Origin of the sequence: Kribbella sp. VKM Ac-2566 (assembly GCF_004366005.1) — a bacterium.
Lineage (GTDB): Bacteria > Actinomycetota > Actinomycetes > Propionibacteriales > Kribbellaceae > Kribbella > Kribbella pratensis.
On the sequence record NZ_SODT01000015.1, the window covers coordinates 393,926 to 449,538 of the forward strand.

The following is a 55,613-nucleotide window of genomic DNA, read 5'->3' on the forward strand; positions in this document are numbered from 1 at the left end:
GACGCACAGTGCGGGTTCAAGGCGATCCGCGCCGACGTGGCGCGCGAGCTGCTGCCGCTGGTGGAGGACACCAGCTGGTTCTTCGACACCGAGCTGCTGGTGCTCGCGGAGCAGGCCGGGCTGCGGATCCACGAAGTACCGGTGGACTGGGTCGACGACCTGGACTCCCGGGTCGCGATCGCGAAGACGGTGGACGAGGACCTGCGGGGGATCGCCCGGCTGATGCGCAACCGCGTCGACCTGGAGGCCATCCGGCAGAAGCACGGCCGGCCGCGCATTCTCGATCCGCGTACGGCGTTGGCCGCGCGGGTGCTGCGGTTCTGCGCGGTCGGGGTGCTGAGTACGGCGGCGTACGCGCTGCTGTATCTCGTGCTGCGCCAGGGCCTGCCGGCCCAGGTCGCGAACCTGCTGGCACTGCTGATCACCGCGGTCGGCAACACCGCGCTCAACCGCCGGATCACGTTCGGGGTGCGCGGGATCGAAGGCCGCTGGCGGCATCACCTGCGCGGTCTGGTCACCTTCGGGATCGGCTGGAGCCTGACCGCGGCGTCGCTCTGGCTGTTGCACGGCATGTACGACGGGGTTTCTGCGCCGCACCAAGCGGTCGAGATCACCGTCCTGACCATCGCGAACCTGGCCGCCACCGTCGTCCGGTTCAGCCTCTTCCAGGCCTGGGTCTTCGACGACGACGCACCGACCTTGCCCGCCTTCGAACCCCCAGCGGTTCTCGAAAACACCCGGAGCAATTGATATGGCAACCCTCACCGATCCCGTCGAGGCGACAAGACCTCGGGCGATCACAACGCAGTACACGCTCGGGAAGGACAAGGTCCTGTACGGCGGGCTGCTGGTGCTGACCGCGATCGCGTACCTGTGGGGCCTGTCCAAGAACGGCTACGCGAACGAGTACTACGCCGCCGCGGTGCAGGCCGGGTCGACGAGCTGGAAGGCCTGGTTCTTCGGGTCGCTCGACTCCTCCAGCTTCATCACCGTCGACAAGACCCCCGCCTCGCTGTGGGTGATGGGGCTGTCGGGGCGGATCTTCGGCTTCAACACCTGGAGCATGCTGGTACCCGAGGCGCTGATGGGCGTCGCGAGCGTCGGCTTCGTGTACGTCGCCGTACGGCGCTGGTTCTCCGCGAACGCCGGCCTGCTCGCCGCAGCGATCCTCGCGGTGACGCCGGTCGCAGTCCTGATGTTCCGGTTCAACAACCCGGACGCGCTGTTGATCCTGCTGCTCTGCGCCGGTGCGTGGGCCGTGACACGGGCGATCGACTCTGTGAAGCACTCGGCGCGATGGATGATCCTGGCCGGTGCGCTGGTCGGGTTCGGGTTCCTGACGAAGATGCTGCAGGCGTTCCTGATCCTGCCGGCATTCGGGATCGCGCACCTGGTCGCGGGGAAGCCGGCGCTGGGGAAGCGTCTCATGCACCTGGTGCTGGCGACTGTTTCGCTGATCGTGAGCGCCGGCTGGTGGGTCGCGATCGTCGAGCTGATTCCGGCCTCGGCGCGACCGTACATCGGCGGGTCGTCGACGAACAGCATTCTCGAGTTGACCCTCGGCTACAACGGACTCGGCCGGTTGAGCGGCAACGAGACCGGCTCGGTCGGTGGCGGGGCAGGCAACCCCGGTTGGGGTGGGGCGGCTGGTGTCCAGCGCCTGTTCGGCGGTGAGTTCGCGTCGCAGATCGCATGGCTGCTGCCGGCTGCCCTGCTCGCGACGATCGTGCTGGTCGTTGCCTCGGGCAAAGCACCGCGGACCGATCGGACACGGGCGTTCGCGCTGCTCTGGGGTGGCTGGCTGGTCGTCACCGGGTTGGTGTTCAGCTACATGCAGGGCATCATCCACAGCTACTACATGATCGCGCTGGCACCGGCGATCGGCGCGCTGATCGGTGCGGCGATGGCGATGCTCTGGAAGCGACGTACGGAATGGTTGCCGCGGACCACGTTGGCCGGCGGGATCCTGCTGACGGCTGGGTGGAGCTTCGCGCTGCTGAACCAGACTCCGACGTGGCAGCCGTGGCTGCGCTGGGTGGTTCTGGCCACCGGTGTGGTGGCAGCCGGGGTGCTGATGGTCCTGCCTGAGTTGAAGTTGCACCGTACGGCGGCTCGGCGGGCCGGGCTGTTCGCGGCGACACTGCTCGCGGTGAGTGCGCTGGCCGGACCGACGGCGTACTCCGTCGAGACGATCAGTGCGGCGCACGCCGGTGCACTACCTTCCGCCGGCCCCTCGGGTGCCGGTGGCATGGGCGGCCTGCGCGGTGGCTTCGGCGGCGGCCGGATGGGTATGCCGCCCGGCCAGACCGGCACCGGTACGACGCAGCAGCCGGGCACCGGTACTACGCGACAGGCGGGTCCTGGTGGTGGCGGTATGGGCGGGTTCCTTGGTGGTGGCGGGATCAGTGGAGTCTCCAGCGAACTGGTGACGCTGCTGCAGCAGGGCGCGAAGGGATACGCCTGGGCCGCGGCGGCAGTCACCGCGAACGGTGCGGCACCGCTTCAGATCGCGTCCGGCGAACCGATCATGGCGATCGGCGGGTTCAACGGGACCGACCCGGCGCCGTCGCTCGACGAGTTCAAGGAACTGGTTGCTCAGGGCAAGATTCACTACTTCGTCGGAAGTGGTGGCGGCGGGATGATGGGCGGCCGCAACGGCACCTCGAGTGAGATCGCTACCTGGGTCAGCGAGAACTTCCAGTCCCAGACCGTCGGCAGCACCACCGTCTACGACCTTTCCACCGGAACAGGAGCATGAAGATGACACAGTCCGCGGAAGCCCAGTTCCAGGCGGCACATGCTGCCCAGAACAACCCGCCGGCCCAGCAGCCGGAGGTCGCGCAGCCTGGTGGGCGCCCAAGCAATCTGATGCTCGCCGGCGCCGGTTCGATCCTCGCCGTACTGGCCTTCCTCGGCGGCATGGCAGTCGGCCACTCGTGGGACGGCACGAGCAATCAGCAGGGTCAGTTCGGTGGGCTGCGCGGCGGATTCCCCCAAGGAGGCACAGCCCCGAACCGCTGACCCCCTCAAGGCAACTTTGGGCCCCCACCGACCATTCTGCACGCTGAAATCTGGTTGGTGGGGGCACAAAGTTGGTGGTGAGGTGGGTGGGACGACACGCTGAATGGTTCACTTGCCCATCGGGAGGGGTAAGGATCGGTGCGTGGAATGGTCGAACGTCACCTGGTTCCTGACCGCGCTCGGAGCGGTCGTCGTACTGATCACGCGCGTCCGGCTCGGCGGGACTGTTGTCGACGGCACCGGTCACGGTGCCGGCCGGCACGGGTACTCCGCAACGCTGTTGCGGCTGCACACCGTGGTCGGAGTGATCACGCTGATCGGCTGGGTCGTTGCCCTGGTCACCGGTCGGCGGGGGGTCGCCCTGGTCATACTGGCCGGCTGGTGGTTGCTGACGGTCATCGGATTGTTGCTTCTGGCCCGTTGGCTGCCGAGCGGAGGCAAGCACTCCGAGGATGCGCAGAGTGACGCCTGGGGTTCCGGTGCGGGCCTGTCCGTCCTCGGCCACGTGGGCATGCTGGTCGGTGTCTGCTATTTCACGTTCATCGCGGTCACGGACCGTCTCTGAGTCCGGCGATCAGCGCCGTGACAGAGCGTCGTACGGCGGCCTCGAACGCTTCTGGTGAGAGCGTTGTGCCGGTCCCGGCGACCCGGTCGTACATGAGTCCGTCCAGCATCGCGGCGACCGGCCACGCGGCCGCCTCCGGATCGGGTACGCCGAGTCCGGCCAGCAACTGCGTGAGCATCGCCCGCAACTGCCGGCCGCCTGCGTCGATCGCAGCCCGCAGTTCGGGCTGACGGCTCGCCTCCAGCGACAACTCGTACCGCGCGACCAGATCGTCCGGCCGATCCTGCGCGAGTCCCACCGTCATCGCCACCATCAGCTCGACCGGATCCGCACCGGGCGGCGGCATCCCGGCCACGTCCCGGGTGAGCATCCGGCTCACGCACGCGGTGAGCAGGGCGTTCCGCGTCCGCAGGTAGTACGACGTGGAGCCCGGCGGCAGGCCCGCCTCGGCGTCGACGGCGCGATGCGTCAGCCCGCGCAGTCCGCGGGTCGCAACGAGACGGATCGCCGCGTCCGCGATGGCGTCCTGCCGATCCGCCCCCCGCGGAGCCGTCTTCGTCACGTCGCACAGTCTCGCACTTCCCAGCTGAACTCTACAGATGTAGAGTCAATCGCATGAGTACGGCGATCGTGGTCGGGGCGGGTATCGGGGGGGTCATGGCTGCTGTCGCGCTGCAACGGCGTGGCTGGCAGGTCACAGTTCTGGAGCGTGCTCCGGAGCTGGGTGAGGTCGGGGCCGGTATCTCGGTCTGGCCGTCGGCGGTCGCCGTGCTCGAGGAGCTCGGGGTCAAGGGGGTCGAGAAGGCGTCGGTGCAGTCCAAGCCGGCCGGGATGCGCAAGCCCGACGGTCGCTGGGTGGTCGGTGCGGCCGATCTCGGCATGGAGCTCCCGGTGATGATCCACCGCGCGCAGCTGCACGACCTGATCACGGCCGAGTTCGGCCCCGCGGTGACGGTTCGGACCGGGTACGACGTACGGACGGTGACGCAGGATGCGGACGGTGTCACGGTCAACGGTGAGCTGCGGGCGGAGCTGTTGGTGGCTGCCGACGGGATTCGGAGCGTGGTGCGTGGAGCGCTGTATCCGCAGTACGCGGGACCGCGGTACTCCGGGTTCACGGCGTACCGGGGAATCGCCGATGTGGACCTCGACGACGGCGGTGGCGAGACTTGGGGGCGCGGGCAACTGTTCGGGTTCGCGCGGCTGATCGACGGGCGGTTCTACTGGTACGCGACGGCAAACCAGCCGGCCGGTACCAAGAGCGAGCCGACGGTGTTCGAGAGCTGGCACGATCCGCTGCCGCAGTTGATCGCGGGCAGCGAGAAGATCCTGCAGAACGACATCTACGACCTGACCTTGCCTCTGGTGCCGTTCGTGCAGGGGAGGGTGGTGCTGCTCGGCGACGCGGCGCATGCGATGACACCGAACCTGGGCCGCGGCGCCTGCTCCGCGATCGAGGACGCCGGTGCGCTGGCCCGGCACCTCGGACGGACCAGCGATCTGCCGGCGGCGCTGACGGCGTACGACGCCGAACGACGGCCCGCGACGACGAAGCTCGTGAAGCGCTCCCGCAGCGTCGGCCGCCTCGGCCAGACCGAGAACCCACTGCTCTGCGCGATCCGTGACGCCTTGTTCACCGTCGGCGGGAAACTGGTGGCCCTGCGGGCCCGCAAGTAGGCGGATGGAACAATCAGGCCCGTGACCACACTTCCGCAGGCGCCTGAGATTCCCGGTGCGAAGCACCTCCACTCCGGCAAGGTCCGGGACCTGTACGAGCTCGAGTCCGGCGACCTGCTGATGGTCGCGACCGACCGGATGAGCGCCTTCGACTGGGTCCTGGAATCGGTGATCCCCGACAAGGGGAAGGTGCTCACCGCGATGAGCCTGTGGTGGTTCGAGCAGCTGGACGTGCCGAACCACATCATCTCCACGGACGTGCCGGCCGAGGTCGCCGGACGGGCCGTGGTGTGCGAGAAGCTCGCGATCTACCCGGTGGAGTGCGTGGCCCGCGGGTACCTGAGCGGCACCGGACTGGTCGACTACAACGCCACCGGCGCGGTCTGCGGGATCCCGCTGCCGGGCGGCCTCGTCGAGGGCTCCCGCTTCGACACCCCGATCTTCACGCCGGCCACGAAGGCCGAGCTCGGCGAGCACGACGAGAACGTGTCGTACGACGTGGTGGTCGCGACCGTCGGCGCGGACACGGCGGCTGTCCTGCGGGACACCACGCTCGAGATCTACACGACGGCGCGGGCGATGGCCGAGGAGCGCGGGATCATCCTGGCGGACACGAAGTTCGAGTTCGGCGCCCGCGCGGACGGGACGCTCGTGCTGGCCGACGAGGTGCTGACCCCCGACTCGAGCCGGTTCTGGCCGGCCGACCAGTGGGCGCCGGGCAAGCAGCAGCCGTCGTACGACAAGCAGATCGTCCGCGACTGGCTGCAGTTCGAGTCCGGCTGGGACCGCACGTCGGGTGAAGCGCCGCCGCCGTTGACCGACGAGGTCGTCGAGCGGACCAGATCGTCGTACATCGCGGCGTACGAACAGCTGACCGGGCGGAAGTTCGAGGGTTAGAACAGCCCCACGCCGAGCGCGAGCAGGATGAAGCGGCCACTGCGGCCGGCCAGGACCGACAGCGTGAAAACGACGGTTCGCATCCGCGAGGCGCCGCCGATGAGCGCCACGCCGTACAGCGGTGGGATGCCGACGAAAGCGCTCAGGAGCGTGACCGGGGCGCCCCAGCGGCTGTCGCTCATGGCGTCCATGAGGCGTTTGCTGAGGTCGCGGTTCCACTGGACGAAGCGGCCCCAGCGGGTGTCCAGATTGACCGGCCTGGGTTCCTTCTTGGTCTTGCGGGCTGCATATCCGGGGCGGTAGCGGACGGCGAGGAACATCGCGACCTTGCCGATGGTCTGCCCGATCGAGACGCCGATCGCGGCGACCACCGGGTTCAGGGCATGCGTGGCGCCGAGCGCGAGGACGTACGCCTCCGCGTTCATGAACGGTACGACCGCGGAGCCGATGCCGAAGCCCACCGCCAGTGCCAGTTGCCACACCCACATGACACCGAGGCTAAGCGTGATCCCGGCCATTGCCACGGAACTCAGGCCCCCTTCCAGGGGTAGTCCAGGGTCCACCCCGTCATCGTGCCTCGCCCGGCGCGGCGGCGCGACGGCCGCAGAGGATCTCGATCAGGCGGTACGACGAGACCACTTTGACCGCGAGGGCCGCGATCGCGACGGCGTACGGCAGCCAGTGTGCGCCGGTCCGACCGGCGACGATCAGCGAGACCACCACGGCGCCGGTGTTCATCGCCTTGGCGGGCTTGGACCAGTTCCAGACGTAGATCGGCCGGTCCACCTTGTAGAAGTAGTTCGGGCTGAGCATCCACGGCCAGAGCAGGAACGAGAACGTCAGCATGGTGTCCAGTACGCCGAACTGCACCAGGTAGAGCGCCAACGGGCCGATCGTGTCCGGGTACGTCGCCATGAACGCGGCCGCCAGCAGGAACGAGCAGGCCCGGTCGCAGACGATGTCGAACACCGCACCGGACAGCGACTCCTCGTTCCGGCGGCGCGCCACCCAGCCGTCGAGACTGTCGCCGAACCAGTAGGCGACATACCCGATCACCAACCAGAGCAGCTCGCCGGTCTGGAAAGCGTACGTGGCGAGCGCCATCGCGATCACGGTCCGAACCAACGTGATCCGGTTCGGTATCGCGAGCAACAATGCAGGCCGGACTTCCAACGGTAGTGAGGTCATGGGCCCTCCCGGCCTGGACTGAGGAGCGTAGGGAGCGAAGCGACCGAAGCGACGAGGGAAGGCCGGGAGCCGAAGGCCCATGACCACGCCGGCGCCGGAGGCCCGGCCAAATGCACAGTCATCAGGCCGCCCTTAGGTTCTCGGGATCGAGTGCGTCCCGGAGTTGGTTGCGAAGCAGGAAACCGGCGGCGGCGCCGCCGAGGTGACCGAGGAGCCAGCCTGCGATCGTCAGGATCGCCGCGAGCAGCAACGTCCCCGGCTCGAACGGCTCGACCGCACCGCCGGCTACTCGGTTGATGCCGGTCACGGTGCCGAACAGCAGACCGACGGCCAGTGCGGGAGCCGCGACCGCGGTCAACTGGCGGCGAATGACCCGGCGAAGGAACGGCAGGTCCACACCCAGTGCGGTCAGGCTGGCGAACTGGCGGCGCTGGTCGACCAGTTGGTCCGCGACACCGACGATCAGCGCGGCCATCGCGGTCAGCACCACCAGAACGAGTCCGGCGATCGTCAGCCCGAACCCGGTGTCGTAGAACGTGTGAGTACCGTCCAGCTCGGCATCGGCCTGGACGCCGGCGATCCCGTTCACCATGGTGCCGACGAGGAAGCCGCAGCACCCCAGCAGCATGCAGATCCGGGAGGCGGGCCGGGAGTCGGTCACCAGGCGGAGGCCGGTGAGCAGGTTGGCCGGGTCTCCGGACCGCTGCAGCCGCCGCCCCAACCCGCGGATCCAGACTCCGGAGGTGCTCAGGAAGAAGAGCGCCAGGCCGGCGAGCAGGATCGTGGACCCCACGTAGCCCGCGTAGGGCGAGGCGAGCAGGCCGAGCGCGATCAGTACCGGTCCAGCGATGATGCCGGTACGACGCTGCGCCACGGACTGTGGTTGCCTCGAGACGGGCCCGTCTCGGTGCAGGAGACTTCCGATCACCGCCCCGGCTGCCGTCATCATCACAACCACGGGAATCCACAGGACCGCGTCCATCAGTTCCGCGCCGGGCAGGACCCGAGCCATCAATGGCAGTGCGCCGAAGAGCAGGCTGAGGATCAGGTAGGCAGGTCCAGCGAGCAGTCCACCGGCCAGACCGGCAATGGCAGCGTCGGTGACGGTCAGCTGCCGTAGCTGCTTCCGGGACGCGCCTGCCAGTCGTAGCGCAGTCAGCCGCCGCTCGCGGGCCGCCGTACCGAGTCGTAAGGCCTGGACCGCGAGGCCCCCGGTGAGTGCGGCCAGGATGATCAGGATCGCGATCAGCCCGGACCGGAGGCCGCTCTCGGCGACGTAGTTGCTGTAGACATCGTTGCTCAGCTCACCTTTGCCCAGGCGGGCGATGCGCAGTGCGCCGAGCAGCAGGGCTCCACTGAATGCGAGCGCTGCAGTGGCCAGCTGGACCCGGCTGCGGTCCGCCGGCGTCCGTGAGCGCGCAAGCTGCACCAGCGTCTCGAGTGTCATCAGAGTGACACCTCGTGCTGGATCAGGCCGTCGCGCAGCCGGATCTCGCGGTTTGCCGACGCCGCCACCAGGTTGTCGTGGGTCACCATCAGCAGAGCGGCACCGCGGTAGCGGGCAGCCTCGAGCAGTACGTCGAGCAGCTCCTGGCCGGCCCGACTGTCCAGGCTGCCGGTGGGCTCGTCGGCGAGTACCACGGACGGACCGGTGACCAGTGCGCGCGCTACCGCAGCACGCTGCGTCTGGCCGCCGGACAGCTCGCCCGGAACCGCGTCGGCGTCGTCGGCGATGCCTACCTGGTCCAGCCAGTTCATTGCGGCCTTGTGTGCCTCACCGCGCTCATGGCCACCCAGCAGGAGCGGCAGCGCCACGTTGTCGACCAGTGGCAGGTCCGGCACCAGCTGACCGAACTGCAGCACGATGCCGACCTTCGTACGCCGGAGCGCCGCACGCTGCTCCTCCGGCAGAGCAGCCAGGTCCTGGCCGTCCACGTGCACAGCACCGGCGTCCGGAGTGAGGATGCCGGCCGCGCAGTGCAGCAGCGTCGACTTGCCGCATCCGCTCGCACCGGTCACCGCGACGACCTCGCCCGGCTTGAGTTGCAGGCTGACGCCGCGCAGGGCCGTGTTCCGCCGGTAGGCGTACTCGACTCGTTCCAGTTCCAGAGCAGCATTCATCAGCGAGTCCCCCTCTGCTCGGAGATGCGGTCCAGTGCGCCGTCCAGCCAGCGCAGGTCGGCGTCCAGATGGGCCACGATGTACTCGCGAACCAGCGGCGAGGTCGGGTCGTCGTCGGCCGGGGTCTCGCGCAGCTCACGGATGCGGCGCAGGTGGCTGGCGCGCTGGCGGGCGAGGAACCCCGCCGCGTCGCCTCCGGTCCGGATCGCTGCCACGAGCTTCCGCAGTACCTCGTCGGCGCTTCCCCAGGCCGGCGGCACCGGGTCGTTGAGCCAGTCGCTCAGGTGGTCGCGGCCCTTGCTCGTCAGCGCGTAGACCGTCCGGTCCGGTCCGCCGCCGGAGGTCTTGTCGACGATCTCGACCAGTCCGTCGCGCTCCAGTCGCCCGAGGGTCGTGTACACCTGTCCGAAGGCGAGCGGCCGGCTGTCCGGGAACCAGGCGTCATGGCCCCGCTTCACGTCGTACCCGTGCGCCGGGCCGGCGGACAGCAGCCCGAGGACGAGCTCAGCAGTGGCCACGGCCAGAACTATACACCGCGTGTATGTACTCAGTGAATAGTCCAGGATGCGGCAATCCACGCCGCGGTCGGTAGGATTCAGCCGTCACCCCGCAACGAACCTGGAGTAGTCAGTGGCTCGCGTTGTCGTCGACGTCATGCTCAAGCCCGAGATCCTCGACCCGCAGGGCAAGGCGGTGCACGGCGCGTTCGGCCGGCTCGGCTTCGACGGCGTGGCCGACGTCCGGCAGGGAAAGCGCTTCGAGATCACCCTGGACGGTGAGGCGACCGATGAACGGGTCGCCGAGATCCGGAAGGCCGCCGACACGCTGCTGGCCAACCCGGTGATCGAGGACTACACGCTGCACGTGGAGAACGGCCAAGAGGACGCGCAGTGAAGATCGGGGTCGTCACCTTCCCGGGCTCGCTGGACGACGCGGACGCCCGCCGCGCGGCTGCGGTGGCCGGCGCCGAGGCGGTCGCGCTCTGGCACGGCGACGCGGACCTGCACGGTGTGGACGCGGTCGTCCTGCCCGGCGGATTCTCGTACGGCGACTACCTGCGGGCCGGTGCCATCTCGCGGTTCGCGCCGGTGATGGAGACCATCATCAAGCGGGCCGGCCAGGGGATGCCGGTGCTCGGCATCTGCAACGGCTTCCAGGTGCTGTGCGAGTCGCACCTGCTGCCCGGCGCCCTGATCAAGAACCACCACCGTAAGTTCGTCTGCAAGGACCAGGCGCTGCGGATCGAGAACAACAGCACCGCGTGGACCAGCGACTACGACGCGAACCACGAGATCACCATCGTGCTGAAGAACCAGGACGGTTCGTTCGTCGCCGACGAGGCGACGCTGGACCGGCTGGAGGGTGAGGGCAGGGTGGTGGCCCGCTACCTGGGCAACCCGAACGGCTCGTACCGCGACATCGCCGGTATCAGCAACGAGCGCGGCAACGTGGTCGGCCTGATGCCGCACCCGGAGCACGCCGTCGAGACACTCACCGGCCCGACCACGGACGGCCTGGGCTTCTTCACCTCGGTGCTGAAGGCCGTCGTCGCCTCCTGATGAGGTTCACCGGGCTGGTCCGCGCCATCCTGCTCACGGCGACGGTCCTGCTCCTGAGCAGCGGTACGGCGGCCGCGCAGCCCACCAGTCTGTTCGCGAAGGTCGTGGTCATCGGCGTACCCGGACTGACCTGGAACGACGTGAAGGCGTCGCCGGAGCTGACCGCGCTGGTGAACCAGTCGCACGTGGGCTCGATCTCGGTGAAGACGGCCGGGCCGCACACCTGTCCGATCGACGGGTGGCTGACGATCAGCGCCGGCACCCGGTCGTGGGGGAGCGTGGCCGACCAGTCGTGCGGTGACTTACCCGCGGTGACCAACGGCAGGGTGAGTGGCTGGCAGACGTACGTCGACCGCCAGGCCGAGCATCACACGGGCGCACCGATCGGCCGCCTCGGCCAGACCGGGTACCCCATTTGCGGCTTCGGTCCGGGAGCTGCGATCGCGCTGGCCCGGACCGACGGCACTGTCAGCAACTGGCAGCCTGAGTTCGACGCTTCCCAGTTGGCGAAGCCGGACTGCCGTGACGCGATCGTCGACGCTGGTGCGCTGCCGCCACGGGAAGGGCGGGCGGAGGCGCGCCAGAAGGTCGCTCAGCTGGTTACGCAGGCCCGTGCGGCCGGTGGCTGGGTCCTGCTGGTCGGAGTCAGCCAGGAGCTCGCGAACGCGCGCCAGGAGCCGCTGGTCGCCATGCAGCTACCACCGGACAACGGACCGCGCTGGCTGACCAGCGACAGCACCCGGCGTCCGGGGCTCATCCAGCTCACCGATGTGACAGCGACTGTCCTCAGGGGCCGGACTCCGGCGAACGTCGACCCGGCGGGGTCAGCTGACGCAGGTCCGCTGGACGGTAACGAGATCCACTTCACGGGAGACCGTCACACCGACGCGGCAGCCGTCATCGAGGACCGGCTGGACGCCAACCAGCGGTTCGAGCAGCCACGGCCGATGCTGTTCGCGGTTTCGCTGACGATCGTTGCGGCCGAGGTGCTCGCGCTGCTCTGGTTCTTGTTCCGGCGATCGCCCGCGTCCCGTCGTACCGCGGTGTTCACGTTGCTGATGCAGGGCGGGTTCTACCTGGCGGTCTTCCTGTCCACACTGACCGTCTGGTGGCGCTGGCCGTCACCTGGTTTCTCCTTGTACTGCGTGACGATCGGGATCAGTGCGCTAGCTGCTCTGGTGGCACAGGTCATGCTGAAGAAGTACGCGTACCTCGGACTCGCAATGGCGGCGTACCTGATCCTGCTGGTCGACGGCGTGCTCGGTACGCCGCTGCAGGTCGGCAGCATGTTCGCTGACGGGCCTGTGATCGGTGGGCGCTTCTACGGCTTCGGGAACTCCACCTTTGCGACGCTGGCGGTCGGAGCACTCGTCGCTGCAGGCTTCGCGGCACAGAAGCTCATCAGCAAGAGCAGGGTGCAGGCTGCGATCGCCGTACTGGTCGTCGGCGGTGCTGCGATCGTTGTGGACGGCAAGCCGGGCTGGGGGACGGACTTCGGGGGCATCATCGCGCTGACTCCGGCCGTGCTGCTCATGGCCTGGTTGACGTGGCGCGGGAGCATTTCACTGCGCGCACTGATCGGTGTGGGCGTGGCCGGCGTACTGGTGGTTTCTGCGGTCGCCTTCCTCGACTACCTGCGTCCGCCGGACCAGCGCAGTCACTTCGGCGCGTTCGTCGCCCGCCTCCTCGACGGCGACGTCAGCGACGTACTGATCCGCAAGCTGGAGATGGCAGTGCAGTTCTTCAGCGGGCCGGCCGGCTGGGCCATGCTCATCGCTGTCGTCCTTTGCATGCTGGCCACGCTCATGCCACAGCACGTGCCGTCCGAGTCGTACCGCGCCTTCTACGACAGCTTCCCGATGGTCCGTCCGACTCTGGTGGCGCTGTCCACCTGCGGCCTCGTCGGCATGCTCCTCAACGACGCCGGCGTCGCACTGCCCGCGATCATGGCCGGTTTCGCCGTACCACTGCTGGTGGCCCATCTGATGGCTTCTCACCAGCCCGCTACCGTTTCACCTGAGTCCCACCTAGTGCAGGAGTCGTAACGTGTCCACCGACACCGTCAGCAACGCTACGAGTACCCCGGAAGTCGAGCAGCCGTGGGCTGAGCTCGGGCTGAAGCCGGACGAGTACCAGCGGATCCGGGACATCCTCGGGCGGCGCCCGACCAGCTGCGAGCTGGCGATGTACTCGGTGATGTGGAGCGAGCACTGCTCGTACAAGTCGTCCAAGGTGCACCTGAAGCGCTTCGGCGAGATCCCGCAGGAGACGCCGGCCGGGAAGATGCTGGCCGGTATCGGTGAGAACGCCGGCGTCATCGACATCGGCGAGGGGTACGCCGTCACGTTCAAGGTCGAGTCGCACAACCACCCGTCGTACGTCGAGCCGTACCAGGGCGCGGCGACCGGGGTCGGCGGCATCGTCCGCGACATCATCGCGATGGGCGCCCGCCCGGTCGCGGTGATGGACCCGCTGCGCTTCGGCCCGCTGGACGCACCGGACACCAAGCGCGTGCTGCCGGGAATCGTGTCCGGCGTCGGCGGCTACGGGAACAGCCTCGGGCTGCCGAACATCGGCGGCGAGGTCGTCTTCGACCCGACGTACCTGGGCAACCCGCTGGTGAACGCGCTCTGCGTCGGCGTGATGCGGCACGAGGACCTGCACCTCGCGAACGCGACCGGCGTCGGCAACCAGATGATCCTGTACGGCGCCAAGACGGGCGGCGACGGTATCGGCGGCGTGTCGGTGCTGGCGTCGGAGACCTTCGCGGAGGGCGGCCCGACCAAGCGTCCGGCGGTCCAGGTCGGTGACCCGTTCATGGAGAAGCTGCTGATCGAGTGCACGCTCGAGCTCTTCGCCGCGAACGTCGTCGAGGGCATCCAGGACCTGGGCGGTGGCGGTCTGTCGTGTGCGACCTCCGAGCTCGCGAGCGCGGGCGACGGCGGCATGCGGGTGTCGCTGGACAAGGTGCCGCTGCGGGACGCCTCGCTGTCGCCCGAAGAGATCCTGATGAGCGAGTCGCAGGAACGCATGATGGCCTGCGTCACCCCCGAGAACGTCGAGGCGTTCCTGAAGATCTGCGAGAAGTGGGACGTCCAGGCCGACGTGATCGGTGAGGTGACCGACACGGGGCGGCTGGAGATCGACTGGCACGGCGAGCGGGTCGTCGACGTACTGCCGGAGACCGTCGCGCACGAGGGTCCGGCGTACAACCGCCCGTACGAGCGGCCGTCCTGGCAGGACGAGCTGCAGGCCGACGGTGCCGAGAAGTTGCCGCGGGCAAGCAATGGCGCGGAGCTGCGGGACACGCTGCTGAAGCTGGTCGCCTCGCCGAACCTGTGCGACAAGTCCTGGGTGACGGACCAGTACGACCGGTACGTGCTCGGCAACTCGGTGCTTGCGCAGCCCGAGGACAGCGGGATGATCCGGGTCGACGAGACCAGCGGCCTCGGCGTCGCGGTGTCGACCGACTGCAACGGGCGGTTCGCCAAGCTGGACCCGTACACCGGCGCCAAGCTCGCGCTCGCCGAGTCGTTCCGGAACGTCGCGACCACCGGCGCCCGTCCGGCCGCGGTCACCGACTGCCTGAACTTCGGCTCGCCCGAGGACCCGGCGGTGATGTGGCAGTTCACCGAGGCGATCCGCGGCCTGGTCGACGGGTGCAAGGAGCTCGGCATCCCGGTCACCGGCGGGAACGTGTCGTTCTACAACCAGACCGGCGAGACCGCGATCCTGCCGACCCCGGTGGTCGGTGTGCTCGGCGTGATCGACGACGTCACCCGCCGTACGCCGATCGGGTTCACGCCCGAGATGGAGGGCCACCAGCTGTACCTGCTCGGTGAGACCGAGGAGGAGCTGTCCGGGTCCGAGTGGGCGCACGTCGTCCACGGCCACCTCGGCGGGCGGCCGCCGGCGGTGGACCTGGCGGCGGAGCAGCAGTTGGCCGACATCCTGATCAACGCGTCCCGTGACGGGCTGATCGACGCGGCGCACGACGTCAGCGACGGCGGCGTCGCGCAGACGCTGGTCGAGTCCGCGCTGCGCGGCGGTGTCGGCGCGCGGGTGTGGGCCCCGGACGGTCTCGACCCGTTCCTGTTCCTGTTCGCGGAGTCGGCCGGCCGTGCGGTCGTCGCCGTACCGCGGACCGAGGAGGTGCGGTTCACCGACATGTGCACCGCCCGCCGCTTCCCGCACGCGAAGATCGGCGTCATCACCGGCGACACCCTCGACGTCCAGGACCAGTTCGAGGTCCCGTTGACCGAGCTGCGCGAGGCCTGGACGGCAACCCTGCCGTCCGTCCTCAACTGACGGTTGTGTGACCCGGGCGCCGCTGGTGCCCGGGTCACCTGGCCGTGGTTCGCTGCGGTGCGGATGTCAGCCGACCAGCGCCACCCGCTGGGTCGCCTCGGTCAGCACCTTGCTGAGTCCGGCCTGGTCCTGGGGACGGCCGGCGACCGTGATCTCGATGTACGCGCGGCGGCCGTTCTCGTAGGTGTCGACGAAGCGGGTGGTGACCCACCGCTGACCGCGGGCGCCGTCGCGGTAGGTGTAGGTGATCTGCGTGTAGGCGACGCGCGGCGCGTCCCAGACGACCTTCGACGCCGTGCTGCCGTTGCCGCGGTACTTCAGTTTGAAGCCGGCGACGCCGTGCAGAGCGTGGACCCGCTGGTCGGCGGCGCGGCTCGTGCTGACCTTGCCGCCGAGGCCGCCGTTCACGCGCAGCATCCACGTGTTCGAGCTGTCGGTGAACTTCGCCTGCTCCCGGCTGAGCTGGGCGAACTTCCAGCCCGTCGGCGCGTACACCGCGACGTTGCAGTGGCTCCCGACGCCCCAGCACTTGTAGCTGAAGTGCAGGCTCGCCGGCTTGAGTGCCGGCCTGGCGTGCGTGGTGACGGCGGCGGTCCGGGCCGGGACGGCGGCATCGCTCGGCGCGATCCCGAGGACCAGCCCCGCGGCGCCGATGATCGCGGCGCCGGCCAGAACGCGAGCGGTGAGGGTCTTCTTCATAATGTTGTCTCCATCGTCAAGGGTGGCCCGTTCGGCCCGTCGAGATCAGAGATGACTCGGTGGCGACGCGACGTTGAGTGCCGGATCTGTGATCAGCGTCTCCGCCGTACCCGGCAACCAAGTGCGCCCGATGCGGCGTCAGAAGACGCCTTCCAGGACGTCTGGCACACTCGGAGGGACGAGTGTGAGGTGAGGCGGATGGCGGAGCGGCGACCGGTGAAACCGGCCGATCTGATCGGTTTTGCCACGGCGGCCGGTCAGGAGGCGCGGGAGGTCGCGGCCCGGCGGCGGATGGTCAACATCCGGCTCACCGACGAGGAGCGGCGCGTCTGCACCGACGAGCTGGCCGAGCAGTTCGCGATCGGGCGACTCGACGAGGACGAGCTGCACCGCCGCGTCGATCTGCTGAACCGGGCCGTCACGCACGGCGATCTGCAGCCCGTGTTCGCCGGCCTGCCTACCCCGGCGCTCTACAGGCCGGTGCCGCGCAAGCCAGGCCGGTGGCGGTGGGCGGCGTTTGCCGGGGCTGTGTGGCTGGCGGTGCCGTTCGTGTTGGCAGGGTTGTTGTTGCTTGTGTTCGGGCGGGAGATTGCGGCGGCGATCTTCGGCGTACCGGCGGTGGTTTGGGTCGCGTACGCGTACCGGTGGGCTTCAAAGCCGCGGCGGGAGTCAGGTTCCTAGAGTCGACTCGCGCGTGATCAGTTGCGTGGGGAGTTCCAGTACGCCGTGGTGCGGCTTGCCGGCGATTGCTTCCAGTAGGAGCGTGGCGGCGCGGCGGCCGAGGTCTTCCAGGCGGAGGTCGACGGTGGTGAGCGGCGGGCGGCTGGCGAGCGCCATGACGGGCCAGTTGTCGTAGCCGGTGACCGCGATGTCCTCGGGGACCGAGCGGCCGAGTTCGCGGAGGCGATCGCAGACACCGCGGGCGATCTGGTCGCTGCCGCAGCTGATCGCGTCCGGGTTCTGACGCAGTACCAGATCCGTGGCTTGGCGGCCCCAGCGTTCGCTCCAATCGCCGTAGAGCGGCTCGCCGCAGAGGGCGGTGCCGGCCGTTGCGGTGACGGCCTGGGCGCGTTCGGCGGCGGAGCGGTGGTGTGCGGGGCCGGTGACATGGGCGATGCGGGTGCGGCCAAGTCGGAGCAGGTGGGTGATCGTGGCGGCGGCGCCTCCCGCGTCGTCGACGATCACTGAGGCATCGGTCGGGTCGGTTGAGGCGGCTAGCGCGTACACAACCGGCAGCGGTACGTCGATGCGCGTCCGCGGCTCGGTCCGGCGGCCGGTGACGACGATGCCGTCGACGCCGCGCGCGACGAGGGAACGTAGGTAGGTCTGCTCGCGCAGCGGGTCGTCGCGGGTGTCGCAGAGGACGGTCGCCAGCTCACCCGCGCTGAGCACGTCCTCGACACCGCGCATGATCGGGATGCTGAAGCGACCCGAGCTGTCGGTGGTCAGCAGTGCCACGGTGTACGTCCGGCCGGACGAGAGCGCCCGACCGCGGGCATCTGGCGTGAACCCGAGCGTCGCGGCGGCCCGACGTACCCGGTCTCTGGTCTCCTGGCTCAGCTGGCCGGTGTTGCTGAGGGCCTTCGACGCGGTCCCGGCGGACACCCCGGCGAGCGCGGCAACGTCCACCATCCGCACGCCTGGCCTCTTCATCCTTGTTTCCTTCCGGTCATTGGGCGAAGCGTATCAGGATTGCCCTGCAGACCTTGCTGACCTGCACTTTGATCTTGACCGGCGCCGCTGCCAGTCCTACGTTGTCAACGACGGAAAACGTGTGCGGTCTTTCCGTCGCAGTGATGTCCGCCCCCGTCACTCGAAAGGCCTCACCATGCCTGAACCCACTCCAGAAGGAATGCCCCGACGTGACTTCCTTGCTGTCTCCCTCGCCACGGCGGCAGTCGTGACTGCCCTCGACCCGGCTCCTGCCGAAGCCGCCCGACCCTCCGGACCGCCGGTCGGCCGCGGCGGGCAGTACGTCCCACAGCGGGCCCCGCTCCGACCGGTCCCGTTCCAGAAGCTCCCGCCCGGTGCGATCGAGCCGCGCGGCTGGTTGGCGCAGCAGCTCGCCCTGCAGGTCGACGGGCTCTGCGGCCGGTACGACGAGATCTCGGACTTCCTGGTGTACGAGACCAACGGCTGGGTCGACCCCGCACAGGGAGCCTGGGAGGAGCTGCCCTACTGGCTCCGTGGCTTCGGCGACCTCGGCTACGTCACGGGCAACAGCGGCGTACTGACCCGGACACAGCGGTGGATGGACGGGATCCTCGCGACACAAGCAGCCGACGGGTGGTTCGGTCCGGAGCGGTTGCGGACCTCCTTGGAGAACGGGCCGGACTTCTGGCCGGGTATGCCGCTGCTCGCCGCGTTCCGGTCCTGGTACGAGTACTCCGGTGACGAGCGGGTCATTCCGTTCATGACGAAGTACCTGCGGTTCCAGAACACGCAGCCGCCGGAGGTGTTCAACCGGTCGTGGGGTGCGTTCCGCTGGGGCGACAACATCGACAGCGCGTACTGGCTCTACAACCGCACCGGAGAGCAGTGGTTGCTCGATCTGGTGACGAAGATGCACAACGGGTCCGCGGACTACGTCAGCGGCATTCCCAACTGGCACAACGTCAACCTGGCGCAGGGTTTCCGGGAGCCGCTGCAGTACTGGCTGCTGTCCGGGGACGCCAAGCACCGAGACGCGACGTACCGGAACTATGCGACGGTCATGGGGTTGTACGGCCAGTTCCCGGGTGGCGGGTTCGCTGGGGACGAGAACTCACGGCCCGGGTTCGGTGACCCGCGACAGGGGTTCGAGACGTGCGGGATCGTCGAGCTGATGCACAGCTGCGAGATGCTCACCCGCTTCACCGGTGACGTCGCGTGGACGGACATGTGTGAGGAGCTGGCGTTCAACTCGCTGCCGGCGTCGTACGACCCGCAGCAGCAGGTTATGCACTACATCACCTGTGCCAACAGCGTGCAGCTCGACGACCGGCCGAAGCACGGGCAGTTCCAGAACCCGTTCCCGATGCAGGCCTACAAGTACGGCGTACATCAGTACCGCTGCTGCCCGCACAACTACGGCATGGGCTGGCCGTACTACGTGCAGGAGCTCTGGCTGGCCACGACGGACAACGGGCTCGCTGCGTCGATGTACGCCGCCAGTAAGGTGACTGCGACGGTCGGAGCTGGTGAGACCGTCAGTGTCGTCCAGGACACGGAGTACCCGTTCTCGGACACCATGACGTTCACGATGCAGACGCGACGACCGGTCCGATTCCCCTTCTACTTAAGGCGTCCGGGCTGGGCGCAGGACGCTACTGTGAAGGTCAACGGGCAGCAGGTGCAGACGTCTGGTGACTGGATGAAGCTGGACCGCACCTGGCATACAGGTGATCGCGTCGAACTCACCCTGCCGATGCGCACCACGACGCGCGTGTGGGACGACAATCAGCACTCGGTGTCCGTCGACCGCGGCCCACTGACTTACTCGCTGCAGATCGACGAACGCTATGAGCGCATCGGCGGCACCGACGAGTGGCCGGAACTCTCCGTCTACCCGGAATCGCCGTGGAACTACGGTCTGGTCGCTGACGCGCCGATCAACCTCGTACGACGCGAGGCGGGCGACAACCCGTTCACGACGGACGGAGTGCCGCTCGCACTGACCACACTGGCCCGGCGGATCCCGCAGTGGGAGACAGACACCGAGGACGTGGTCGGACTGCTTCAGCCGGGGCCGGCGAAGTCGGACGAGCCTGTGGAGACCGTGACCCTCATACCGATGGGTGCGGCCCGCCTGCGGGTCACGTCGTTCCCCCAGGTCGCTGCAGACGGCAAGGAGTGGAGCTACCGCACCAGGATCACCGCGTCCCACGTGAACGACGGTGACTCGCTCGAGGCACCGGACTCCGGACGTACGCCGGAATCCTCCGCAGACACGTCGATTCCGCGCTTCACCTGGTGGGACCGCCGCGGTACGACGGAATGGATCGAGTACGACCTGCGCTCGGTACGCGAGCTGTCTGAGGTCTCGGCGTACTGGTTCGACGACACCGGCTCCGGTCAATGTCGTGTCCCTCAGTCGTGGCAAGTGCTGTGGCTGGACGGTGAGACGTGGCGGCCGGTCCAGAACACCACGCCGTACGACGTAGCGGTGGACCGGCTCAACACGACGACGTTCACACCGGTGCGGACGCAGTACGTCCGGGTGGAGGCCGTACTGCGTCCGACGTACTCCGGAGGCTTGTTGCAGCTCCTGGTTACTTGACCGGTGTCGGGCTGACGTACAAGGAGACCTCGCCCTCTGCGTAGGCGGAGGCATCTTCGACGTACCAGTTGCCGGGCGGGGACTTCACCGGCTCCTGGTTGGAACCGTTGCTGGTCAGGTACTCGATCTCGCGGACACCGCGGGACCTGACCAGCGGCAGCACCTGGTCGATGGTCTTGTTCTTCACCGTCAGCCCGGCCAAGACCTCACCCTTGTCCGTCGCCGACGACGAGGTGTGGAAGTAGCGCTCGCCCTGCTTCGCCACGCGGCCGAACTGGATCTCGGTCTTGCCGTCGTAGTTCTTCGGCAGTTCGACACCCTCCTGGCAGCCCGGGTCCGCGGCGTTCAGCGTTCCGTTGCACTGTTCACCCGGCTCCAGCATCCTGAGCTGGCTCATGTCCTTGTCGTTGCGGCCGGTGAAGCTGATCATCCTGCCGACCCACGGCGGGCTGACCGGGACGCTCAGGACCGTCACGTCCAGGCCCATCTTCTTGAACTCGGCGTTGTACCGCTTCGGGTCCGCGTTCGCGTCGACCACCCGGACAATCAGCTTGTCGCCGCGTTCGGTGAAGGACAGCGCCTGCGGCTGGCTCTGGTCGGGGCGGTTGACCACGGTCGCCGCGACCACACCGCCGATCAGCAACGTGCAGGCAGCGGCCAGGACGAGCCGGCGCGGATGCGAGCGGCGCAGGGGGCGTACTACCGGAGCTGACTCGTCCGTGGTGACCGCGTCGGCCAGCTCATCCCAGGCGTTGTCGGAGACGCGGTCGGTGGACTGGTGCGGGTTGAGGCCGCGGACAGCGGCGTCGATGTCATGCGTCTTCATGGGGAACCCCTTCTTTCAGGGTGGACGCAGTGTTGACAGCGACCACGGTGCGGTTCGCGAGTGGGGCGGTGAGCAGCTTGGCGAACCGCTTCCGGGCGCGGTGCAGCCTGATGCGTACGGCGTTGCGTGAGATGCCGAGGACTGTGGCTATCTGACCTGTGTCCAGTTCCTCCCACGCAACCAGTGACAGCAGCTCCCGGTCCTGCTCCGGCAGTGCGCGGAAGGCACGTGCCGCGGGAGTGTCGTCCAGTAGCGGGTGCACCGGTTCGGCGTCACTGAGCTCGCCACGCAGCTTGGTCGCCAGTGCGTGCCGGCGGCCCTCACCGCGGCGGTGGTTGGCGAGCGCCCGGCGCGCTACGCCGTACAGCCATGGTCTGGTCTGCGGGTCGAGTGGTACGTCGTCCAGCCGGCGCCAGGCGACCAGGAACGTGTCGGCGAGCAGGTCCGCGGCGTCGTGGCCGCTGTCGGTCCGGCGCCGCAGGTACCCGAGCACCGCCTCCCGATGCGTCGCAAAGACCTGCTCGAACCGCTCCCGGCGCGCATCTGGTGGTGGGTCGTGCACAACTCCCTCACTCACCGGCCCACTCCGAGCCTCGATCGGTATCAGCGTCATACCTGGTGGATGTCCACCAGCCGGTCCACCCATTTCACCCCGCCGAGATTGCAGCTTCCTGCAGCTTTCCGTGTGGGTTCGATGACCACGAGTACCTGCGAGAATCGGACCGGGGCCAGTCGAGGGGGACATCTGTGGGGAACGATCCGGGGTTGGAACACGTGCTCCTGGAGCACCTGCGGTTCGCGCCGTTGACCCGGGCGGAGCTGGTCCGCCGTACCGGTATGGGCAACCAACGGGTCCAGGCTGCCCTGGACACGCTGGTCCGCGAGGCGTTCGTCATACGGCGGCCGCAGGACGACGGCCCCGAGGACTACGAACTGACCGAGGCCGGTACCGGCCGACTGGGCGTGTTCCTGGACCTCACCAACTCGCCACTCAAGACCATGGGAAAGCTCTTCGCCGCGACCGTCGTCCAAACGATCCGGCCCGGACAACCCCAGCCGGCGGACTCGAGGGGGGCACGGCGTGCGGGTTGGGGGCTGATCGGGTGGATGCTGCTGCCGGTACTGATCGTGGGCTTGATCATCGGTGGATCCATCGTGTCCGGGGACGCGGATCTCTCCACTGCGGTCCTGTTCGTCGTCGTTACCGTCGGTGCCTTGGCCTGGAAGTTCGGCGGAAGTGGCAGGAGAGGTCAACCAGCAGCTGCGGTACGGCGACGTCCACAGCCCCGCCCGGAGCCCGCGGCGAAGTTCGCGGCTGCGCCGGCACGGATGGACCGCGAGTTGGTCGTGAGTCTGGCGAAGATCCTCGGTGCCGGGGTGGTCTTCGCAGTCGCCATCATCCTGACGAACCCCAGCCTGGTGTTGCTGTTGGTGCTGCTCGTGGTGACGGCGGGCAACATGTTCTCCGCGTACCGAGCCTGGGCCAGGAAGCGCCGTTCCGAGTGAACTAGCCTGTGGGTTGTGGAGGCTGTGTTGCGGTTGGCGGTGGCGGCGGACGGGCCCGCGGTGGCTGAGCTGAGTCGGGCCGCGGTGGAGACCCAGTTCCCGGCGTACTACGACGCGGAACAGACGGCCAGCGCAGCCAAGCACATCACCACGCTGGACACCGCATTGATTGACGACGGCACCTACTACGTCCTGGAGGCGGGTGGTGAGGTCGTCGCCTGTGGTGGGTGGAGCCGGCGGAACAAGCTGTTCAATGCGAGTACGGCGGGAGCGGACGAGCGGCTCCTGGACCCTGCGACCGAGCCGGCTCGGGTCCGGGCGATGTTCGTCCGGGCGGACTGGACGCGGCGTGGACTCGGCCGGGCGATCCTGACCGCTTGCACCGAGGCGGCCCGCGCGGAGGGGTTCACCCGGCTCGCACTGATGTCGACGCTGCCCGGCGTACCGCTCTACAAGGCCTTCGGCTTCACCGAGGTGGAGCCCGCTCAGCTACCGATGCCCGACGGCATCACCCTGGCCGGTGTCGCGATGGAACGACCGATTGAGGAGACCGCATGACTGCAGGCACCACTGTCACCGCCCCCGACGGCAGCGAGGTCGTGCTTGGTGAGATCGGGACCCGCGTGCTGCTGAAGAACTCCCGCGTCCGCGTCTGGGAGGTGTCGCTGCAGCCAGGTGAAGCCCAGGGTTGGCACCTGCACCACAACCCGTACGTCGTCCTGTGCCTCTCGACCTCGCCCTGCCACATGGACTGGCTGGACGGCAGCCCTGCGCGCCAGCTGAGCGAGACCGTCGGCGGCTCGGTCTACCGCCCGGTGTCGCCGGTGCACATGCTCACCAACGACGGCGACGCGCTGTACCTCAACCGCCTCATCGAGGTGCTCGACCTGGGCGAAGAGGCCTCCGGCGACCCGTACTTCGGCGTGGCCGGTATCCCCGCCGAGTCCGGCTTCGAAGAGGCGGGTGAGATCCCCACCAAGGTAGTCGTCGACGAGGACGACGTACGCGTCCAGCACGTCACCCCCGAGGCAGGCGAGTCGTACACCTGGCGCACCGGCGCCTACCCGGCCCTGGTCGTCGACCTGGACCTGGGCAGCCCGGACGTCACCTACCTCGAGCCCGGCGAGAGCTACACGCTCCCGGCCAAGCCAGAGCGCACCTCCGGCTTCAACCTGGTAGAACTGCGCTACTACAGCAGCCCGCGTACCTGAGCCGCATCCCGAGCTGCCAGCACAGCGGCAGTGTCGACCCGTCCGAGGTCGGCCTGCCGTAGGCGGGCCTTTACCAACGGCACCTGCGGTCCGACGGCGCTGAGCTCGCTCACACCGAGGGCAGCAAGCAGTACGGCGGCCTGCGGGTCGCTGGCCAGGTCACCGCAGACTGCGACGCGTACGCCGGCGTTGCGGACGACATGGTCGATCAGCTGGAGCACGGCCGGATCGAGCCCGTCGGCGAGCGGTGCGACCGCGGCGTTGGTCCGATCGGCGGCGGTCGTGTACTGCGTCAGGTCGTTGGTGCCGATGCTGACGAAGTCGAGCTCCGTGGCGAGACTGCCGACGCGCAGTGCCGCCGCGGGCACCTCGACCATGATGCCGACCTCGAGACCGTCCCGCGGCCCGAGCTCCTGCAACGCCCACGCGACCTCGTCCGCGGTCGTCACCATCGGGAACATCACGTGCACCGGCGTCTCGGCCGCCGTACGCCGGATCGCTTCGAGCTGATCGCGGAGCAGTTCGGGGCGGCGGCGAAAGACCCGGAGGCCCCGTTCACCGAGGAACGGGTTCGCCTCGCGGTCCTGCGGGAGGAACGGGAGCGGCTTGTCGCCGCCGATGTCCCAGGTCCGGATCGTGATCGGCTTGCCGCCGAGGGCCCGTGCGATCGCGCGGAAGGCGTCGACCTGTTCGTCGACGGTCGGCGCCGTACGGCGATCACCGAAGAGCACCTCGGTCCGCACCAGCCCGGAGCCGTCCGCACCGCGCGCGTCGACGGCATCCTGGACGACGCCCACGTTCACGAGTACGTCGATCGTCCGGCCGTCGCGGGTGGTGGCCGGTTGGTCGGCGTCTGCGATCGCCCGCGCCCGCTCGCCCTCGCGTTCGGTGATCGTCGCGCGGACCCGCTCCTCGTCCGGCGCGACCTCGAACGAGCCAGTACGAGCGTCGAAAGAGACGACCGCGCCCGGCGGCACGTCGACGTCCCCGATTCCGGTGATCAACGGGATCCCTCGCGACCGTGCAACGATCACCCCGTGTCCGGTCGTCCCTGCTGCTCGGACGGCGATCCCCACGATCCGCGTCGCGTCGAGGGTGGCAGCGGTCGCCGCATCCAGCTCGGGTACGACGAGGATGCCGTCCGTCGGCGCTTCCTCGGTCACTCCGACGAGCAATCGCAGTACCCGATCCCGCACCGAGCGGACGTCCTGCGCGCGCTCACGCTGATACGCGTCGTCAAGCCCTTCGAAGGCGGCCGCCAGCTCGTCGTACACCTGCCGCCACGCGGCCGGGGCCGATGCGCCGGCGGCGATCGAAGTTCGTACGTCGTCGAGCACCTTACCGTCACGCAGCAAGGCGAGATGCGCCGCGAAGATGTCGCCGTGGTTGTCCCGCAGTTCGTCGAGCTGCTCGCCCGCGGTCGCGAGAGCCGCGTTCAACCGGCCAAGCTCGTTGTCCCCGGCAACATAAGCGCCGAGGTCGATCTGGGCCCCCGCGAGGACCGCCGGTCCGATCGCCACGTCCAACCCTGACCCACCAGGAGTTGATCCAACCGCCCGCGACCCCACCGTCGCGGGCTCCGGGGGGTCGTCGCCGAAGTTCTGTTTCGCCAGTTCCTCGACTGCCGCCAGCGCCTCGGCTGCCTGCGGGCCGCTCGCACCCACCCGCAATCGGTGCCCCTGCTGGGCGTTCAGCGTCGCGACCATGCTCAAGCTACCCGCGTCGACAGGCCCCTTGCCGTTGTCCAGATCGGTGAGTGTCACGACCGCATCGAAGCCGTTGACCAGCCCCACCAACCGCGCCGCCGGCCGGGCATGCAAACCGTGCTCGTTGCCGACAACCAGCTCGACAGTGCGATCGGCCTCAACAACCGGAGCAGCGTCGGCGGCGGCGACGCCGAGATGGTCCTGCTTACCGACGAGCCCGCGCTCAGCCTCCGCGGCAACCGCATCCAAGGACGCATCGGTCGACGCGGTGACAACCGCCGCTACCAGGCCCTCGACCAGCGGCGCACTCGTCAGCCGCACCCGCGCGGCGAGCTCCGGGTCAACGAACTCCAGCGCCATCTCGGCGCTCAGCACCGCGCTACCCAGATCGAGCAGCACCAGTACACCGTCCGGACTGTCCGCCGTACCAAGGGCTTCCGAGACCGCCATCGCGTCGGTCCCGAACGTCGTCGCGTCCAGTCCCGCGGCGATCGCGATCACCGGACGCTTGTCCTCGGCAACCATCTCCGCGGCGAGCCCGACCGCCGCCTCGGCCAGCGCGCGGCTGTGCGACACCACCACGATGCCGATCATGGCAGCGTTCGGGCCGCGGACTCCAAGATCAGCGTCGTGCTGGTCGCGCCGGGATCCTGATGGCCGGCGCTGCGTTCACCCAGATAGCTCGCGCGGCCCTTCCGCGCGACCAGCGGGATCGTCGCGTCCCGGCCCTTCGCGGCGGCCTCGGCGGCAGCGGTCAACGCCGTACCGAGGTCCGATCCGCCCGCCACCGCGGCGTCGTACGCGTCCAGCGCCGGCGCCCAGGCGTCGTACATGGTCTTGTCGCCGAGCTCCGCCTTGCCGCGGGCAAGCACGCCTTCGACCCCGGCGTGCAGCCCCTTCCCGATCGTCTCGGGCGTGAGATCGACCCCGGCGAGCGCGGTCCCGAACCGCAGGAAGAACGTCCCGTACAGCGGCCCGCTCGCCCCGCCGACCTTGCTGACCAGCGTCATCCCGGCCTTCTTCAGCAGTTCGTCGGCGCTGCCGAACGACGTCTCGTCCAGCAATCCGACCACCGCCTGGAACCCGCGATCCATGTTCGCACCGTGATCGGCATCCCCGATCGCCGAGTCCAGCTCGGTCAGGTACGCCGCGTTGTCGTGCAGCGAACCGGCGACATCACGCAACCAGCTGACGAAAGAATCGACTCCCATGCTCACGCGCCCCAGCGTAGGCCGGGGGTGTTCACCGGGGCGTCCCAGAGACGTACCAGTTCGTCGTCCGCCTTCAGGAGGGTGACCGAGCAGCCGGCCATCTCCAGCGAGGTGATGTAGTTGCCGACCAGCGAGCGGGCGACCGTGATGCCCGCGCGGTCGAGGAGTTGGGCGACCTCGTTGTACATCAGGTAGAGCTCGAGCAGCGGCGTACCGCCCATGCCGTTGACGAAGGCGATCACCGAATCGCCTTGCTGGTAAGGAAGATCCGAGACCACCGGGTCGACGAGCATCGCGGCGATGTCGCGCGCCGGAGCCAGCGGCAGCCGCTGCCGGCCGGGCTCGCCGTGGATGCCGATACCGACCTCCATCTCGTTCTCGGCCAGCTCGAAGGTCGGCTTGCCCGCGGCCGGGACGGTGCACGACGTCAGCGCCATACCCATGCTGCGGCCGTTGTCGTTGACCTTCTTCGCGAGGTCCGCGACCTCCTGCAGCGGGCGGCCCTCCTCGGCGGCCGCGCCGACGATCTTCTCCAGCAGTACGGTCACGCCGACGCCGCGGCGACCGGCCGTGTAGAGGCTGTCCTGCACGGCGACGTCGTCGTTCGTCACGACCGACAGCACCTCGGTGCCGGCGTCGGCAGCGGCCAGTTCGGCGGCCATCTCGAAGTTCATCACGTCGCCGGTGTAGTTCTTCACGATGTGCAGTACGCCGGCGCCCGCGTCGACCGCCTTGGTCGCGGCCATCATCTGGTCCGGCACCGGGGAGGTGAACACCTCACCCGCGCAGGCCGCGTCCAGCATCCCGAGCCCGACGAACCCGCCGTGCATCGGCTCGTGCCCCGACCCGCCACCGGAGATCAGCCCGACCTTGCCGGGTCTCGGCGCGTCCTTGCGATAGACGATCCGGTTCTCCAGGTCCACCCGGAGCCGGTCCGGATGCGCCGCCGCCATCCCCTGCAGCGCTTCACTCACAACATCGGCCGGGTCGTTGATGAGCTTCTTCATCCCCCCATCTGAGCACACCCGGGCCGCCTGCGGGAGGGGCCCGAAATCAGTCCTTCGGGCGGAGGAGGGGGCGGACGACCTCGCGGGCGTCGTGGATCCGGGACTTGACGGTGCCGAGCGGGGCGCCGACCTCGGCGGCGATCTCCTCGTACGACAGGCCGTAGACGTCCCGCAGGACCAGCGGGGTGACCATCTGCGGGCGGTCCCGCTCCAGGGTCTCCAGGGCCTCCAGGAGGTCCAGGCGGGTGCCGGCGATCACGCTCGTGGTGCGCGGGTCCGGCTTCTCCATCTGCTCGGGGTTGTGCGCGGCCTGCGCGGTGCGCTTCAGCTTGCGGTACGTCGAGCGCGCGGAGTTCGCCGCGACGGAGTGGACCCAGGTCGAGAAGCTGCTGCGGCCGGAGAACGAGTTGATCTTGGTGGCGATGTTGAGCAGTGCCTCCTGGGCCGCATCCTCCGCGTCGGCGGAGTACGGCAGGACGCTGCGGCAGATCCGCAGGACGCGCGGATACACCTGCCGCAGCAGGTCGTCCATCGCGTTCTTGTCGCCGGCCTGCGCCTGCTCCGCGAGGGTGGCGAGGTCGTCGGCCGGACTGGTGCTGTCGCTCATCTGCGCCTTTGCTCTCGATCGGCCCCCGTAAGGGACACTCCAATGACCCATAATGCCCTGTATGGGGGTCCCAACCAGACTCGGTCGATACGTCGTGCGCCGACGCCTGGGCTCGGGCGGTTTCGCCACGGTGTGGCTGGCTCACGACGAGCAGCTCGACGCCGAGGTGGCGATCAAGGTGCTCGCCGACAACTGGGGGCACGACGACTCGGTCCGGCAGCGGTTCCTCGAGGAGGGCCGGTTCCTGCGCCGCGTCGAGTCAGAGCACGTCGTCCAGGTGCACGACGTCGGCGAGCTCGAGGACGGCCGGCCGTTCCTGGTGCTGACGTACGCCGACCGCGGCACGCTCGCCGACCGCCTGAAGAAGGCACCGCTGGAGCTGGCCGAGGCCGTCGACGTGGTCGTCCAGGTCGGCCGCGGCCTGCAGGCGCTGCACCGGCGCGGCCTGCTGCACCGCGACGTGAAACCGGCGAACGTCCTGTTCCGCAGCACCGACGACGGCGAGCGGGCGGTGCTGTCCGACCTCGGGCTGGGCAAGTCTCTCGACGAGATCTCCCGCATCACGATGCCCGGCGGCACCCCGTCGTACGTCGCTCCTGAGCAGGCGCTCGGTGAGCGGCTGGATCAGCGCGCCGACCAGTACTCGCTGGGCGCGGTCGCGTACGCCGCCCTGACCGGGCGGTCCCCGCACCAGGTCGACGGCCTGGGCGCCGCGAGCCGGGTGAAGGTGGCGGCGCCGCCGAGCTCGCTCGGGTTCGAGCTGCCGGAGCAGGTCGACGCGGCGATCGTCCGGGCGCTGGATCCGGACCGGGAGAAGCGCTGGCCGGACGTGCAGTCGTTCACGCGGCAACTCGTGGGCGCGCTCGACGAGACCACGCGTGACTTCCCGCTGTCGACCCGCGAGACGGTGACCGTTGCGTCCGAGGACCTGGACGCGAAGACGGCGCTCAGCGACGAGAACCAGCCGACGATCGTGAAACCCGCCGAGCCGTCGGAGAGCGTGACGGCGGACTCAGAGACCGTCGCAGTCGAGAGTGCTGCGGTGGAGCCCGCTACCGCTGAGGCTGAGACCGCCTCGGTTGAGACGGCGGCGCCCAGGAAGCGGCGCCGCGGGCGATGGGTGGTGGCTGCTCTGCTGGCGCTGCTGGTCGGCGGCGGTGTCGGGTACGGCGGCCACTGGTACCTCTCGAGCCGCAAAATGATTCAGGTCTCGGAGGGCCAATTCTCCGTCACCCTGCCAGAGGCCTGGGCGCAGTCGATGGCCCAGTCGGTCTGGACCGCGCCTGGCAGCACCGGGAGTGCCCCGGCGTTCCGAGTCAGCCGCGACCCGGACTGGTCGGGGAAGACTCCGGGTGTGTTCGTCGGTGTGTCGAAGTCGAAGCTGGCGGTCCCGGACGGCAAGCAGTGCAGCAACGAAGGCACTCTGCAGCCGCACATGGTCCGTGAACTCTCAGTAACCGACCGGGTGTCCGCTGACTGCTTCGGTGCCGATATCGTGTTGCTCCAACGGGTCGTCGATCACGGGGACGGCGGCTCGCTACTCGTACAGGTGGTCGTACCCGGATCGGATGTCCTCCGAGCCACGGAGATCGCCGATTCGGTGCAGTACTTCGACTGAGGAAGTCCCCATGCATCTATCGACCGAACGGTTCCGACCGTCGCCGGCGCTGCTCCAGTCCGCCCGCCGCAGGTTCTACCGCCTCCGCTTCACCATCTTCCGCACCATCTGGCCGGCCGACTGACCCACCGGCCGGCTGGGTACGTCGTACTGCGTGATCGAGTCCTTCCGCGAGTTCGACGTACCGGTGTCCGGCGCTGTCATCCACGGCAGCCGCGGTGGTGACGGACCGCCGCTCCTGCTCCTGCACGGCTTCCCGGAATCGCACGTCATGTGGCACCGGATCGCGCCGGTGCTGGCCCGGGAGTTCAGTGTGGTCGCGACCGACCTCAGCGGATTCGGTGACAGCACTTCCTCCGGCGACCAGTCGATGCGAGAACTCGCGAGGCTCCAGGTCGAGGCAATGCAACAGCTGGGGTACGACGACTTCGCCGTGGTCGGCCACGACCGTGGCGCCCGCTGTGCCTACCGGATGGCGCTCGATCATCCCGATGTGGTGACGAAGCTCGCCGTACTGGACGTCGTACCGACGGGCGACGCCTTCGACCGCGCCGACAGGGACTTTGCCCTCGGCTACTGGGTCTGGACGTTCATGGCCGCCCCGATCGCCGAGACCTTGATCGGCCGGGCGCCCGACTCGTTCGTGAACCACCTCCTCGATACCTGGTCCGGTGGCGACGCGTTCCCGCCGGAGATCCGGGCCGAGTACATCCGTCACTTCCGCGACCCGGAGGTCGTCCACACGATGTGCGAGGAGTACCGCGCGGCCGCCACGATCGACTGCGAACACGACGCGGCCGACCGGGGTGTGCGCCGTATCACGTGTCCGACGCTGGTCCTCTGGGAGCAGGACGGCTCGGTCGGACGCTGGTACGGCGACCCGATCGACATCTGGCGCAACTGGGCCGACGACGTCACCGGCGGCCCGGTCGCCTCCGGCCATTTCCTGCCCGAGGAGGCCCCGGACGAGACCCTCGCCTGGCTCCTACCGTTCCTCAAAGTCGGCAGCTAGGCCGTAGTGGTCGCTGGGAATCTCGCCAGGCTGGTCGAACGTACGGCGGCAGCTCTGGATCGGTAGCGTCGGGCGGCCGTCGGCGCCGCAGCGGACAAGGATGTGGTCGAGTCCGCGGTACGGCCAATCGCCGTCGACGAACAGCGGGTTCTCCGGCACGAAGGTCTCCAAGGGCTCGTGCGGGTGTGTCGCCTGCCAGGCGCTGCGGTAGCAGACGCTCAGGTTGTCGACGACGTGACGCCCGGTCCAGAAACGCAGACTGTCCGCAGCGTCGTCAGCATCCAGGTCTCCGGCGACGACGACGTGCCCGGGGGAGTCTGAAACCAGCTGCTCGAGCTTGCGCGCGACAAGGACCGTCTGCGCGCACCGTTCGCGCTCGTGATCGACCTGGTAGTCCGGGAAGTGGTTCGCCACCCAGACCCGTCCGAACGGCGCGAGCACCTCGGTGAGCAGCGCCGTACACGCGAAGTCTCCGGTCCGGTCGGTGACGTTCAGGTCGAGCTCGAGTACGTCGCCGATCGGCCAGCGGCTCGCAGTGCTGATTCCGGATCCGTCGTACTCACGCTCCGACGAGTGCACCACGTGGTACTCCGGCCCCAGCATCTCCATGACCTGATCGACGTCGGCGTTGAACACCGTCTCCTGCAACGTGAGTACATCGGCATTCAGCTGTTGGAAGCCCTTCCGGAACAGGGCGAGTCGGGCCGGCCAGTCGCCGCGGACGCCCCAGACGTTCAGCGTTGCCAGTCGCATGTCTACTCCACTGTGAGCCAGGTGATTCCCAGGCCCAGTACCCACAGTGCGCCGCCCAACCAGGCCAACGTGTGGAGGCCGGTGGTGAACGGCATGGAGTGGCTGAGGATGGTGCTGTAGAGGCCCACGCCGACCGCGCCGACGCCTTGCCGTGCCGTGTTGTTGACTCCGCTGGCCAGACCGGCGCGGTCCGGAGGAAGCGCGGCGACGGCGGCGTTGACCACGGCTGCGGTGAGGAAACCCATGCCGATGCCGAGGCAGAGCTCGACCGGGACAACTGCGGCGTACCGGCTGGTGGGCTGTACGGCCAGCAGACAGAAGGACCCGATGGCGCCCAGCGCCAGTCCGAACGACATCGGAAGTCGCGGGCCGTACCGGGCCGTGACCCGTCCGGAGACCGGCCCCAGGACCGCCAACGGCAGCAGAACCGGAATCAGTTCCAGCCCGGCGCGCAGCGCGCTGTGGTGGAGGTGTTCCTGCAAGTAGAGCGTCAGCGCGAGCAGCGTGCCCAGACCGACCAGATTCATCAAGCCTGCGACCACATTGGCGCCGATGAAGTCCGCGCCGATGTGTAGCCTGCGCGTGGTCTCGCGCTGGGCGACCTGGCGCCGCGGCACAATGCGCCAGGCAACCGGTAGCGCGACCGCGATGATCGGCAGGTTGATCAGGAACACGGAACGCCAGCCGAGATCGCTGACCAGCACCCCGCCGAGCGTGGGACCCGCAACGAGGGCAAGCGCACCGGCACCGGCCCAAATCCCGACAGCACGTGCTCTGGCGGCTTTGTCGGCGTACTGATCGGTGATGACGGCCAACGTGCCTGGCAGCAGGAGGGCCGCGCCGACACCTTGGATCGCCCGGGCCGCGACCAGGAGCTCGATGCCGGGGGCTGTGCCGCACACCAGCGACGCACCACCGAACACTGCCAGCCCCGCGAGCACGATCCGCCGGTGACCGATCCGGTCGCCCAGCGCTCCGCAGACGAGCAGGAGCGCGGCAAGCACGATCATGTACCCGCTCACGACCCACTGCTGGCCGGCCGCACTGGTATCAAGGCCGGTCCGGATGGCCGGCAGCGCGACATTCACCACGGTCACGTCCAGCTGGACCAGGAAGATTCCGATACACAGCAACGCGAGAAGCATGCTTTCCACGTTCCCACCGCAACACTTCGGGTCACCTCGAAATGTGACGGTGTGAGTATGGGAAGCATGGACGGAGATGCCGACGTGGCCCAGGTCGCCGGTCTGATGGCCGAGCCCGCCCGGGCGAAGGTCCTGATGGCGCTGGCGGACGGCCGCGCTCTTCCCGCCTCGCTGCTGGCCACGGAAGCCGGAGTGTCGCCGCAGACAGTCAGCGCGCACCTGCGCAAGCTGCTGGAGGGCGGCCTGGTCACGGTCGAGCAGTCCGGTCGGCACAGGTACTACGGACTCTCTGGGCCTGAGGTGGCCGCCGCTGTGGAAGCGTTGGCGCGCATAGCCAAGCCACAGCCGATCAGGTCACTGAGGCAGAGCACTCGGGCCGCAGCGCTCCGCGAGGCTCGCACCTGCTACGACCACTTGGCCGGTCGTCTCGGCGTGGCCCTCCTGGAAGGCCTGGTACGCCGTGATGCCCTGACGCGCACCGACGGCGGCAGGGGCACAGAGCGCCGTCCGAGCGACCCCCTGGCCCAGCAGCTCCCGGACGGCCCGTATGCGCTCGGACCCAACGCCACAGAGGTCCTTACTGAGCTAGGAGTCGACATCGCCAGTCAGCCGTCCCGACGTCCGCTCCTGAGGTTCTGCGTCGACTGGAGTGAACAACGCCACCACCTGTCCGGGCAGCTCGGTGCCGCGATCACCGAGGCGCTACTGAACCGCAACTGGCTCCACCGCCGCCCCCGCCAACGCGCCGTACACCTGTCCGAAGCAGGCCGCCACGGTCTCGCCCAACTGCTCTAACCCGACAGCGGAGTGTCCCGGCGTTCGACGCTGTCGGTGGCGTGGTCGAGGACGTCCAGCAGAGCGTCCTTGTCCTGGGGGAGCCCAGTGGAGCTCATCTCGACAGCGCAGTTGCCACTGTCATCCGCGACCCAACGCACGATGACATAACGCAAAACGCCTTCGGGGGAGAGTTCCTCGTCCGGCACGTAGGTGTAGGCGAGCGTCGCGTAGTTCGCTTCCACGGTCCGTGACAGGACCTTCACCATCTGGCTCGCCGAGATGCCGGCGAGCTGCTTGAGCCGGGCTTCCAGCGAGTCGGCGGGCGGCCGCGTGATCGTGAAGCCGGCTTCGATCCTGATCCAGCGCTTCTTCGTCCGGTCGGTGAACCGGCCGCTCTTCGGCGGATCCTGCTTGGTGTACGCCCAGTCCGACGGCACGCGGACCGAGATCCGCGACTTGAACATGTCGGTCACCGTGAACGTCCGGGCCTCGTAGTCCAGGTCGTCGACCTCGAGGGCGGGCGACTTGTCGTACGTGACCTTGCGTGGCGGTCCGGTCGGTGTTGGCGTCGGGGTGGGCGTCGTACCTGGCGTGGAGCCCACGGCGAGCGGTGCCGCCGTGCCGGCCAGGCTTGGTTCCTTGGTGAGGAACAGGCCGACGCCGTAGCCTCCCGCTCCGCCCACCCCCGCAAGCGTCAGCAGACCGGCGCCGAGCATCGCCCGCCTACTCACCGTCCCCGCCATGCCCCACCTCCCCAGGTCTACTAACAGAAGACACCTCAGCCCCCGCAGAGGTTGCACCGGATAAGTAACGATTCTGTGAAAAGGGTCAGCCGACCTCGCTGACCGAGGCGGTTGCGCGCTGTAGGACCTCGTCGAGGGCTTGCGCGTCCTGGGGGAGGCCGGTGATGCTCATCTCCACGTTGGTGAGCTCGCCGTTGATCGCGACCCAGCGGACGATCACGTAGCGCAGGGTCTCGCCCGGGATGAAGGTGTAGATCAGCGTGGCGACCGCCCGGGATTCGCCGTCGTCGCCGGTGATCACGTCGGTGGTGTGGCTGGCGATGCGTACGTCGTTCTCCGGCGGCTGGCTCTTCTTGAGGTCCACGATGAGCTGGGCCATCTCGGCGGCAGGACTCTGTGCGGCCGGCGCGACTGCTTCGACGCGGACGCCGCGTTCTCTGAGTTTGTCGAGGTACTTGACCTCGCCGGGGCGCTTCGGGTCCCTGGGCGCGAGCTTCCAGCCCTGTGGTGTCTCGATCGAGAGCTGGACCGGCTCCGCGTCCTTCGGGGTCACGGTGAAGGTGTGGTTGGTGTAGTCCAGCCCGGTCTCGAGAGGCTCCACGGTGCTCGGGACGGGGGTCTTCACCGGGAGCGGGGGCTCGGTCGGTGTCGGCGTGGGGGATGGGGAGATGTCGCCGAGTGGGCCGGCGGTGCCGGAGGCAGTGGGTTCCGGACCGTCGAAGTAGTCGCCCGCGTAGTAGCCACTGCCGGCGCCGAGAGCCAGGGCCAGCAGCAGGAGGCCGGCCAGGAGGACTCGTCTCACGCGCACGTGGGCCATCTTCTCAGGCGAGGTGGGCCGGGCCCCAAAACACCGGTGGAGGCCTTTTCACACCGGTCCGACTGAATCCTTTCAACGAGGTCTTGACACTCTCCCGGGCCGTACGTACCGTCCCCGTGACAAAAGTAACACGATCCTGCGGTTACTTCACATTCTTGGCCGGTACTTCGGCGCTCAGGAGGAACCATGGCACTCGAACGGTCCGTCAGCCGAAGGCGGCTCCTTCAACTCGTCGGCGGGGCGACCGTCACCGCCGGTCTGGCCGGTGCGTTGTCGGCCTGCGGCGGCGGCAACGGCAGCTCGTCGTCCGGCGGTCCTCTCAAGGTGATCGGCGCCGGCAGCCAGGAGGCCGGTCTGCGGAAGGCGCTCGACGACTACAAGAAGGCGCATTCGGACTTCGACTTCAACCTCTCGTTCTCGCCGGCCGACCAGCTGCAGACCGCGCTCCGGGCGCAGCTCGCGGCCGGTAACGCCCCGGACCTGCACGCGGTCTACCCGGGCAACGGCAGTGCGATGTCGATGGTCCAGCTGAGCAAGGCGAACCTGCTCACGGACCTCAGCAGCCAGTCCTGGACCCAGAAGATCCCGACCGGCTTCAAGGGCGCGTTCCAGAACGACGGCAAGACGTTCATCTTCTCGCCCGGCACCAGCGTGCTCGGCGCGATCTACAACAAGAAGGCGTTCGCGACCGCGGGCGTCGACGTACCGACCACCTGGTCGGAGCTGCTGTCGGTGTGCGACAAGCTGAAGAAGAAGGGCATCGTGCCGATCGCGCTCGGCGCCCAGACCCCGTGGGTCACGCAGCTCATCGACTACGCGCTCGTCCCGGGAACGGTCTACGCCAAGACGCCGGACTTCGACGACAAGATGACCGCCGGCAGCGCGTCCTTCGCGGACTCGGGCTGGGCGGACGCGATGAACAAGTACCTCGAGCTGCAGAAGAAGGGCTTCTTCAACGACAACCCGAACGGGACGACGTACGAGCAGGCCACCTCGATGGTCGGCACCGGCAAGGCCGCGATGGCCGTGCAGGTGTCCGCGGTCCTGCAGGCCTTCCGCCAGGCGTCGCCGACGCCGGACGACCTGGGCATGTTCCCGTTCCCGGCCACGGATGTCGCCGCCGACAACTGGATCCCCGGCGGCGTGGTGGTCGGTATCGCGGTGAGCGCGAAGAGCAAGAAGGCCGAGCAGGCGAAGAAGTTCATCGAGTACTGCGGTCAGCCCGAGGTCGTCAACGCCTGGGCCGAAGCCGTCGCGTGCGTCCCGCTGTACTCGGAGGGCGACGCCAAGGTCGACCCGGTGCTGAAGCCGTTCCTCCCGTACCTCAAGGACAACAAGGCGGTTCCGTTCATGGACCAGCGCTGGCCGAACGCCGAAGTACAGCCGACCCACTTCGCCGTCGTACAGGAGCTCCTCGGCGGCAAGAGCACGGTCCCGGCCGCCCTGAAGAAGATGGACGAGGCCTACCGGAAGACGGCATGACGGTCACAGCTCAGGCGGTACGCCGGGACGCTGTCAAGGCACCGCGGCGCCGCGGCGGCGGGATCGCGCCGCCGTGGTTGTTCGCGGTGCCGGCGTTGCTGATCTATGCGTTGGTTGTCTTGTATCCGGCGTTTTCCGGGGCCGGGTCGGCGTTCACCGACTGGTCCGGGGTCGGGGCGCAGCGGTCGTTCGTGGGGCTGGACAACTTCCAGCAGTTGTTCCACGACGACCAGGCGCTCGGCGCGTTACGCAACACGTTGCTGCTGACGGTGGCGATCGTCGTCGTACAGAACGGGATCGGGTTGCTGCTGGCGCTCGGCGTACACACCGGGATCAAGAGCCGGATGGTGCTGCGGGTGATCTTCTTCGCGCCCGTCGTGGTGAGTCCGGTGATGGTGTCGTTCCTGTGGAAGTACGTGTACAACCCGGCGCCGGACGCCGGGTTGAACGCGGCCCTCGGGGCGATCGGTCTCGGCGGGCTGCGGCAGGACTGGCTGGGCAATCCGTCGATCGCGTTGTGGTCGGTTGCCTTCACCGTGATCTGGCAGTGCGCCGGGTACTCGATGGTCATCTTCCTGGCCGGTCTGGAAGGCGTACCGCAGGAGCTGCACGAGTCCGCGATGGTCGACGGCGCGGGCACCGTGGCCCGGTTCCGGCACATCACCTGGCCGTTGCTCGCACCGGCCGTGACGATCAACCTGATGCTGTCCACGGTCGGTGGCCTGACGTTGTTCACCCAGATCATCGCGATGACGAACGGCGGCCCCGGGTACGCGACCGACACGTTGTCGACGGTCCTCTACAAGCAGGCCTTCGTCTTCGGGAAGTTCGGCTACAGCACCGCGGTGGCGCTGGTACTGGCGATCTTCGTCGCGGCCGTGTCCTTCATCCAGATCGGGTACCTGCGCTCGAGGGAGACCGCGGCATGAGATACAAGCCCCGCACTTTCGTGCTGGAAGTCGTCATGGTGGTGGCCGCCATCGCTTTCCTCTTCCCGGTCTACGCCCTGGTGACATTGGCCTTCAAGGATCCCGGCCAGATCGCCAACAAGCCGCTGTCGCTGCCCGATCCGCCGTCGGTGGGAAGCTTCGGTGAAGCGTGGCAGTCGGCATCACTCGGCTCGGCGCTGCTGAACAGCACCCTGATCACGGTGAGCAGTGTCCTCGTGCTGATCGTCCTGGGCTCGCTGGCGGCGTACTTCCTGGCCCGTACGGCGACACGCCTGAGCTACACGCTCTACATCCTGTTCCTGGTCGGCATCATCCTGCCGTTCCAGCTCGGGATGATCCCGCTCTACCAGATGGTCAACGACCTGGGCCTGCTCGGCACCTACCAGGGGATGATCCTGTTCTACACGGGCATCCAACTGCCGTTCACGGTGTTCCTCTACACCGGGTTCATCCGCTCGCTGCCGGCCGACTACACCAACGCGGCGCTGATCGACGGCGCGTCCCATCTGCAGGCGTTCGCGCACGTGATCTTCCCGCTGCTACGGCCGATCACGGGCACGGTGCTCATCCTCAACGCCGTACACATCTGGAACGACTTCTTCACCCCGCTGCTGTACCTGGGTGGATCCGGCCGCGAGACGGTCCCGGTCCGGGTCTTCGCCTTCGTCAACGAGTACACGTCGAACTACGGGCTGGTGGCCGCCGGACTGGTCCTCGCAGCGCTCCCGATCCTGCTGCTGTTCCTCGTCCTGCAGCGGTACGTGATCCGCGGATTCGCCTCCGGATTGAAGGGATGACCTCTTCGCCCAGGACACTGAGCACTCACAAACGAACAGAGGGGGATCGGCATGGTACGTCGGTTGTGGGTCGGAGTTCTGGCAGTCGGAGCGCTCCTGGGCGGGGTCGCGGTCGTGGGGAGCACCCAGGCCGAAGCGAAGACGGTGGCGGTATCGGACACCCTGTTGCCGGGTCAGAAGCTGCTGGCTGGGCAGTACATCCGCTCGCACAGCGGGGTCTACACGTTGATCATGCAGCCGGCCGGCGACGCCAAGCTGTATCAGCGCGGAGTGACGAATCCGCTGTGGGCCTCGGGCACCTGGCGGCGGAACTCGGTGCTGGTGATGGGCACGGACGGGACGTTGCAGGTGATTTACGGCCGGACGAAGATCTGGTCGATGAGCATCAAGAGCGCCGGCGCGAAGCTGGTGCTGCCGGACACCGGGAACCTGGCGATCTACAACACTCGCGGCAAGGCGAACTGGAACCGTCACATGGTCGTCGGGACGTTGATGCCGCAGAGCAAGCTCGCCGGCCCGGACGCGGCCTGGGACGAGGTCATCATGTACTCCGTCAACCGGATCTACACGCTGAAGTTCCTGACGACCGGCAATCTGGTGCTGTACAAGAACGGCACCACCGTCCTGTGGAGTACCGGCGTGAAGAATGCCCCGGGCGCGTACGGCTGGGTCAACCCGGACGGCTCGTTCGGCACCGTGAACGGCTTCGGGGACCTGACCTTCTTCTACCAGACCCGTCGCGACGGTAGCGTCCTCCAGCTGACCGACGACGGCCACCTTCGGATGGTCAACGGGAAGACCGTCGTCAAGATCTTCTACTGACAAGACACTGAGCGAACTAGGGGTGCGGGATGGTACGTCGACTGGTGGCCGGGGTCCTGGCCGTCGGGGCACTGTTGGGTGGGGCTGTGCTGGTGGGAAGCGGACCGGCCGAGGCGAAGACGGCGGCAGTCTCGGACACGCTGCTACCGGGTCAGAAGTTGATGACACTGCAGTCGATCAAGTCGGCGAGTGGTGTGTTCACGCTGACCATGCAGCGCAGCGGGAACGTGACCCTGCTCCAGCGCGGCGTGGCGCAGCCGCTGTGGACGTCCGGAACCTACCGGCCGGGGTCGGTGCTGGTGATGGCGGCCGACGGCACGATGCGGATCATCTACGGGCGGACGCAGATCTGGTCGATGGGTGCGGCCAGCCCGCAGGCGAAGCTGGTGCTGCCGAACACCGGTCTGCTGGCGATCTACAACACCCGCGGCAAGGCGGTCTGGAACCGGCACATGGTGATCGGCACGCTGATGGTGGGTGCCATGCTGCACGCACCGGACGCACTCGGCCGCGACGTGACGATGTACTCCCTGGACCACGTCTACACGCTGAAGGTGCTGACGAACGGGAACATGGTCTTCCAGAAGAACGGCACGACCGTGCTGTGGAGCACCGGCAAGACCCGGTACCCGGAGTCGTTCGCGAACATCGACCCGAACGGCACCTTCGGCACCTACAACCGTGACGGCGAAGGCACGTGGGACTTCGCGACCCACAGGCCGGGCACCGTCGTCCAGATCCGCAACGACGGCCACTTCCTGCTGATCAACGGCCGCACCGTCGTGAAGATGTTCGTCTAGCCTGTGCCACTGAGCATTCACAATCGAACCGAGGGGGCATGAATGGTACGTCGGCTGTTGGCTGGGGTTCTGGCCGTGGGGACGCTACTGGGTGGGGCCGTGCTGGTCGGAAGCGGACCGGCCGAGGCGAAGACAGTGGCGGTCTCGGACACGCTGCTGCCGGGTCAGAAGTTGATGGCCGGGCAGTACATCCGGTCGCGCAACGGGGTCTACACGTTGATCATGGATACGCGTGGGGAGGCGAAGCTGTACCAGCGCGGGGTGTCGTGGCGGTTGTGGAGCTCCGGGACCTGGCGCGCGGGCTCCGTGCTGGTCATGGGCACGGACGGGACACTGCAGATGATCTACGGCCGGACGAAGTTCTGGTCGATGAGCATCAAGAGCGCCGGCGCGAAGCTGGTGCTGCCGGACAACGGAAACCTCGCGATCTACAACACCCGCGGCAAGGCCAACTGGAACCGGCACATGGTGATCGGCACGCTGATGCCGCAGAGCCAGATCCATGCCCCGGACCCGGAAGGACGTGAAGTGATCATGTACTCCGTCAACCGGATCTACACGCTCAAGTTCCTGACCACCGGCAATCTGGTGCTGTACAGGAACGGCACCACCGTCCTGTGGAGCACCGGGAAGAAGACCTCGCCGGAGTCGTACGGGTCGGTCGGACCGGACGGCACGTTCTACAACTTCAACGACTTCGGTGACATCACCTGGATGTACGAGACCCGCCGGCCCGGCAGCGTCCTCCAGCTCACCGACGACGGCCACCTCCTCATGGTCAACGGCCGCACCATCGTGAAGACGTTTGTCTAGTAGACCTCGATGCGGTCGAGGCTGATGACCGCGCTGGTCGACGCGGGGTTCTTGTCGCCGGTCACGCGCACCTTCAGGGTGTGCGGGCCGGACGGCAAGGCCGGGCTGATGTACATCAGCTGCTCGCCGACGCGGATCGAGCTGTAGTAGTCGATCCGTTGCTCGGGTCCGCCGTCGACCGAGATGGCGGCGATGCCGTTGCCGGTGTCCGCCACACTCAGCAGGGCCACGCGGGTGCCGGTGAACCGGATCGTCGCGGTCGCGTTCGGCTGCCAGCTCCAGTGGTCGTTGCCCCAGAAGCACTGGTTGCCGCAGCCGGCACCGGAGCTCCACGCACCGGTGTAGGCGACGGCCGCGTCGGTGTCGTTGATCCAGTAGTTCGGTGAACCCGGGTCGCCGGACGGCAGGTTCTGGGTCGCGCCCGCGGCGAGCGGCCGGCCGAGGTTCGGCGTACCGTCGGCGTTCCAGGTGATCTTCTGGACGCGCGTCGTGCGGTACGAGTACGTGTAGGTGCTGGTGTTCTTGCCGTGGTACGCGATCCAGTCCTCGGTCCCGTCCGGTGACTTGAAGAACGAGTGGTGCCCGGGACCCCACACGCCGGTCGCGTCGTTGCGGGAGAAGACCGGGCCGGGGTGCTGCACCCAGTTCGCCGCGACCATCGGGTCGGCGCCGTTCGCGATGCTCTTCATCCACAGCTGGTAGTCCGGCTTGCCGGTGTCGCACGTCGAGTAGGTCAGGAAGGTGCGCGTCGCGCCGTACAGCGGGGTCGGCCCTTCCCGTACTTCGGTGCACCCGCCGTCGGCCGGGATCGCGACGCGGCCGCCGGTCGCGGTCCACGGGTTGCTCATCCGGACGATGTACAGCTGCGCCGGTCCGCCCTGTCCGCGGCCCGGGCCGGTCCAGACGAAGTACTGCTGCCCGTTGACCGTGATCGGCTCGCCGTCGATCGCGTACTCACCGAAGTCCGCGATCTTCGCCTTGAAGCTGTACGGGCCGAGCGGGTCGTCGCCGGCCGACTCGAGTACGTACATCCGGTGGTTGGCGTCCACGCCGTCGGAGGCCGTGTAGTAGATGTACCAGCGGTTTCCGACATGCCGGAACGCCGGCGCCCACATCTGCGTGTTGCGGCTGGTGTTCGAGTCCCGCCACACCACCTGTTCCGGTTGCACGAGCAGCGTCGCGAGGCTGGTCGACGACCAGATACCGATCCGGTCGCCGCGGGTGGTCGCGACGTAGTACCTGCCGTTGTAGAACATCAGCGACGGATCCGCGGACGGATTCACCGGGTTCCGGAACGTCTGCGACGTCACAGCATTCTCCTCGCGTTCGACGGCGGGAGCGGGACCGGCGACGGATCCGGTCAGGAGTACGGCGAGCAGCGTGCAGAGGACGGGGCGGACGAACCTCATGACGGACACCTCCGGGGTGTGGGCGGACCATCTCCCTGGTTGTAGAACGAGCTTGCCAACGTTGTAAACCGTTCAAACAGTGGTCGAATGGTCCGCCGGCAGCTGTTCGACGTACGGCGAAAGGCCTGTTGCCGGAACCTTGTGTCGATGGGTGGCGTCTCACCGGGCATGAAGCTCAAGGTCCGGGTCGTGCACTACCGGCACGATTGCTGGTACGCCGACATCGACGACGCCGACGACCGGCAGCCCGACGACCCCTTCTGGTACGCCGACGGCTGCCGCACCCAGGCTGAGGCGATCGCCCTCGCCTGCAGCGAGCTCGCCGCACTCGACCAGGCGATCGCGGCCGGCAACGTACCGACCCGCATCAGCGAGCCGCGCCTGACCGCCGCGTAGCGATACACCCTGAAAGATCTGTAACACATTGTCACGGTGACGGGATGTAACCCCCGAGGGGGGACTCACCATGGCAATTTTCAATTCACCACCGGGCTGGCCGGCTCCACCGGCGCCTGACTGGCAACCACCGTCCGGCTGGCAACCGGACCCGTCCTGGCCGCCGGCGCCGCCCGGTTGGGCGTTCTGGCTGAACGCCCGCGGCCTGCGGACGCGCGGACCCGGTGGCCGGTACGGCGCCGAGCCGCCGGTGAAGTTGATCGCGGGATGGGTGGCCGGGGCGTTCGCGTTCATCGTCATCCTCGCCGCGATCGGTGGGGCGAGCAGTCCAGCCGCAGTCTCGTCAACGCCGGGCGCGACGGTGACCGTACCGGGGCCGACGACTACGGTGGCCGGTCCGACCGTGACTGTGTCCGGGCCGGCGGTCACGGTGCAGCAGACCGTTCCAGGGCCTATAACCACGATCACGCAACCGCCGTTGCCGGCCCGGACCGTGACGGTCGGGGCGCCGCGGGCGAGCACCAGTACGACTGCGCCGGTCCCGTTGGCCCGGCCGCAGAGCCCGCGTCCGACGAGGACGACGGCCGCGCCGGCCGAGGTGTACTACGCCAACTGCTCCGAGGTGCGTGCGGCGGGGAAGGCGCCGCTGTACCGAGGTCAGCCTGGTTACGCGGCGCACTTGGATCGCGACAACGACGGCGTGGCCTGTGAGTGAGCCGATCGCCACGCGCTGTGTCCACAGTTCGGCTTGTGGATAACGCAGCAGTGCTGTGGATATATAGGCGGTTGCTGTGGACAACCGGGGATCGGCTGTGGGCGAGGCAACTAATTCCGTTGCCGATGCACGTGCAGTCCGGTGGTTGAGAGAACGGTTGCCGCGGCGCTGTTTCGGTGCTGAGATGGGTCCCCGTACGCCGCTGAAACTTTACGAAGATTTATCCGTGACATTCGGTGCGCCAGGTCGTTGATCTGTCAGACAGTTCGCGCTCAGTGGATCGCTGGGGAATCCGGAGGGACCGCTCGTGCACAAGTTCAACCCGCCACCGCAGTGGCCGCAGCCGCCGACGGCCGGCTGGCGTCCGCCGGTCGGCTGGAAGCCTGACCCGACCTGGCCCGCGGCTCCCGCGGGCTGGCGCTTCTGGCTCAACCGGAACGGTCGCCGCAGCAGCGGACCGATCGGCGCGTACGGCGCTGTCGACGCCGGCCGGCTCGAGCTGGCCACGGCCGATCCCGCCCTGCTTCTGATGCACTCCTGATCGAACGCTGCCGGCTCCCGCAGGCTGACCTGCGGGAGCCGTTTCATGTCCGCCTTCGGTCAAGGGCTGGTGCGTTCTTATCGTCTTCTGATGTTATGTTATCAATGTAGATAACACTCATCTGGGAGGCGTTTCGTGGGCTGGATCGGGCTCGACCTCGGCACGCAAAGTGTGCGCGCCGTGCTGGCCGATGCCAAGGGTCACGTTCTGTCCCGTGCAACGTGTCCGCTCGCCAGCCATCGTGACGGCACCCGTCACGAGCAGGACCCTCAGGCCTGGCTGACCGCCGTCGACGCGGTCCTCGCGGAGGTCGGGGCAACCGACCTCGACGGCATCGCGATCTGCTCGACCTCTGGCACCTTCCTGCTGACCGACCGCGCCGGCCGCCCCGTCACACCGGCCTTGATGTACGACGACGCCCGCGCGGCCGCCCGTCGCGACCAGATCGTGGACGCCGACCCGGATCGCTGGGCGACCAGCATGCAACCCACCTGGGCGCTCCCGAAGATCCTCGATCTCGACCTGACCGACCGTCGCGTCGTCCACAGCGCCGACTTCGTCGCTGCGCACCTCGTCGGACATCCGGTCGCGACCGACACCAGTCACGCCCTCAAGACCGGTTACGACCTGATCGCCGACGCCTGGCCGGCTGCCGCGTTCGACAAACTCGGTCTCCCGCTCGCGGCGTTCCCCGAGGTCGTCCGCCCCGGCACCGAGCTCGGCCGCACGCCGGACGGCGTCCCCGTTTACGCCGGTATGACGGACGGCTGCGCGGCCCAGATCGCCGCCGGCGCCCTCGCCCCTGGCGCGTGGAACTCGGTCCTCGGCACGACGCTCGTCCTCAAAGGTGTCAGCACCGAGCTGCTGACCGACCCCACCGGAGCTGTCTACAGCCACCGTCACCCCGACGGCGGCTGGCTTCCGGGCGGCGCGTCCAGCACCGGTGCCGGCGTACTCACCGAACTGCTTCCTGGTGCCGACCTCGACGCGCTGGATCGTGCCGCCCACCCGATCGACGCGGTCATCTATCCCCTCACCAAAACCGGCGAGCGATTCCCCTTCGTGGCACCGCAAGCCGAACGGTTCACGCTCGGGACCACCTCCGACGACCTGCAGACGTACGCCGCCGTGCTGCAAGGTGTCGCGTTCATCGAGCGGCTCGCGTTCGAGCACCTGCAGACACTCGGTGCCGACCCGGTCCGCTCGGTCTCGCTCACCGGCGGCGCCACCCGCGCCGAGTATTGGAACCAGCTCCGCGCCGACGTCCTCGGCGTACCGGTAGAGCTTCCGGCCGTCCCGGACCCGGCGTACGGAATGGCCGTCCTGGCCGCGTCCGGCGGGACCGATCTCACCGGGACGGCGCGACGGATGGTCCGCGTCGATCGCGTCCTCGAACCGCGCGGCGAACGACTCGACGACCTGTACGGCGAGTTCGTCGCCGAACTCGACCGCCGGGGGTACCGGGGATGAGAACGACGATCGTGCTGGCTCGCCACGGCCGGACCGAATGGCACCACGGCAACCGGTACACCGGTTCCACGGACCTCCCGATCGACGAGGTCGGCGTACAGCAGGCGCAGCAACTCAAGGACTGGGCCGCGGACTACGCGCCGGATGCGCTGTGGGCGTCGCCGATGCTGCGTGCGCGGCAGACCATCACGCCGACGGCGGAACTGCTCGGCCTGATGCCCACCCTGGACGCCCGGTTGCGCGAGGTCGACTTCGGTTCGGCCGAGGGCAAGATGCTGAGTGAGCTGCCGCCGGCGGTGGGCAAGGCGTTCGAGCTCGACCCGGTGCGGGACCACTTCCCGGGCGGCGAGGATCCGGCCGCGGCGGCCGAAAGGGTCCGTGAGGTCTTCGACGAGATCGGGCAGCGACACCAGGGCCAGAAGGTCCTCGTGGTCGCGCACAACACGCTCATCCGGCTGCTCGTGTGCAGGGTGCTCGGTCTCCGACTGAGTGACTACCGCAGACTGCTACCTGCGCTCGGTCCCGCGGCGCTGGTGCGTTTCCGGTGGCAGGACGGCACAGTGGGTCTCGAGGCGTACAACGTTCCTCCTGTGCGAATGGAGACCCTGGCATGACAACGGATGTCGACGGCGACACCACCGAACTGAGTCGTCCCGCGCGCCGGCAGGCCGAGATCGCGGCGTACGTAGTGAAACACGGCTCGGTCTCGGCGAACGACCTCGTCGAGGCGTTCGGCGTGAGCGTGATGACCGTGCACCGCGACCTGGACGAGCTCGAGCGGCAAGGTGTGGTCCGGAAGTACCGCGGCGGGGTCAGTGCGCAGCCGACCAGTGTGTTCGAGAGCAACGTCGCGTACCGGCTGAACACCGCGCACGCGGAGAAGGCCGCGATCGCCCGGCACGCGCGGGCGATGATCGAGCCGGGGATGTCGGTGATGCTCGACGACTCGACCAGCGCGCTGGCCCTGGTCGACCTGTTCGAGGACATCGCTCCGTTGACGGTGGCAACGAACTTCCTGCCGGCGATCACCAAGCTGGCGCAGTTGCGGGACGTCACGCTACTGGCGCTCGGCGGGATCTACTCGGCGACCCACGACTCGTTCGGCGGCATGCCGTGTGCGGAGGCCGTCGAGGCGCTGCACGCCGACCTGCTGTTCTGCTCGGTGTCCGCGGTGTCGTCGACGCACGCGTTCCACCAGGAGGAGGAGATCGTCCTGGTCAAACGCGCGATGCTGCGCTCGGCACGGACCAAGGTGCTGCTGGTCGATCACGCCAAGCTGCAGCGCACCGCCCTGCACCGGCTCGCTCCGCTGACCGACTTCGACGTGGTGATCGTCGACGAGAAGACCCCGAAGGACCTGATCCAACCGCTGCGCGACCACGGCGCCACCGTGGAGGTCGCCAAACTCTAGGAGGGGGCAGTGCGTATTCATGGGCATGGACGTCGGAGTTGACGTAGGTACGACCGTCACGAAGGCTGTCGCGTTCGACGCCGACGGCCGGCCGGTGGCCGAAGCAGCTCGACCGACGCGCCTGGTTCGTCCCGGTGTGGGGCGGTTCGAGCACGAGACCGCCGAGATCGTTGCTTCGGTCAACGAGGTGGTGGGTGAGCTGGCGGCCACGGTCGGAACGCGTCCCGATGTCCTCGCGATCACCGCGCAGGGCGACGGCCTGTGGCTGGTCGATCCGGACGGTACGGCGGTCCGCCCGGCGATCTCGTGGCTGGATGCGCGCAGCAGCGCGATCCTCGACCGGTGGACCGCGGACGGCGTCGCGGAACACGTGTTCCGGCGTTCCGGAAACCGCATGTTTCCCGGTGCATCGGGCCCGCTGCTGTCCGCCGTACTCGCGGAAGAACCCGAGGTGGTCGAGCGGGCCGGTACGGCGGCGTACTGCAAGGACGTCGTGATGCAGGCGCTGACCGGCGTCCGTGCGACCGACGTGTCGGACGCGTCGGCGCCGTTCCTCGACCCGCGGACCGGTGGCTACGACGATCAGGCGCTGGCGGCAACAGGCCTGTCCGAGGTGCGCCATCTCCTTGCGCCGGTCGCCGCTGCCGGACCGGTCGGTGAGCTGCGCGACGACTCGACCGGTATGGCGCCCGGGACCCGCGTCTCCGCCGGTCCGTACGATCTCCCGGCCGCCGCGGCAGGCGCCGGCGTGACAGAACCAGGCGACGCTCTGCTGACCGTCGGCACCACGTTGGCCTGCCAAGTCATCACCCGCGAACTGCCCGTAGACGGCGAGCCCGCCGGCCTGTTCCTCGGGACGTGGACGCCGGGAGTCTGGCTCCGCGCGATGCCCGCGATGGTCGGTACGGCGGCCCTCGACCGGGTGCTCGCGCTCGTTGGCGTCACCACCGATCAACTGCCGTCGCTGCTCGCGGACAGCCCGCCCGGCGCGTCCGGCGTCACCGTCCTGCCCTACCTGTCGGAGGCGGGCGAACGTGCCCCGTTCGTCGACACCCGCGCCCGCGGCACGATCGACGGCATCTCGCTGTCCACGACGACGGCCGACCTGGTCCGTGCGACCTGCGAAGGTATCGCGTACGCCGCCCGCCACTGCCTCGATGCGGCCGGCTGGACCGGTCGCGTCACCGTGTGCGGCGGTGGCGCCCGGAGCAGCGAGTGGACCCAGATCCTCGCCGACGTACTGAACGCGCCGTTGCACACCGCCGAGGCCGAGCAGGTCGCCGCGCGGGGAGCGGTCATCTGCGCGCGTCGTGCCGTCGACCCGGACAGCGCCGGCGCGGAATGGATCGCGGAAACCCGCCAGGTCGACCCGGACCCGGCCCGCGCCGCCTTCTACGCCGAGGGCTACGCCCACTACCTGCGCCGCATCGAGTCGACCCGCCCACGCTGGTCCGACCCAGCACCTACGTTCACAGGAGAGCGATGAGAACCGTCAAGACGCTGCTCGCCGGCGACCATTTCGTGCGGAACGACCTGCTGGCTGCGGCGCTCTCCACGATTCCGGACGTTGCGTTCGGGTTTCGTGAGGTCACGCTGCCCTGGCCGCTGACGCCGTACGGACGGGTTGCCGAGGTGGACGAGGCGAGTGACGCGGAGGACCAGCTGATCGAGGCGCTGGCCGGGGTCGAGCTCGCGGTCACGCAGATGGGGCCGTTCACCGAGCGGGTGCTGGACGCCGCACCCGACCTGCGCTTCCTGGTCGTGTGTCGTGGCGGTCCGGTGAACGTGAACGTGGCCGCGGCGGCCCAGCGGGGGATCGCCGTGGCCTCGACGCCCGGACGGAACGCGGTGGCGGCCGCCGAGCACGCGGTCGCGTTGATGATGGCTGCCTTGCGCAACCTTCCACGCTTGCAGCGGACGCTGGAGCAGGGCGAGTGGCGCTCCGATCTCTACGCGTACGACGAGTGCGGGCTCGAACTCGACGGGTCGACCGTCGGCCTGGTCGGGTACGGCGCGATCGGGCAACGGGTCGCCCGGGTGATGCTGGCGTTCGGCGCCCGCGTCCTGGTCGCCGATCCGTACGTCGAACAAGCGCCCGAGGGCATCGAACTCGTCGAACTCGACGAGTTGCTGCGGCAGTCGGATGTGGTCAGCCTGCATGCGAGGCTGACCGATCAGACCCGCGGGATGATCGGTGCGCAGCAGATCGCTGCGATGCCGCGCGGCGCCGTACTGGTGAACACGGCACGTGGTGGTTTGCTCGACTACGACGCGACGGTGGACGCGTTGGAGTCGGGGCAGTTGGGAGCGGCGGCGTTCGACGTGTTCCCGTCCGAGCCGGTACCGGCGGGATCGCGGTTGCTCACAGCGCCCAACATCGTGATGACACCGCACCTCGCCGGCGCCACGCGACAGACCGCTCACCGCGCAGGCTCGATCGCGGCAGAGGCCGTCGCCGCCTTCCTCAACGGAAAGGACCCCGCTGGACTGGTGTCCGCTTAGGCGGGGCACAGGACTGGATCATGAAGCTAGCGACCTCTACTACCTGGACCGAGCTCCTCCTGCTGCTGATCGCGTTCGTGCTGTCGATGGTCATCGGCATCGAGCGTCAGATCCGGCAGAAGAGCGCCGGCATGCGTACGCACACGCTCGTCGGCACCGGGGCGGCACTGTTCACCCTGGTGTCCGGGTTCGGCTTCAGCGCCGTCCTCGGGACCGACGTCAATCTCGACCCGTCCCGGATCGCGGCGCAGATCGTGTCTGGTGTCGGCTTCCTCGGCGCCGGCGTGATCTTCATGCGCCGGGACGTTGTCCGCGGGCTGACCACGGCGGCCACGATCTGGATGACCGCCGCGATCGGCATGGCCTGTGGTGCCGGGATGCCGGTCCTCGCGCTCGCGGCGACCGTGCTGCACTTGGTTGCCGTCGGCCCGTTCGCTCGGCTCGCCCGGTTCCTGCCGTCACCGGACCGCCGCCGGATCGTCACGGTGCGGTACGACGACGGAGCCGGCGTACTGCGGGCGATCCTGGCAACCGCTACGTCCATGGGATTCGAGGCGTCGGTGCTCGGGACCGAGGTGCACCGGGACGGCGCACGCCCGCAGGTACGGGCGGCGATGCGGTTCTCCGGGCGCGCGCCGCTGCAGAACCTGGTGCTCGCGCTGGACGACCTCGACGGCGTTACCGGCGTACGGCTGCGCAACGACGATGACGATTGAGCTACGAATGTGATTTCGGTGAGAAAATCACACTGATTCTCTATACCTAACCATCGTTCGGTGATAATTTCACCGGCATGCCCGCTGCTCCGAACCTCGTTGACCTGCGCGAACTGGCCGTCCGGCTGGCGATCGCGGCGGGCGAGGAACTTCTGGCCCGTCAGCGGAGTCTGTCGATCGACGCGGCCGGTGTCGAGACCAAGAGCTCGGCCAACGATCCCGTCAGCGCGGCAGACCGCGCGTCCGAGAAGCTGATCGTCGATGGACTGACCGCGGCCCGTCCCGGCGATGGACTTCTCGGTGAAGAAGGTGCTTCGCGAGTTTCGAGCACCGGTTTGACGTGGGTGATCGACCCCTTGGACGGCACGGTCAACTACCTCTACGGCCGTCTCGACTGGAGCGTGTCGATCGCCGTCGAGGACGAGAACGGTGCGCTCGTCGGCGTGGTTCACCAACCGCGCACCGGTACGACGTGGTCCGCCGTACGCGATGCCGGCGCGTTCCGTGACGATCAGCGCCTCGGGTCGCTACGACACACTCCACTGGAGTCGGCTCTGGTGGCTACCGGCTTCTCGTATCTCCCGGATCGCCGGGCCGAACAGGCTGCGCCACTGCAGGACTTGCTGCCGGTCGTCCGCGACATCCGCCGCGGTGGGTCGGCTGCGCTCGACCTGTGCTCGGTCGCCGACGGTACGGCGGACGCGTACTACGAGCACCTGATCCAGCCCTGGGACGTCGCCGCCGGTGCGCTGATCGCCCGCGAGGCCGGCGCCGTCGTCGTCCGCGGACCCGTTTTCCCCCAAGGCATTCTGGCCGCCGCCCCCTCGGTGGCCGCCCCACTACAGGAGTTACTCACGAGGAGGTCGGCATGACCGAGCGAAGCGAGGTCATCATCAAGCACAGCTCGGCTCGTGTCTCATCCGCGCCCGGAGCGAAGCGAGGACGTGGATGAGCATAGTAGACCTGCCGGCCCGGACTCATCCGGACGAACGAACGATTGCTGACGGCAATGATCAGCGGAAGCGCCGGCGACGGCGCGAGTACGGGCTGTTCGCGTTGCTGGTCGCGCCGAACCTGCTGGTGATCGCGGTCTTCGCGTACTGGCCGATCATCTACAACGCGTTCCTCAGCCTGACCGACTGGAACATGATCGCGGCCCGCCCGAAGTTCGTGGGCCTGGCCAACTACGGCCGGACGCTGACCGACCCCGCGTTCCACAAGACGCTGTGGATCACGGTGGTGTTCACCGGCCTGATCGTGGTCGGCAGCCTGGTGATCGGGCTGGCGCTGGCGTTCCTGTTCAACCTGCCGCTGAAGGGCCGCGGCGCGGTCCGGACGATCGCGTTCGCTCCGCACATCCTGTCCGGTGCCGCGGTCGCGACCATCTGGGCGTTCATCTTCGATCCCGGCTACGGCCTGATGCGGGCGCTGATCGAACCGTTCGGCGCCGAGCCGCCGGACTGGATGAACAACTCCGACTGGGCGCTGCCGGGTCTGGTCATCGTCTACCTGTGGAAGAACGTCGGGTTCGCCGCGCTGATCTACCTGGCCGGCCTGCAAGGCCTGCCGAAGGAGCTCGACGAGGCGGCCGCGATCGACGGCGCGTCGACCTGGACGCGGTTCCGGTCGATCAAGCTCCCGCTGCTTGCCCCGATCACCTTCTTCCTGCTGATCACCACGGTGATCGGCACCTTCCAGGCGTTCGACGTGATCGCGGTGATGACCGGTGGCGGCCCTGGTGATGCCACCACCACGCTGAGCTGGTCGATCTACAACGAAGGCTTCCAGGCGTTCAACGCGGGCCGCGCGGCGACGCTGTCGATCATCATGTTCGTCATCCTGCTGGTCGTCACCACGGTGCAGGCCCGGGTGATGGAGAGGCGGGTGCACTACCGATGAAGACACGCGCGATCCAGTACGTCGTACTGATCGGTGTGGCGGCCGTGTTCCTCGGACCGCTGTACTGGTTGCTGTCCACCGCGTTCAAGCAGCCGACCCAGATCTACCAGTGGCCGCCTGCCTGGTGGCCGCACCTGACCTGGGAGAACTTCAGCCTGGCGTGGAAGGCCGCGCCGTTCGACCGGTTCTTCCTGAACTCCACGATCATCACCGTGATCGGGACCGCGTTGAAGGTGGTGAACGCCGTGCTGACGGCGTACGCCTTCGCCTACCTGCGGTTCCCGTTCAAGAAGATCCTGTTCTTCGCTGTGCTCGGCGCGATGATGGTGCCCGGCCACGTGACGCTGCTGCCGAACTACCTGACCGTGGCGACCCTCGGCTGGATCAACACCTACGCCGGCCTGATCATCCCCGGCATCGGGTCCGCGTTCGCGACGTTCCTGATGCGGCAGCACTTCCTCACCCTGCCCACAGAGGTGACGGACGCGGCCGCTGTCGATGGCGCCGGACACCTGCGCACCTTGTGGCGCGTCGTTCTCCCGATGTCGCGGCCGATGCTGATCACGGTCGTGGTGATCACCGCCGTCGAGGAATGGAACAACTTCGTCTGGCCGCTGATCGTCACCAACACCGCCTCGATGCGGACGCTGCCCGTCGGGCTGCTGATCCTCAAGGACGAGGAAGGTCTCGCGGCCTGGGGAACGATCATGGCCGGCACGCTGCTGGTGCTCGCACCGATGCTGCTGATCTTCCTGATCGCCCAGCGCTACATCGTCGGTGGGATCACGGCCGGAGCTCTGAAGGGATGAGCATGCTCAAGCGCAGGATGTTCCTGGGGCTCGCGGCCGGCGTCACGCTGGCGGGCTGCGGCTACCGTTCCGTCGACGCGATCTACTCGCAGCCGGCCGGGTCCGTGCCGAAGCAGTACGCCAACCGCACCCGGGTCGTGTTCTGGTCGCCGTACGGCGGCGTGAACGGGAAGGCGGTCGACAAGCTCGTTGCCAAGTTCAACGACTCGCAGCAGGACGTGTACGTCGAGGTGCAGTTCCAGGGCAGCTACGACGACGTGGCGCAGAAGGTCGCGGCCGCGCTGGTCGCGAAGCAGGCGCCCGATCTCGCCGTACTGTCGGACGTCACCTGGGAACGGTTCTTCCTGAACGACGCGCTCGAACCGTTGAACGGCTACTTCACCGACGGTTTCGGCCCTGGTGTGTATCAGGAGAAGCTGTTCGGGGAGTACGTCGTGAAGGGGCAGAGCTGGGCCGTTCCGTTCGCCCGCAGTACGCCGATCATGTACTACAACCGGGATGCGTTCGCGAAGGCAGGGCTGCCGGACCGGGTGCCGCGGACCTGGAGCGAGCTGCGGTCGTGGGTGCCCGAGCTCGCGAAGGTGCAGTCCGGCGGGCGGTCGTTGCGGACGATCGCGTTCGCGAAGATCGACGGCGACTGGCAGTTCCAGGGCAACGTGTGGCAGTTCGGCGGCGCGTACTCCAAGGGGCTCGACGTCACCATCGACGAGGCCGGTGCGGTCGCGGCCGGTGAGTGGCAGCGGGAGATGGTGCACGAGCTCGGGGCGGCGTACATGGCGAGCAGCCCGAGCACGGACTTCGCGAACGGGCTGGTCGGGGTGATCCAGGAGTCGACCGGTGCGATGAAGACCATCGGGTCCAAGGCGAAGTTCAAGGTCGGGGCCGGGTTCATCCCGTCGGAGGTCGCGGCCGGGATCGCCACCGGCGGCGGCGGGATCGGGATGCTGCGGAACATCTCGACCGAGCGGAAACAGGCCGCGGCGACGTTCCTGCAGTTCCTCGCCCTGCCGGAGAACTCGGCCTGGTGGACGACGCAGACCGGCTACCTTCCGGTGGTGAACAAGGCCCGCGAGGACGCCGAGCTCAAGAAGCTGATCGCGGAGCAGCCGAACTACGGCGTCGCGATCGCGCAGCTGGAGAACGCGCGCCGGCAGGACGCGATCCGGCTGTACGGACGGAACGCGAACGTGCAGATCTACACCGGGCTGCAGCAGATCTACGCCGACAACGCGCAGCCGAAGAAGGTGTTCGCCTCCGTCGCGCGCCGGCTCGAGGTGATCGGCGACGAGGTCAAACGTCTCTACGAGGAGAAGGTTCTGTGATCATCACCGGCCACCGGGGCGCACTCGGGACCGAACCGGAGAACACGCTGCGCTCGTTCCGGCGGGCGGTCGCGGACGGCTGCGACGAGATCGAGCTCGACCTGCGGGTCAGCGCGGACGGCGAGCTCGTGATCATGCACGACGCCACCGTCGACCGCACCACGTCGGGATCGGGCGCGGTCGAGGAGCTGACGCTGGCGGAGCTGCGGGCGTTGGACGCCGGTCTCGGGGAACAGGTGCCGACGTGGACCGAGACGGTCGCGGCGATCGACGTACGGTTCCAGGCAGAGGTCAAGGCCGAGGCCGCCGTACCGCTGCTCGCCCAGTCGCTGAAGTCGGACCGGGCGCTGGCCGAGCGGACCCTGGTGACGTCGTTCCACCCGGAGATCCTGCTCGCCGTCCGCGAGGCGTTCCCGGACGTGACGACCGGCCACATCTTCGGCCGTACGCCGGACACCGCCGAGATCATCACCCGCACCCGCGCAGCCGGCGCGACCTGGTCCCTCTGCGGAATCGCCGGCCTCACCCCCGACGCCGTCGCCGACCTCCACGCCGCCGGCCTCTCGGTCACCGCCTGGCCCGTCCCCGACCCCGAAACCCTCACCAAGGCCACCGCCCTAGCCGCAGACGGCATCACCACCGACAACCCCCACCTCCTCCAGCACCTCTGACCCAACTTTGAGAACCCACCAACCGTTTCGACGCCCTGAGAATGGTTGGTGGGTTCTCAAAGTGCCTCGGGCGGGTGGGTGGTGTGGGCTGGGTCACACGTTTCGACGTGCGAATTTGTTCTTCCGTGGAACATAAATGTGTGATTGGCTCTTCCGTATGGGAATCAGCATCGGTGTGGTCGGAGCCGGACAGTTCGCCCCTTCGTTCCTGCGGTTGTGGTCCGCGCATCCGGACGTGTCCGACGTGCGACTGACCGACGTCATCCCGGAACGGACCGCGGAGATGGCCGCCAAGCAAGGGATCACGGTGACGCATGCGTCGTTCGAGGAGATGCTCGAGTCGGACGTGGACGCGGTCGCGATCTTCACGCAGCGGTGGCTGCACGGCGAGATGGCGATCAAGGCGCTCGAGGCCGGCAAGCACGTGTACTCCACGGTCCCGATGGCAATCGAGGCGGACCAGATCGCGCGCATCATCGAGCTGGTGAAGGAGACCGGGCTCACCTACATGATGGGTGAGACCAGCTTCTACTACCCGTCCTCGGTCTACTGCCGGCAGAAGCTCGCCGAGGGCGCGTTCGGCCGGGTGTTCTACAGCGAGGGCGACTACGTCCACGACATGGACCTCGGGTTCTACGCCGCGTACCAGTACTCCGGCGGCGACGACTGGAAGAAGACCGCGTCGTTCCCGCCGCTGCTCTACCCGACGCACGCCGTCGGCAACGTCCTCTCGGTGACCGGTCAGCACGCTACCCACGTGTCGGCTATCGGCGTCAAGGACGACCGCGGTGACGGCGTCTTCGACAAGGAGATCAGCCAGTTCGACAACGACTTCTCGAATGCGACCGCTCTGTTC

The 55,613-nt window shown here is 68.2% G+C and carries 58 protein-coding genes and 1 pseudogene (2 of these 59 running past the window's edge); 39 read left to right on the forward strand and 20 right to left on the reverse strand.

Translation table 11 applies throughout. From position 1 onward, the window contains the following. The 4 genes from EV647_RS38965 to EV647_RS38980 all read left to right on the forward strand — a co-directional run. A protein-coding gene (locus EV647_RS38965; RefSeq protein ID WP_134012205.1) for a bifunctional glycosyltransferase family 2/GtrA family protein crosses the window boundary here: on the forward strand, positions 1-750 show its 3' portion. It extends 480 nt beyond the left edge of the window; the window shows 750 of its 1,230 coding nt (coding positions 481-1,230); its start codon lies off the left edge, out of view; it ends in the stop codon at positions 748-750. Between the two features lies 1 nt (position 751). Next, a complete protein-coding gene (locus EV647_RS38970; RefSeq protein WP_134012207.1) occupies positions 752-2,758 on the forward strand; it encodes a glycosyltransferase family 39 protein in 2,007 nt (668 codons plus the stop codon). Positions 2,759-2,760: 2 nt separating this feature from the next. Beyond that, the gene (locus tag EV647_RS38975; protein ID WP_134012209.1) at positions 2,761-3,021 is read left to right on the forward strand and encodes a hypothetical protein; all 261 of its coding nucleotides are present in this window, start codon (positions 2,761-2,763) and stop codon (positions 3,019-3,021) included. A 142-nt stretch (positions 3,022-3,163) separates the two neighbouring features. Next, positions 3,164-3,586: a hypothetical protein gene (locus EV647_RS38980; protein WP_134012211.1), complete on the forward strand. Its 423-nt coding sequence runs from the start codon at positions 3,164-3,166 to the stop codon at positions 3,584-3,586. Here the strand turns inward: EV647_RS38980 and EV647_RS38985 are convergent. Next, positions 3,570-4,148: a TetR/AcrR family transcriptional regulator gene (locus EV647_RS38985; RefSeq protein WP_134012213.1), complete on the reverse strand. Its 579-nt coding sequence runs from the start codon at positions 4,146-4,148 to the stop codon at positions 3,570-3,572. The genes EV647_RS38980 and EV647_RS38985 overlap by 17 nt on opposite strands. A gap of 53 nt (positions 4,149-4,201) precedes the next feature. Between EV647_RS38985 and EV647_RS38990 the strand changes: the two genes are divergently transcribed. Both EV647_RS38990 and EV647_RS38995 read left to right on the forward strand, forming a co-directional pair. After that, positions 4,202-5,263, forward strand: coding sequence for an FAD-dependent oxidoreductase (locus tag EV647_RS38990; protein WP_134012215.1), 1,062 nt, complete (start codon positions 4,202-4,204; stop codon positions 5,261-5,263). Between the two features lie 21 nt (positions 5,264-5,284). Continuing rightward, positions 5,285-6,160: a phosphoribosylaminoimidazolesuccinocarboxamide synthase gene (locus EV647_RS38995; RefSeq protein WP_134012217.1), complete on the forward strand. Its 876-nt coding sequence runs from the start codon at positions 5,285-5,287 to the stop codon at positions 6,158-6,160. Here the strand turns inward: EV647_RS38995 and EV647_RS39000 are convergent. From EV647_RS39000 to EV647_RS39020, 5 genes are all read right to left on the reverse strand, one after another. Then, the gene (locus EV647_RS39000) at positions 6,157-6,648 is read right to left on the reverse strand and encodes a hypothetical protein (RefSeq protein ID WP_134012219.1); all 492 of its coding nucleotides are present in this window, start codon (positions 6,646-6,648) and stop codon (positions 6,157-6,159) included. The genes EV647_RS38995 and EV647_RS39000 overlap by 4 nt on opposite strands. Positions 6,649-6,727: 79 nt before the next feature. Continuing rightward, positions 6,728-7,348: a CDP-alcohol phosphatidyltransferase family protein gene (locus tag EV647_RS39005; protein ID WP_166680539.1), complete on the reverse strand. Its 621-nt coding sequence runs from the start codon at positions 7,346-7,348 to the stop codon at positions 6,728-6,730. 121 nt (positions 7,349-7,469) lie between these two features. Next, on the reverse strand, positions 7,470-8,795 hold the full coding sequence (locus tag EV647_RS39010) for an FtsX-like permease family protein (RefSeq protein WP_134012223.1): 1,326 nt from the start codon (positions 8,793-8,795) through the stop codon (positions 7,470-7,472). Further along, a complete protein-coding gene (locus tag EV647_RS39015; protein WP_134012225.1) occupies positions 8,795-9,469 on the reverse strand; it encodes an ABC transporter ATP-binding protein in 675 nt (224 codons plus the stop codon). The genes EV647_RS39010 and EV647_RS39015 overlap by 1 nt, the downstream gene beginning before the upstream one ends. Next, complete coding sequence (locus EV647_RS39020; protein ID WP_133785965.1) at positions 9,469-9,987, reverse strand: PadR family transcriptional regulator; 519 nt, start codon at positions 9,985-9,987, stop codon at positions 9,469-9,471. The genes EV647_RS39015 and EV647_RS39020 overlap by 1 nt, the downstream gene beginning before the upstream one ends. Positions 9,988-10,099: 112 nt before the next feature. Here EV647_RS39020 and purS point away from each other — a divergent pair, with 112 nt between their 5' ends. The 4 genes from purS to purL are packed head-to-tail and all read left to right on the forward strand — an operon-like array spanning position 10,100 to position 15,336. Continuing rightward, positions 10,100-10,363: a phosphoribosylformylglycinamidine synthase subunit PurS gene (gene purS / locus EV647_RS39025; RefSeq protein ID WP_134012227.1), complete on the forward strand. Its 264-nt coding sequence runs from the start codon at positions 10,100-10,102 to the stop codon at positions 10,361-10,363. Further along, a complete protein-coding gene (purQ, locus tag EV647_RS39030) occupies positions 10,360-11,028 on the forward strand; it encodes a phosphoribosylformylglycinamidine synthase subunit PurQ (RefSeq protein ID WP_134012229.1) in 669 nt (222 codons plus the stop codon). The genes purS and purQ overlap by 4 nt, the downstream gene beginning before the upstream one ends. Further along, positions 11,028-13,073, forward strand: a complete 2,046-nt coding sequence (locus tag EV647_RS39035; protein ID WP_238177611.1) for a hypothetical protein — start codon at positions 11,028-11,030, stop codon at positions 13,071-13,073. Before purQ ends, EV647_RS39035 begins: the two co-directional genes overlap by 1 nt. A 1-nt stretch (position 13,074) precedes the next feature. After that, on the forward strand, positions 13,075-15,336 hold the full coding sequence (gene purL / locus EV647_RS39040) for a phosphoribosylformylglycinamidine synthase subunit PurL (protein WP_134012233.1): 2,262 nt from the start codon (positions 13,075-13,077) through the stop codon (positions 15,334-15,336). A gap of 66 nt (positions 15,337-15,402) precedes the next feature. Here the strand turns inward: purL and EV647_RS39045 are convergent, their stop codons facing one another. Beyond that, positions 15,403-16,035, reverse strand: coding sequence for a hypothetical protein (locus tag EV647_RS39045; protein ID WP_134012235.1), 633 nt, complete (start codon positions 16,033-16,035; stop codon positions 15,403-15,405). A gap of 198 nt (positions 16,036-16,233) precedes the next feature. Between EV647_RS39045 and EV647_RS39050 the strand changes: the two genes are divergently transcribed. Then, positions 16,234-16,716, forward strand: a complete 483-nt coding sequence (locus EV647_RS39050) for a DUF1707 domain-containing protein (protein WP_134012237.1) — start codon at positions 16,234-16,236, stop codon at positions 16,714-16,716. Here EV647_RS39050 and EV647_RS39055 read toward each other — a convergent pair. Then, positions 16,705-17,688 carry a LacI family DNA-binding transcriptional regulator gene (locus EV647_RS39055; RefSeq protein ID WP_134012239.1) on the reverse strand — a complete coding sequence of 328 codons (984 nt, stop codon included), beginning with the start codon at positions 17,686-17,688 and terminating at the stop codon, positions 16,705-16,707. The two genes, EV647_RS39050 and EV647_RS39055, sit on opposite strands and share 12 nt — an antisense overlap. 199 nt (positions 17,689-17,887) lie before the next feature. Between EV647_RS39055 and EV647_RS39060 the strand changes: the two genes are divergently transcribed. Beyond that, on the forward strand, positions 17,888-20,293 hold the full coding sequence (locus EV647_RS39060; RefSeq protein WP_134012241.1) for a beta-L-arabinofuranosidase domain-containing protein: 2,406 nt from the start codon (positions 17,888-17,890) through the stop codon (positions 20,291-20,293). On the opposite strand, the gene EV647_RS39065 is transcribed toward EV647_RS39060, so the two are convergent. Then, a complete protein-coding gene (locus EV647_RS39065) occupies positions 20,286-21,119 on the reverse strand; it encodes a hypothetical protein (RefSeq protein ID WP_134012243.1) in 834 nt (277 codons plus the stop codon). The two genes, EV647_RS39060 and EV647_RS39065, sit on opposite strands and share 8 nt — an antisense overlap. Further along, entirely contained in the window at positions 21,106-21,696 is a 591-nt protein-coding gene (locus EV647_RS39070) for an RNA polymerase sigma factor (RefSeq protein ID WP_238177612.1), read from the reverse strand. The genes EV647_RS39065 and EV647_RS39070 overlap by 14 nt, the downstream gene beginning before the upstream one ends. A gap of 188 nt (positions 21,697-21,884) precedes the next feature. Here EV647_RS39070 and EV647_RS39075 point away from each other — a divergent pair, with 188 nt between their 5' ends. From EV647_RS39075 to EV647_RS39085, 3 genes are read left to right on the forward strand one after another with little or no spacing between them, the layout of a single operon-like run. After that, positions 21,885-22,625 (forward strand): helix-turn-helix domain-containing protein, encoded by a 741-nt coding sequence (locus EV647_RS39075; protein WP_134012245.1) that lies wholly within the window; start codon positions 21,885-21,887, stop codon positions 22,623-22,625. 15 nt (positions 22,626-22,640) lie between these two features. Then, positions 22,641-23,183: a GNAT family N-acetyltransferase gene (locus tag EV647_RS39080; protein ID WP_238175688.1), complete on the forward strand. Its 543-nt coding sequence runs from the start codon at positions 22,641-22,643 to the stop codon at positions 23,181-23,183. Beyond that, entirely contained in the window at positions 23,180-23,836 is a 657-nt protein-coding gene (locus EV647_RS39085) for a hypothetical protein (RefSeq protein ID WP_134012248.1), read from the forward strand. Before EV647_RS39080 ends, EV647_RS39085 begins: the two co-directional genes overlap by 4 nt. Here EV647_RS39085 and EV647_RS39090 read toward each other — a convergent pair. From EV647_RS39090 to EV647_RS39105, 5 genes and pseudogenes are all read right to left on the reverse strand, one after another. Beyond that, a complete protein-coding gene (locus EV647_RS39090) occupies positions 23,815-25,680 on the reverse strand; it encodes an HPr family phosphocarrier protein (protein ID WP_370344832.1) in 1,866 nt (621 codons plus the stop codon). The genes EV647_RS39085 and EV647_RS39090 overlap by 22 nt on opposite strands. Positions 25,681-25,734: 54 nt before the next feature. Beyond that, positions 25,735-26,136 (reverse strand): annotated as a pseudogene (gene dhaM / locus EV647_RS43775) (dihydroxyacetone kinase phosphoryl donor subunit DhaM); the annotation flags it as partial. Continuing rightward, positions 26,133-26,753 carry a dihydroxyacetone kinase subunit DhaL gene (dhaL, locus tag EV647_RS39095; RefSeq protein ID WP_134012550.1) on the reverse strand — a complete coding sequence of 207 codons (621 nt, stop codon included), beginning with the start codon at positions 26,751-26,753 and terminating at the stop codon, positions 26,133-26,135. The pseudogene dhaM and the gene dhaL, both read right to left, overlap by 4 nt. 2 nt (positions 26,754-26,755) lie before the next feature. Next, positions 26,756-27,760 carry a dihydroxyacetone kinase subunit DhaK gene (gene dhaK, locus EV647_RS39100; protein WP_134012252.1) on the reverse strand — a complete coding sequence of 335 codons (1,005 nt, stop codon included), beginning with the start codon at positions 27,758-27,760 and terminating at the stop codon, positions 26,756-26,758. A gap of 46 nt (positions 27,761-27,806) precedes the next feature. Beyond that, positions 27,807-28,367, reverse strand: a complete 561-nt coding sequence (locus EV647_RS39105; protein WP_133785948.1) for an RNA polymerase sigma factor — start codon at positions 28,365-28,367, stop codon at positions 27,807-27,809. Positions 28,368-28,461: 94 nt separating this feature from the next. On the opposite strand from EV647_RS39105, the gene EV647_RS39110 reads away from it, so the two are divergent. Together EV647_RS39110 and EV647_RS39115 are read left to right on the forward strand one after the other, a co-directional pair. Continuing rightward, positions 28,462-29,985, forward strand: a complete 1,524-nt coding sequence (locus EV647_RS39110; protein WP_238177613.1) for a serine/threonine-protein kinase — start codon at positions 28,462-28,464, stop codon at positions 29,983-29,985. Between the two features lie 154 nt (positions 29,986-30,139). Next, a complete protein-coding gene (locus tag EV647_RS39115) occupies positions 30,140-30,997 on the forward strand; it encodes an alpha/beta fold hydrolase (RefSeq protein ID WP_134012256.1) in 858 nt (285 codons plus the stop codon). Here EV647_RS39115 and EV647_RS39120 read toward each other — a convergent pair. After that, positions 30,971-31,750 carry an endonuclease/exonuclease/phosphatase family protein gene (locus tag EV647_RS39120; RefSeq protein WP_134012258.1) on the reverse strand — a complete coding sequence of 260 codons (780 nt, stop codon included), beginning with the start codon at positions 31,748-31,750 and terminating at the stop codon, positions 30,971-30,973. The two genes, EV647_RS39115 and EV647_RS39120, sit on opposite strands and share 27 nt — an antisense overlap. Before the next feature lie 2 nt (positions 31,751-31,752). Then, positions 31,753-32,895 carry an MFS transporter gene (locus EV647_RS39125; protein ID WP_134012260.1) on the reverse strand — a complete coding sequence of 381 codons (1,143 nt, stop codon included), beginning with the start codon at positions 32,893-32,895 and terminating at the stop codon, positions 31,753-31,755. A 66-nt stretch (positions 32,896-32,961) separates the two neighbouring features. On the opposite strand from EV647_RS39125, the gene EV647_RS39130 reads away from it, so the two are divergent. Beyond that, the gene (locus tag EV647_RS39130) at positions 32,962-33,690 is read left to right on the forward strand and encodes a helix-turn-helix transcriptional regulator (protein ID WP_134012262.1); all 729 of its coding nucleotides are present in this window, start codon (positions 32,962-32,964) and stop codon (positions 33,688-33,690) included. On the opposite strand, the gene EV647_RS39135 is transcribed toward EV647_RS39130, so the two are convergent. After that, the gene (locus EV647_RS39135) at positions 33,687-34,415 is read right to left on the reverse strand and encodes a hypothetical protein (RefSeq protein ID WP_134012264.1); all 729 of its coding nucleotides are present in this window, start codon (positions 34,413-34,415) and stop codon (positions 33,687-33,689) included. The two genes, EV647_RS39130 and EV647_RS39135, sit on opposite strands and share 4 nt — an antisense overlap. A gap of 85 nt (positions 34,416-34,500) precedes the next feature. Further along, on the reverse strand, positions 34,501-35,223 hold the full coding sequence (locus EV647_RS39140; protein ID WP_134012266.1) for a hypothetical protein: 723 nt from the start codon (positions 35,221-35,223) through the stop codon (positions 34,501-34,503). A gap of 195 nt (positions 35,224-35,418) precedes the next feature. Between EV647_RS39140 and EV647_RS39145 the strand changes: the two genes are divergently transcribed. From EV647_RS39145 to EV647_RS42705, 6 genes are all read left to right on the forward strand, one after another. Next, a complete protein-coding gene (locus tag EV647_RS39145; protein ID WP_134012268.1) occupies positions 35,419-36,714 on the forward strand; it encodes an ABC transporter substrate-binding protein in 1,296 nt (431 codons plus the stop codon). Beyond that, positions 36,711-37,643, forward strand: a complete 933-nt coding sequence (locus EV647_RS39150; protein ID WP_133785940.1) for a carbohydrate ABC transporter permease — start codon at positions 36,711-36,713, stop codon at positions 37,641-37,643. The genes EV647_RS39145 and EV647_RS39150 overlap by 4 nt, the downstream gene beginning before the upstream one ends. Further along, positions 37,640-38,461, forward strand: a complete 822-nt coding sequence (locus EV647_RS39155; protein WP_134012270.1) for a carbohydrate ABC transporter permease — start codon at positions 37,640-37,642, stop codon at positions 38,459-38,461. The genes EV647_RS39150 and EV647_RS39155 overlap by 4 nt, the downstream gene beginning before the upstream one ends. 51 nt (positions 38,462-38,512) lie before the next feature. Then, positions 38,513-39,283, forward strand: coding sequence for a hypothetical protein (locus EV647_RS39160; RefSeq protein ID WP_134012272.1), 771 nt, complete (start codon positions 38,513-38,515; stop codon positions 39,281-39,283). A 29-nt stretch (positions 39,284-39,312) separates the two neighbouring features. Next, positions 39,313-40,083: a hypothetical protein gene (locus EV647_RS39165; protein ID WP_134012274.1), complete on the forward strand. Its 771-nt coding sequence runs from the start codon at positions 39,313-39,315 to the stop codon at positions 40,081-40,083. 75 nt (positions 40,084-40,158) lie between these two features. Next, positions 40,159-40,896, forward strand: a complete 738-nt coding sequence (locus EV647_RS42705; protein WP_202876467.1) for a hypothetical protein — start codon at positions 40,159-40,161, stop codon at positions 40,894-40,896. On the opposite strand, the gene EV647_RS39175 is transcribed toward EV647_RS42705, so the two are convergent. Then, the gene (locus EV647_RS39175) at positions 40,893-42,305 is read right to left on the reverse strand and encodes a family 43 glycosylhydrolase (protein WP_134012276.1); all 1,413 of its coding nucleotides are present in this window, start codon (positions 42,303-42,305) and stop codon (positions 40,893-40,895) included. The genes EV647_RS42705 and EV647_RS39175 overlap by 4 nt on opposite strands. Positions 42,306-42,392: 87 nt before the next feature. On the opposite strand from EV647_RS39175, the gene EV647_RS39180 reads away from it, so the two are divergent. From EV647_RS39180 to EV647_RS39250, 15 genes are all read left to right on the forward strand, one after another. Continuing rightward, complete coding sequence (locus EV647_RS39180; protein ID WP_238177614.1) at positions 42,393-42,701, forward strand: hypothetical protein; 309 nt, start codon at positions 42,393-42,395, stop codon at positions 42,699-42,701. Between the two features lie 70 nt (positions 42,702-42,771). Beyond that, positions 42,772-43,416 (forward strand): excalibur calcium-binding domain-containing protein, encoded by a 645-nt coding sequence (locus tag EV647_RS39185; protein ID WP_238177615.1) that lies wholly within the window; start codon positions 42,772-42,774, stop codon positions 43,414-43,416. Between the two features lie 307 nt (positions 43,417-43,723). Further along, positions 43,724-43,957 carry a hypothetical protein gene (locus EV647_RS39190; RefSeq protein WP_134012278.1) on the forward strand — a complete coding sequence of 78 codons (234 nt, stop codon included), beginning with the start codon at positions 43,724-43,726 and terminating at the stop codon, positions 43,955-43,957. Positions 43,958-44,092: 135 nt separating this feature from the next. Further along, complete coding sequence (locus tag EV647_RS39195) at positions 44,093-45,427, forward strand: FGGY-family carbohydrate kinase (protein WP_134012280.1); 1,335 nt, start codon at positions 44,093-44,095, stop codon at positions 45,425-45,427. Then, positions 45,424-46,041, forward strand: a complete 618-nt coding sequence (locus EV647_RS39200) for a histidine phosphatase family protein (RefSeq protein ID WP_134012282.1) — start codon at positions 45,424-45,426, stop codon at positions 46,039-46,041. Before EV647_RS39195 ends, EV647_RS39200 begins: the two co-directional genes overlap by 4 nt. Continuing rightward, positions 46,038-46,838, forward strand: a complete 801-nt coding sequence (locus EV647_RS39205) for a DeoR/GlpR family DNA-binding transcription regulator (RefSeq protein WP_131335817.1) — start codon at positions 46,038-46,040, stop codon at positions 46,836-46,838. Before EV647_RS39200 ends, EV647_RS39205 begins: the two co-directional genes overlap by 4 nt. 25 nt (positions 46,839-46,863) lie before the next feature. Continuing rightward, entirely contained in the window at positions 46,864-48,324 is a 1,461-nt protein-coding gene (locus EV647_RS39210; protein WP_134012284.1) for an FGGY family carbohydrate kinase, read from the forward strand. Beyond that, a complete protein-coding gene (locus tag EV647_RS39215; RefSeq protein ID WP_134012286.1) occupies positions 48,321-49,340 on the forward strand; it encodes a 2-hydroxyacid dehydrogenase in 1,020 nt (339 codons plus the stop codon). Before EV647_RS39210 ends, EV647_RS39215 begins: the two co-directional genes overlap by 4 nt. Before the next feature lie 20 nt (positions 49,341-49,360). Beyond that, the gene (locus EV647_RS39220; protein WP_133785931.1) at positions 49,361-50,056 is read left to right on the forward strand and encodes an MgtC/SapB family protein; all 696 of its coding nucleotides are present in this window, start codon (positions 49,361-49,363) and stop codon (positions 50,054-50,056) included. Positions 50,057-50,133: 77 nt separating this feature from the next. Next, entirely contained in the window at positions 50,134-50,928 is a 795-nt protein-coding gene (locus EV647_RS39225; protein WP_134012288.1) for an inositol monophosphatase family protein, read from the forward strand. Positions 50,929-51,004: 76 nt separating this feature from the next. Then, positions 51,005-51,955 carry a carbohydrate ABC transporter permease gene (locus tag EV647_RS39230; RefSeq protein WP_238175685.1) on the forward strand — a complete coding sequence of 317 codons (951 nt, stop codon included), beginning with the start codon at positions 51,005-51,007 and terminating at the stop codon, positions 51,953-51,955. Beyond that, positions 51,952-52,764 (forward strand): carbohydrate ABC transporter permease, encoded by an 813-nt coding sequence (locus tag EV647_RS39235; RefSeq protein ID WP_130387921.1) that lies wholly within the window; start codon positions 51,952-51,954, stop codon positions 52,762-52,764. Before EV647_RS39230 ends, EV647_RS39235 begins: the two co-directional genes overlap by 4 nt. A 2-nt stretch (positions 52,765-52,766) precedes the next feature. After that, positions 52,767-54,086 (forward strand): ABC transporter substrate-binding protein, encoded by a 1,320-nt coding sequence (locus EV647_RS39240; RefSeq protein ID WP_166680540.1) that lies wholly within the window; start codon positions 52,767-52,769, stop codon positions 54,084-54,086. Next, a complete protein-coding gene (locus tag EV647_RS39245) occupies positions 54,083-54,757 on the forward strand; it encodes a glycerophosphodiester phosphodiesterase family protein (protein ID WP_134012293.1) in 675 nt (224 codons plus the stop codon). Before EV647_RS39240 ends, EV647_RS39245 begins: the two co-directional genes overlap by 4 nt. Positions 54,758-54,914: 157 nt before the next feature. Next, a protein-coding gene (locus EV647_RS39250) for a Gfo/Idh/MocA family protein (protein ID WP_134012295.1) crosses the window boundary here: on the forward strand, positions 54,915-55,613 show its 5' portion. The gene runs 498 nt beyond the window's last position; only the first 699 of its 1,197 coding nucleotides appear in the window; it begins with the start codon at positions 54,915-54,917; its stop codon lies beyond the right edge, outside the window.

Excerpts from the sequence above, each read along its gene's own strand:
- EV647_RS38970 (WP_134012207.1), top strand. The coding sequence starts at position 752 with ATGGCAACCCTCACCGATCCCGTCGAGGCGACAAGACCTCGGGCGATC.
- EV647_RS38975 (WP_134012209.1), top strand. The coding sequence starts at position 2,761 with ATGACACAGTCCGCGGAAGCCCAGTTCCAGGCGGCACATGCTGCCCAG.
- EV647_RS38990 (WP_134012215.1), top strand. The coding sequence starts at position 4,202 with ATGAGTACGGCGATCGTGGTCGGGGCGGGTATCGGGGGGGTCATGGCT.
- EV647_RS39000 (WP_134012219.1), bottom strand. The coding sequence starts at position 6,648 with ATGTGGGTGTGGCAACTGGCACTGGCGGTGGGCTTCGGCATCGGCTCC.
- EV647_RS39005 (WP_166680539.1), bottom strand. The coding sequence starts at position 7,348 with ATGACCTCACTACCGTTGGAAGTCCGGCCTGCATTGTTGCTCGCGATA.
- EV647_RS39010 (WP_134012223.1), bottom strand. The coding sequence starts at position 8,795 with ATGACACTCGAGACGCTGGTGCAGCTTGCGCGCTCACGGACGCCGGCG.
- EV647_RS39015 (WP_134012225.1), bottom strand. The coding sequence starts at position 9,469 with ATGAATGCTGCTCTGGAACTGGAACGAGTCGAGTACGCCTACCGGCGG.
- EV647_RS39035 (WP_238177611.1), top strand. The coding sequence starts at position 11,028 with ATGAGGTTCACCGGGCTGGTCCGCGCCATCCTGCTCACGGCGACGGTC.
- EV647_RS39045 (WP_134012235.1), bottom strand. The coding sequence starts at position 16,035 with ATGAAGAAGACCCTCACCGCTCGCGTTCTGGCCGGCGCCGCGATCATC.
- EV647_RS39050 (WP_134012237.1), top strand. The coding sequence starts at position 16,234 with ATGGCGGAGCGGCGACCGGTGAAACCGGCCGATCTGATCGGTTTTGCC.
- EV647_RS39055 (WP_134012239.1), bottom strand. The coding sequence starts at position 17,688 with ATGAAGAGGCCAGGCGTGCGGATGGTGGACGTTGCCGCGCTCGCCGGG.
- EV647_RS39060 (WP_134012241.1), top strand. The coding sequence starts at position 17,888 with ATGCCCCGACGTGACTTCCTTGCTGTCTCCCTCGCCACGGCGGCAGTC.
- EV647_RS39065 (WP_134012243.1), bottom strand. The coding sequence starts at position 21,119 with ATGAAGACGCATGACATCGACGCCGCTGTCCGCGGCCTCAACCCGCAC.
- EV647_RS39085 (WP_134012248.1), top strand. The coding sequence starts at position 23,180 with ATGACTGCAGGCACCACTGTCACCGCCCCCGACGGCAGCGAGGTCGTG.
- dhaL (WP_134012550.1), bottom strand. The coding sequence starts at position 26,753 with ATGGGAGTCGATTCTTTCGTCAGCTGGTTGCGTGATGTCGCCGGTTCG.
- dhaK (WP_134012252.1), bottom strand. The coding sequence starts at position 27,760 with ATGAAGAAGCTCATCAACGACCCGGCCGATGTTGTGAGTGAAGCGCTG.
- EV647_RS39105 (WP_133785948.1), bottom strand. The coding sequence starts at position 28,367 with ATGAGCGACAGCACCAGTCCGGCCGACGACCTCGCCACCCTCGCGGAG.
- EV647_RS39120 (WP_134012258.1), bottom strand. The coding sequence starts at position 31,750 with ATGCGACTGGCAACGCTGAACGTCTGGGGCGTCCGCGGCGACTGGCCG.
- EV647_RS39125 (WP_134012260.1), bottom strand. The coding sequence starts at position 32,895 with ATGCTTCTCGCGTTGCTGTGTATCGGAATCTTCCTGGTCCAGCTGGAC.
- EV647_RS39130 (WP_134012262.1), top strand. The coding sequence starts at position 32,962 with ATGGACGGAGATGCCGACGTGGCCCAGGTCGCCGGTCTGATGGCCGAG.
- EV647_RS39135 (WP_134012264.1), bottom strand. The coding sequence starts at position 34,415 with ATGGCGGGGACGGTGAGTAGGCGGGCGATGCTCGGCGCCGGTCTGCTG.
- EV647_RS39145 (WP_134012268.1), top strand. The coding sequence starts at position 35,419 with ATGGCACTCGAACGGTCCGTCAGCCGAAGGCGGCTCCTTCAACTCGTC.
- EV647_RS39150 (WP_133785940.1), top strand. The coding sequence starts at position 36,711 with ATGACGGTCACAGCTCAGGCGGTACGCCGGGACGCTGTCAAGGCACCG.
- EV647_RS39155 (WP_134012270.1), top strand. The coding sequence starts at position 37,640 with ATGAGATACAAGCCCCGCACTTTCGTGCTGGAAGTCGTCATGGTGGTG.
- EV647_RS39160 (WP_134012272.1), top strand. The coding sequence starts at position 38,513 with ATGGTACGTCGGTTGTGGGTCGGAGTTCTGGCAGTCGGAGCGCTCCTG.
- EV647_RS39165 (WP_134012274.1), top strand. The coding sequence starts at position 39,313 with ATGGTACGTCGACTGGTGGCCGGGGTCCTGGCCGTCGGGGCACTGTTG.
- EV647_RS39175 (WP_134012276.1), bottom strand. The coding sequence starts at position 42,305 with ATGAGGTTCGTCCGCCCCGTCCTCTGCACGCTGCTCGCCGTACTCCTG.
- EV647_RS39180 (WP_238177614.1), top strand. The coding sequence starts at position 42,393 with ATGGTCCGCCGGCAGCTGTTCGACGTACGGCGAAAGGCCTGTTGCCGG.
- EV647_RS39185 (WP_238177615.1), top strand. The coding sequence starts at position 42,772 with ATGGCAATTTTCAATTCACCACCGGGCTGGCCGGCTCCACCGGCGCCT.
- EV647_RS39200 (WP_134012282.1), top strand. The coding sequence starts at position 45,424 with ATGAGAACGACGATCGTGCTGGCTCGCCACGGCCGGACCGAATGGCAC.
- EV647_RS39205 (WP_131335817.1), top strand. The coding sequence starts at position 46,038 with ATGACAACGGATGTCGACGGCGACACCACCGAACTGAGTCGTCCCGCG.
- EV647_RS39210 (WP_134012284.1), top strand. The coding sequence starts at position 46,864 with ATGGACGTCGGAGTTGACGTAGGTACGACCGTCACGAAGGCTGTCGCG.
- EV647_RS39215 (WP_134012286.1), top strand. The coding sequence starts at position 48,321 with ATGAGAACCGTCAAGACGCTGCTCGCCGGCGACCATTTCGTGCGGAAC.
- EV647_RS39220 (WP_133785931.1), top strand. The coding sequence starts at position 49,361 with ATGAAGCTAGCGACCTCTACTACCTGGACCGAGCTCCTCCTGCTGCTG.
- EV647_RS39225 (WP_134012288.1), top strand. The coding sequence starts at position 50,134 with ATGCCCGCTGCTCCGAACCTCGTTGACCTGCGCGAACTGGCCGTCCGG.
- EV647_RS39230 (WP_238175685.1), top strand. The coding sequence starts at position 51,005 with ATGAGCATAGTAGACCTGCCGGCCCGGACTCATCCGGACGAACGAACG.
- EV647_RS39235 (WP_130387921.1), top strand. The coding sequence starts at position 51,952 with ATGAAGACACGCGCGATCCAGTACGTCGTACTGATCGGTGTGGCGGCC.
- EV647_RS39240 (WP_166680540.1), top strand. The coding sequence starts at position 52,767 with ATGCTCAAGCGCAGGATGTTCCTGGGGCTCGCGGCCGGCGTCACGCTG.